This window comes from Pseudomonas sp. Sample_14, from assembly GCF_004307515.1.
Lineage (GTDB): Bacteria > Pseudomonadota > Gammaproteobacteria > Pseudomonadales > Pseudomonadaceae > Aquipseudomonas > Aquipseudomonas atacamensis.
Genome location: NZ_RCOC01000059.1, coordinates 1 through 57,671, shown reverse-complemented (window position 1 = coordinate 57,671; position 57,671 = coordinate 1). Strand labels below are relative to the sequence as shown.

Sequence of the window (57,671 nt, the reverse complement as noted above, 5' to 3'; positions counted from 1 at the left end):
GTATCGATCAGGATCACATCCGGGCGCACCGTTTCGACGCGCGCCGGCAGGTCGATGGTCAGGCCGGACTCGTCGATCACTTCGAAGCCGGCCTCGGTCAGTGCCGCTTTGAGGCGTCCGACTTTTTTCGCGGTGTCGTTGATCAGCAGAATGCGCAACATGTTCGCGGTCTCCTGTCAGCGCTGGGCGAGAAGCGGGGCGGCGTCGCTCAGGGCATGCAGCTTGAAACTGCGCGCATAGCCCGCCGGGTCGCTGCCGTCCCAGACCTTGCCGTCGAGCAACTGGCTGCTGCGCAGGTCTGCGTACGAAGTCGCAACGCCGACCGCGCTGGCAGCCTCGCGGTACAGATCCAGACGCTGAACCTGACGGGCGACGGCCAGATAATCCGGATCCTCGCGTAACAGACCCCAGCGACGAAACTGGGTCATGAACCACATGCCGTCGGAGAGGTACGGCAGATTGACCTCGCCATCGCCATGAAAACGCAGCGCATGCGGATCCTGCCAGCGATTACCGAGGCCATCGGCGTAGTCACCCATAAAACGCGGCTCGATGCACGCGGCGGGGGTGTCGAGGTATTCGGTGGCGCTGAGCAATTGCGCAGTGCTGCGGCGGTTTTCCGGGCTCTCTTCGATGAAGCGGCTGGCCTCAAGAATGGCCATGACCAGCGCCCGCGCGGTGTTGGGATATTGCTCAACGAATTCGCGGGTGCAGCCGAGGACTTTTTCCGGGTGGTCGGGCCAGATGCTCTGGCTGGTCGCCAGGGTGAAACCGAGATCCTGCTGCACGGCGCTGGCCGCCCACGGCTCGCCGACGCAAAAGCCGTCGATGCGCCCGGCTTGCAGGTGCGCGACCATTTGCGGCGGCGGCACGACCACGCTGTCGACGTCCTGCAACGGATGAATGCCCTGGCTCGCCAGCCAGTAATAAAGCCACATCGCATGGGTGCCGGTGGGAAAGGTCTGGGCGAAGGTCAGTTTTGCGCGGCTTTGGTGCACATGCCGATCGAGCGCTTCAGGACTGTTCACGCCAGCCTGTTGCAAACCATGGGACAGGTTCAGGCTCTGGCCATTCTGGTTCAGACCCATCAGCACTGCCATGTCGGTGGGGGCGACGCCGCCGATGCCCAGGTGCACCGCGTAAACCAGTCCGTACAGGCTGTGCGCGGCATCCAGTTCGCCGCTGACCAGTTTGTCGCGCAAGTTGGCCCATGACGCCTGACGCTTGAGGTTCAGGGTCAGGCCGTAGGGCTGGGCGAAGCCCTGAGTGGCGGCGACCACCACCGAGGCGCAGTCGCTCAGCGCCATGAAGCCGAGATTGATCGCGCTCTTTTCCGGCGCGTCGCTGCCATTGACCCAGGCCAGAGGCCCCAAGGACGTTTCGTTCATACGCTACCTCAAAAAAAACGTCGTCCCGGATTCTGCGCAGGCAAAACCCGGGGACGACGCCATTGTCCTGGTCTGCGCGCCGTCATTGGTCGGCAGACTGATGAGCGGGGTGGTGCAAGGCATATGCCAGTCGCCTGATTCGCGCAGGCGCCTCGCGCCGGGGGACGATGCCCGGCTATAATCGCCGCCTCTTTTCGCCGCCCGAGTCATTGCCGCCCATGTACACCCTGGCCCGTCAGCTGTTGTTCAAACTTTCCCCGGAAACCTCCCACGATCTGTCGCTGGATCTGATCGGCGCGGGTGGACGTTTGGGCCTCAACGGCTTGCTGTGCAAGGCACCGGCGAAAATGCCGGTGACCGTCATGGGGCTGGATTTTCCGAACCCGGTAGGGCTGGCGGCAGGTCTGGACAAGAACGGCGCGGCCATCGATGGCTTTGCGCAACTGGGTTTCGGTTTTGTCGAAATCGGCACCGTGACCCCGCGTCCGCAGCCGGGTAACCCGAAACCACGAATCTTCCGCCTGCCGGAAGCCGAGGCGATCATCAACCGCATGGGCTTCAACAACCTTGGCGTGGATAACCTGCTGGCGCGGGTCGCTGCGGCGAAATACCAGGGCGTGCTGGGCATCAATATCGGCAAGAACTTCGACACTCCGGTCGAGCGTGCGGTCGACGATTACCTGATCTGCCTGGACAAGGTTTACGCCCACGCCAGCTACGTCACCGTCAACGTCAGCTCGCCAAACACCCCGGGCCTGCGCAGCCTGCAGTTCGGTGACTCGCTCAAGCAATTGCTCGCTGATCTGGCCACCCGTCGCGCCGAACTGGCCCTGCGTCACGGCAAGCATGTGCCGCTGGCGATCAAGATCGCGCCGGACATGACCGACGAAGAAACTGCGCAGGTTGCCCAGGCGTTGATCGAAACCGGCATGGACGCGGTCATCGCCACCAATACGACTTTGAGCCGTGTCGGCGTCGAAGGCATGGAGCATGGCGACGAGGCGGGCGGTCTGTCGGGTGCGCCGGTGCGTGAGAAGAGCACCCACACCGTGAAAGTGCTGGCGGGCGAATTGGCCGGGCGTTTGCCGATCATTGCCGCGGGCGGCATTACCGAGGGCAAACACGCGGCGGAGAAAATCACTGCTGGCGCGAGCCTGGTGCAGATCTATTCGGGCTTCATCTACAAAGGCCCGGCGCTGATTCGTGAATCGGTGGATGCGATCGCCGCGTTGCGCTGAGGATTGCCGAGAGCTTGTCGGAGCCTTTGTGGCGAGGGGATTTATCCCCGCTGGGCTGCCCAGCAGCCCCAAACCTTGCACATTGATATGCCAGTTAAATTGAAATTCCGAATTCGCGACTGCTGCGCAGCCGAGCGGGGATAAATCCCCTCGCCACGTGGAACCCGGTTAACCCTTTTTGCAGGCATTAAAAAGGGCTCCTCGAAGGAGCCCCTGGGCCGTAGCCCGCCGTCCGGGAAGGACGTGCGTGGTTAATTCATTGCAAATTCAGATTGTCGTGTCGGAATAAATGCCCTGTGTCAGCCGACGGCGTGAAGTTCGTTGAGTCTGTGGATTCCCGCAGTGCCGGTCATACCGTCCCAGTTGTCGCCGCGTCCTTCTCGCCAGCCGTTGATCCAGGCTTGACGTACCGACGGTAGAGTAAATGGGCAAAGCTCACGGGATTTGCCACCAACGCCATATTGATATCCGCGCAAAAATGCTCTTTCCAACGGATCACGCTTAAGTCTTCTCATAGGGTGTTTCCCTCACTTGTTGACTGTAGTGTCGCGTTGACCTCAATTGAGGTCTGGCAGAAAAAACCTGCCATCGTGCGGCTCGCTGCCGGCGTGGCGAGCCAAGGTGTTGACGCCGTTGCGACGTCAACCTGTGCTCAGTTCTAACCAATGAGTCACACCGAGGGAATGATCGTTTTGTCATAAGCACGTAACGTAAAGGATGCTATGGCGATAAGTAACCGCGTATTTATCCAACGTTCAATGCGCAAACCCCGGTATGATCGGCGCCCCGCTGACTCAGGGGGTTAATCCTTTAGTGAGAATGACCCACGTTTGCGCTTGGGTAATATTCGACGAAGGGTCGCTTTCAGTCTTTTTGTTGCACCAACTTTTTTATCTGTCCCGGCATCTAAGCTCTTTTAACCCGAGCAGCGGGGATGGAACGGCACACCTTCGTGCCACGCGGGCGCTCTTTCAGAAAAGCGCCTGATTGAAAACCGGGTCGGCAATGCGTTGCCGGCCCACTAGCCAAAGGCTCTGGAATTACCATGTCCGATCGTTTCGAACTCTTCCTCACTTGCCCCAAAGGCCTTGAAGGCCTGCTCATCGAGGAAGCCGTCGGGCTTGGCCTTGAAGAAGCGCGCGAGCACACCTCCGCCGTGCGTGGCATGGCGACCATGGAAACCGCCTATCGCCTGTGCCTCTGGTCGCGTCTGGCCAACCGCGTGTTGCTGGTGCTCAAGCGTTTCCCGATGAAGGACGCCGAAGACCTCTACCACGGCGTGCTCGACATCGACTGGCAGGATCACATGCTCAGCGACGGCACCCTGGCCGTTGAATTCAGCGGCCACGGCTCGGGCATCGACAATACCCACTTCGGCGCGCTGAAAGTCAAAGACGCCATCGTCGACAAACTGCGCACGCCGCAGGGCGATCGTCCATCCATCGACAAACTCAACCCGGACCTGCGTATCCACCTGCGTCTGGATCGCGGCGAAGCGATTCTGTCCCTCGACCTTTCCGGCCACAGCCTGCACCAGCGCGGCTATCGCTTGCAGCAGGGCGCGGCGCCGCTGAAGGAAAACCTCGCGGCGGCAATCCTCATTCGCTCCGGTTGGCCGCGTATTGCTGCCGAAGGTGGCGCACTGGCTGACCCGATGTGCGGTGTCGGTACGTTCCTCGTCGAAGCCGGGATGATTGCCGCCGACATGGCGCCGAACCTGCGTCGCGAGCAGTGGGGCTTTACCGCGTGGCTCGGTCACGTGCCGGCACTCTGGAAAAAACTCCATGAAGAAGCCGTCGAGCGTGCCGCCGCCGGTCTGGCCAAACCGCCGCTGTGGATTCGCGGTTACGAAGCCGATCCACGATTGATTCAGCCAGGCCGCAACAACGTTGAACGCGCCGGCCTCAGCGAGTGGATCAAGATCTACCAGGGCGAAGTGGCGACCTTCGAGCCGCGCCCGGATCAGAACCAGAAAGGTCTGGTGATCTGCAACCCGCCGTACGGCGAGCGTCTCGGTGACGAAGCCAGCCTGCTGTATCTCTATCAGAACCTCGGCGAGCGTCTGCGTCAGGCCTGCCTGAACTGGGAAGCGGCGGTGTTCACCGGCGCCCCGGATCTGGGCAAGCGCATGGGTATCCGCAGCCACAAACAGTATTCGTTCTGGAACGGCGCGCTGCCGTGCAAACTGCTGCTGATCAAGGTTCTGCCCGATCAGTTCGTCACTGGCGAACGTCGCACTCCGGAACAGCGTCAGGCCGAGCGCGAGCAAGCGGCTTACGATCAGACCCCGGACGAGCCGCAAGAGCGCAAGTTCAACAAGAACGGCAACCCGATCAAGCCGACGCCAGCCCCGGCGCCAGTGATTGAACAGCCGCGCTTGAGTGAAGGCGGGCAGATGTTTGCCAATCGCTTGCAGAAAAATCTCAAGGCGATGGGCAAGTGGGTCAAGCGCGAAGGCATCGATTGCTACCGCGTCTATGATGCCGACATGCCGGAATACGCGATGGCCATCGACCTGTACCACGACTGGGTGCACGTTCAGGAATACGCCGCGCCGAAATCCATCGACCCGGAAAAAGCCTCGGCGCGCATGTTCGATGCGCTGGCGGCCATTCCGCAGGCGTTGAACGTCGACAAGAACCGCGTGGTGGTCAAGCGCCGCGAGCGGCAGAGCGGCACCAAGCAGTACGAGCGTCAGGCTGCGCAGGGCAAGTTCGTCGAGGTCAATGAAGGTGGCGTGAAGTTGCTGGTCAACCTCACCGACTACCTCGACACCGGCCTGTTCCTCGATCACCGGCCGATGCGCATGCGCATTCAGAAAGAGGCGGCCGGCAAACGCTTCCTCAATCTGTTCTGTTACACCGCGACCGCCAGCGTGCACGCGGCCAAGGGTGGCGCGCGCAGCACCACCAGCGTCGACCTGTCGAAAACCTATCTGGACTGGGCGCGGCGCAACTTGTCGTTGAACGGTTTCTCGGACAAGAACCGTCTGGAGCAGGGCGATGTGATGGCGTGGCTGGAAAGCAGCCGTGACGAATACGACCTGATCTTCATTGACCCGCCGACGTTCTCCAACTCCAAGCGCATGGAAGGCATCTTCGATGTGCAGCGCGATCAGGTGCAGTTGATCGACTTGGCGATGGCGCGGCTGGCACCGGGTGGCGTGCTGTATTTCTCCAACAACTTCCGCAAGTTCCAGTTGGAGGAAAACCTCGCCGAGCGTTATGCGGTCGAGGAAATCAGCGCGCAGACCATTGATCCGGATTTCGCCCGCAATACCAAGATCCACCGCGCCTGGAAAATCACGGCTCGTTGACGCGTTCACTGGTTGGATCCACAGAGCGTTGATTTTTAACGGCTCGGTGGATCCAGCGGTGCTAGCTAAATTAGTGGCTAATAGCTATAACTCACACACCGCCAATGGGGTTTTCCCGCAAATCTGGCGGAGTGAGTCGTGCTTATGCCGTTGCACCCCGTGCGCCCGAAAATCCTCGGTTTCATCAGTGAAGACGTCTCAGCCTGGCTGGTCGCTTTGCTGGTGTTGCTTGCCGGCGGGATTCTCACCGGGCTGCTCGCATGGGGCACCTTCAACCAGTTTCAGCAACAATCGCGTCAGCGTTTCCAACTGCTGGCCAACGAACGCTACAGCCGCATCGCCGAACGTTTTCAGGATCAGGAGCAACGTCTCGATGGTCTGCGGCGGTTCTTCGCCAATTCCGAGTCAGTGTCCCGCGCCGAATTCGACGGGTACTCCCGACCCTTATTGCTGCGCACCCAAGCCTACACTTACGCGCCGCGAGTCAGCGGTGCTGAACGGGCCGCGTTTGAACAGCAGGTGCGTGACGAAGGCCTGAGCGAGTTCACCATTCGCGAACTGGACGCCAAAGGCGAATTGCAACTGGCGCCGCCGCGCGATGAATACGTGCCGGTGCTCTACACGCAGACCCAAAGCCGACTGGCGCCACCGCTGGGCTACGACTTGCTCGCCCAACCCTTGCGCCGCGAAACCCTGCAACGCGCCGACCAGCTCGGCAGCATGGCGGTGTCGCAACCGATGCATCTGGTCGGGATCGAGCCGTCGTATGCGCGTGGTGTGCTGCTGCTGGCGCCGGTCAGTCGCGCTGGAGAGTCGCAGCCGTTCGGCTATGTGATGGCGGTGATCAGCATGCGCCAGTTGCTCGCCGACGGACTGCCCGATGCCCTGCACGATTACCTGTCGGTGCGCATTCTCGACCTGTCGACCCAGGATCAGCACGAGGCGCTGTTCGAATCGAGCAACGAAGCGGTGCCCGGCGATCTGGCGGCGACGCGTTTGCTGCGCATGGCCGATCACGACTATCAGGTCGATATCCTGCCAAGCTACGCCTTCATGCAGGCCAACCATTCGTCGGTGGGCAGCGTGATCATTCTTGGCGGCTTGCTCAGCGCACTGCTCAGCGCCTTGCTTTACGTGCTGGTCAGCCAGCGCCAGCGCGCGGTGCGCCTGGTCGAGGTGCGCACGCAGGAGTTGCACGAGCGCGAGCAGGAATTGCGCGGCACCCACGGTCAACTGCGCGGCGTGCTGAATGCCGCCACTCAGGTCGCGATCATTGCCACCGACCTGCGCGGCGTGATCAACACCTTCAACCCCGGCGCCGAGCAAATGCTCGGCTACAGCAGCGCCGAAGTCGTTGGGCGCATGACCCTGGAGAATCTGCATTTGCCTCGCGAGCTGGCGGCGCGTTCGGCCGAGTTGAGTGCGCGCTACGGCAAAAGCATTCCGACTTGCCACGCGATGCTGGTCGAGGGCGGCGAAGTCGGCGGCCATGAAGCGCGCGAGTGGACGCTGGTGCGCAGCGACGGCAGTCATCTGCCGGTGAACATGCTCGCCACCCCGGTGCTTGACGAACAAGGCCTGTGGGTCGGTCATCTGGCGATCTGCATCGACATCACCGAACGCAAGCGAGTGCACGAGGTGCTGGCAGCACGCGACACATTGCTGAAGAAGCTCAGCGCCCATGTTCCCGGTGGCATCTACCAATTCAAGATGGAATTCGACGGACGCTTCAGCGTGATCTACGCCAGCGATGGCATCCGCGAAATCTACGAGCTGGAGCCGGATGTGCTGCTGCTCGACTCCGAGGCGATCTTCAGTCGTATCCACCCGCAGGATGCGATTCGCGTGCGCAGCTCGATCCGCGAATCGGCGGAAAATCTCAGCCCCTGGCGCGAGGAGTACCGCGTGCAACTGCCCGAGCGCGGTCTGCGCTGGGTGCGCGGCGAGGCGACACCGGAAGAGCTGCCGGGCGGCGGAGTGCTGTGGCACGGTTATATCTCGGATATCTCCGATCTCAAGCGCGTGGAAGAAGAATTGCGCGCGTTGTCGATCACCGACTCGCTGACCGGCATTCACAACCGCCGCTATTTCCAGGAACGCCTGACCACCGAAATGGCCCGGGTCGAGCGTGGCGGCGGTGAGTTGTCGGTGATCATGCTCGACATCGACCACTTCAAGCGCATCAACGATCAGTTCGGCCACGCCGTCGGCGACCGCGTGCTGCAGGCAGTCTGCGAGCGGATCGGCCATCGCCTGCGCCGTACCGACGTGTTCTGCCGTTTGGGCGGTGAAGAGTTCATGGTGCTGTGCCCGGACATCGACGGCGAACACGCCTATATGCTGGCGATGGAGTTGTGGGAAGGTTTGCGCAGCGCGCCGGTGGATGTGGTCGGCTTGGTCACCGCCAGTTTCGGCATCGCCAGCTGGCGCCCGGGGGAGGGCGCAGATGCGCTGTTGCTGCGCGCTGACTCAGGGGTTTACGCAGCGAAGCAGAATGGCCGGGATCGGGTTGAGCGGGAGATGAGCTGAGCCTGGCGCAAAACCAGTGTGGGAGCGAGCTTGCTCCCACAGGGTTTGAAGGTGTTTTCAGAATCCGCTTACAGCACCGAAGCGGTCTGCGGCAGTTTCGGCTGTTTGTACAGATCCAGCAGCACCTGATCGAGCACCGACGAGGCGCCGAACGGGGCCTTGTCGTTGAGGATCGCTACCACTGCCCAGGTATTGCCATTCACATCACGGCTGAAACCGGCAATCGCGCGCACGGTATTCAGGGTGCCGGTCTTGACGTGCGCCTCACCGCGCATCGCCGTGGTTTTCAGGCGTTTGCGCATGGTGCCGTCGGTACCGGCAATCGGCAGCGAGCTGATGTACTCGGCGGCGTACGGGCTGTGCCAGGCGGCCTGCAGCATGTTGGCCATCTCACGTGCACTGACCCGCTCGGCCCGCGACAGACCAGAGCCATTCTCCATCACCAGATGCGGCGCGGTGATGCCTTTCTTCGCCAGCCACTGCCGCACTACGCGCTGCGCAGCCCGCGCGTCATCACCGTCGGCATCGTTGCGGAAACGCTGGCCAAGGCTGAGGAACAGCTGCTGGGCCATGGTGTTGTTACTGTATTTGTTGATGTCGCGGATGATCTCGGCCAGATCCGGCGAGTACGCGCGGGCGAGCAGTTTGGCGCCGCTCGGCGTTGGCGCCAGACGATCCTTGCCTTGAATGCTGCCACCCAGCTCCTTCCAGATCGCCCTTACGGCGCCGGCGGTGTAGGTCGCATGGTCGAGCAGCGACAGGTAAGTCTGCGAGCTGCAGCCTTCGCCCAATTGGCCGCCGACGGTCACGGTCACGCTGCCATCGGCCTGCGGCACCGGGTTGTAGCGCACGCCGCCGGTGCATTGCTTGGACGGCAGCGCCTTGACGGTGTTTTCGATACGAATGCTGGCAATCGGCGGCTCAACCGAAATCAGTACGCGGCCACCGTCATTGCGCGCGACGAAGCGCAGGGCCTTGAGGTTGACCAGCAGCGAGTCGGGCTTGACCAGGAACGGCTTGTTGTCGTCGTTGCCGTCATCGTTGAATTCCGGCAATTGCGGCTGCACGAAGAAGTTGCGGTCGAGGATCAGATCGCCGGTGATCTGGGTCACGCCGTTGGCGCGCAGGTCGCGCATCAGCAGCCAGAGTTTTTCCATGTTCAGCTTCGGGTCACCGCCGCCCTTGAGGTAGAGGTTGCCGTTGAGAATGCCGCCGCTCAGGGTGCCATCGGTGTAGAACTCGGTTTTCCACTGATGGTTGGGGCCGAGCATTTCCAGCGCCGCGTAAGTGGTGACCAGTTTCATTGTCGAGGCCGGATTGACCGAGACGTCGGCGTTGAACACGGTCGGCGTGCCCGGACCGTCGAGCGGCACCATCACCAGCGACAGCGCAGTGGGCTGCAACTTGCTGGCCTTGAGGGCTTTTTCGACGTTCGGGGTGAGGGAAGTGTTGATGGTGGCAGCGGAGACAGGCAGGGCCAGAGGCAGAAGAAGGCCGGCGAGAAACAGTGGACGCAACGATTTGATCATATGCAATAAAACCCTGCAAAAGAGGGGAAAAAAGACGAGGACATGGATGAAAAGGCCCTCAGTGGTCATGAAAGTGTCGGCATTATGCCCCAAGCTGTAACAGCTTGTGCCGTGTCAGGCCCGGCCAATCGCTTATTTTTTTACAGGCGGTCGGCCGCAGCGACCAGAGAGTCGGGCAATCGCCGGCTTAAACTGGTAAAGTGCCGGCCGTTATTACTTAAGAGGATTGTTCCAATGGCGACTAACCGTTCCCAGCGTCTGCGCAAAAAACTGTGCGTTGATGAATTTCAAGAGCTGGGTTTCGAACTGAACCTGGACTTCAAAGAAGACTTGTCCGAAGAAGCCATTGACGCTTTCCTCGAAGCATTCATCAAAGAAGCCATGGAAGCCAACGGTCTGGGTTATGTTGGCGGCGACGACTTCGGTCTGGTGTGCCTGCAGAAGCGTGGCTCGGTCAACGAAGAGCAGCGCGCTGCCGTTGAAGCCTGGCTGAAAAACCGCTCCGAGCTGACCAAGTACGAAGTCAGCCCGCTGCTGGACGTGTGGTATCCGGAAAAGCCGATCAACGCGGCCAAGTGATACTGAAAAAAACGGCGACCTGAGAGTCGCCGTTTTTTTTCGTCTGGGGTTTGGGTGGTACGGCTTGGGTTTGGCGGTGGATTCGCCCCTCACCCCAGCCCTCTCCCGAGGGAGAGGGGGCCGATTTGTGGGCTTTTCGGGATGTGAGTTCGACTTGGTATCCCTCGTCGGCGTATATCTTCCGAGCACCTGGGTCAGTCCCCTCTCCCTTTGGGAGAGGGTTAGGGTGAGGGGCTTTTGATCTTAAGCTCTGCGCCAATTCAAAATCACCAGCGTCAAAACCCCCGCCACAATCCCCCAGAACGCCGAACCAATGGAAAACAGCGTCAGCCCCGACGCCGTGACCATAAACGTGATCAACGCCGCTTCCCGTTCCTTCACCTCGCTCATGGCAATGCTCAAGCCATTGATGATCGAGCCGAACAGCGCCAGCGCGGCAATCGACAGCACCAGTTCTTTCGGCAACGCCGCAAACAATGCCGCCAACGTCGCGCCGAACACCCCGGCAATCCCGTAGAACACCCCGCACCAGACCGCTGCGGTGTAGCGCTTGTTGCGATCTTCATGGGCATGCGGGCCGGTGCAGATCGCCGCGCTGATCGCTGCGAGGTTGATGCCGTGGGAGCCGAACGGCGCCAACAGCAGCGAGGCGATGCCGGTGGTGGTGATCAGTGGCGAGGCCGGGACGTTATAGCCATCGGCACGCAGCACGGCGATGCCGGGCATGTTCTGCGAGGTCATCGCCACCACGAACAGCGGAATGCCGATGCTGATGGTCGCGGCCAGGGAGAAGTGCGGCGTGGTCCACACCGGGGTGGCCACTTCCAGGTGAAAGCCGCTGAAATCCAGCAGCCCCATGAAGCCCGACAGCGCAGTGCCAATGAGCAGCGCTGCAAGCACCGCATAGCGTGGTGACAGGCGCTTGACCAGCAGATAAGTGAAGAACATCCCCAGCACCAGACCGGTACGGTGTTGCGCGGCGACGAAGATTTCGCTGCCGATCTTGAACAGGATCCCTGCCAGCAAGGCCGCCGCCAGAGAGGCCGGGATCTTTTTCACCAGCCGTTCAAAGCTGCCGGTCAGGCCGCAGATCGTCACCAGTACCGCGCACGTGATGTAGGCGCCGATCGCCTCGCCGTAACTGACGCCGCCCAGGCTGGTGATCAGCAACGCCGCGCCGGGGGTCGACCAGGCGATGGTGATCGGTGTGCGATAGCGCAGCGACAGGCCGATCGAACACACTGCCATGCCGATCGAAATCGCCCAGATCCACGAGGAAATCTGCCCGCTGCTCAGGCCGGCCGCTTGCCCGGCCTGGAACATCAGCACCAGCGAACTGGTGTAACCGGTCATCATCGCGATGAAACCGGCGACGATGGCGGAAGGCGAGGTGTCGGCGAGAGGGCGCAGGCGGGCGTGGGTGGCGTCGGTCATGACGGCGGTGTTCCTTATACCAATGGAGATGTCCGCCACAACACAGAACCTCTGTGGGAGCGAGCCTGCTCGCGAAAGCGGTAGGTCAGTCAACATTCATAGTGAATGTGGAATGGCTTTCGCGAGCAGGCTCGCTCCCACGAGGGATTGCGGTCATGCAGCGGATTCTGCGATCAAGCCTAAACTCAAACGTAACCCAGCGTTGCAATACAGCCGCAGGCGCAAACAGCCGTACAGTCGTGTTGCCACCATTCATTGTGTACAATCGCGCTGTTTTTTACGCGATACTTGCCAGCGACCTACTGTGCCGTATTACAGTCACGGTCTATTCGCCGCAGTTTTCCCGACTCGAGTGCCCATGAACGAACAGTTGCAACCCCTCAAGAAACAACCGCGAGCAGGCAAAGCCGGCCGCAGCGGAACCCAGGACGATATTGTCTACGCGCATATCTTCGAGGCCATCCTCGAACAGCGTCTGGCGCCCGGCACCAAGTTGAGCGAAGAAGCGCTGGGGGAAATCTTCGGGGTGAGCCGCACCATCATTCGCCGCGCACTGTCGCGTCTGGCCCATGAAGGCGTGGTGCTGTTGCGGCCGAACCGTGGCGCCGTCGTCGCCAGCCCGAGCGTTGAAGAGGCGCGTCAGGTGTTTCTCGCCCGGCGTCTGGTCGAGCGGGCGATCACTGAACTGGCGGTGCAACATGCCACTGCCGAACAGATCGCCGAACTGCGGCAGATGGTCAACGACGAGCGCGACAGCTTCTCCCGTGGCGATCGTGGTGCCGGTATTCGTCTGTCGGGTGAATTCCACCTGAAGCTGGCGGAAGCGGCAATGAACGCACCGTTGATCAGCTTCCAGCGCAGCCTGGTGTCGCAGACCTCGCTGATCATCGCCCAGTACGAAAGCGGCAACCGCTCGCATTGTTCGTACGACGAACACACCCAGTTGATCGACGCCATTGAAAAGCGCGACGGCGAACTGGCGGTGAACCTGATGATGCATCACATGGATCACATCGACAGCAAGCTCAACCTCGACGAGGAAGGCGCGTCGGATGATCTGCATGCGGTGTTCTCGCATTTGTTGCAGACCAAGAAGCCGGGGCGTCCAGCGGCCAAGCTCTAAGCTGAGACCGAGTCGCGGCTTTCGCGAGCAGGCTCGCTCCCACAGGGGAATGCATTTCAAAGGTGGGAGCGAGCTTGCTCGCGAAGGCGATCTGACAGGCAATAAAAATCCCCCGGGGTAAACACCACCGGGGATGATCGTTCCCACGCTCCGCGTGGGAATGTCTCTAGGGACGCTCCGCGTCCAGTGACGCGGAGCGTCACGGGCTGCATTCCCACGCAGAGCGTGGGAACGATCAGTGCAGGAAAACCTAGCGCTGATGCACCAGCGCCCCCGCTGCATACGTCTGCGCCACGGTGCGGTCATCGCCCAGGGTCATCAGCACAAACAACGTCTCGGCGATGTTATTCGACTGTTTCAAGCGATAGCTCAGCAGCGGCGTGGCGTTGTAATCCAGCACCAGGAAGTCGGCATCCGAACCCGGTTGCAGGTTACCGATCTTGTCTTCCAGGCGCAGCGCCCGCGCACCACCCAAGGTCGCCAGGTACAGCGACTTGAACGGGCTCAACCGCGCGCCCTGCAGTTGCATGACCTTGTAGGCTTCGTTGAGGGTTTGCAGCAGCGAGAAACTGGTACCGCCGCCGACGTCGGTGCCGAGGCCGACATTGAGCTTGTGTTTCTCGGCCATCGGCAGGTTGAACAGGCCGCTGCCGAGGAACAGGTTCGAGGTCGGGCAGAACGAGATCGCCGAGCCGGTTTCCGCCAGGCGCGCGCATTCTTCGTCACACAGGTGCACGCCGTGGGCGAATACCGAGCGTTCGCCGAGCAATTGGTAGTGATCGTAGACGTCGAGGTAGCCCTTGCGCTCCGGGAACAGCTCCTTGACCCACTCGATCTCCTTGAGGTTCTCGCTGATGTGGGTCTGCATGTACAGATCCGGATATTCCGTCAGCAATTGCCCGGCCAGGGTCAGTTGTTCCGGAGTGCTGGTCGGCGCAAAACGCGGCGTCACCGCATAGTGCAAGCGACCCTTGCCGTGCCAGCGCTCGATCAGCGCCTTGCTGTCGACGTAGCTGGATTCGGCGGTATCGACCAGATAATCCGGGGCATTGCGGTCCATCATCACCTTGCCGGCGATCATGCGCAGATCAAGCTTCTCGGCGGCCTCGAAAAACGAATTCACCGATTGCGGATGCACGCTGCCGAACACCAGCGCCGTGGTGGTGCCGTTGCGCAGCAGTTCCTTGATGAAAATATCGGCCACTTCGTCGGCGTGAGCCTTATCACCAAACTGGCTTTCGCAGGGAAAGGTGTAGGTGTTCAGCCAGTCGAGCAGTTGCTCGCCGTAGGAGCCGACCATGCCGGTCTGCGGCAGGTGAATGTGTGTGTCGATAAAGCCCGGTGTGATCAGCGCATCCTGATAATGGTTGATCTCGATATCTGCCGGCAGGGTTGGCAGCAGTTCGCTGGCGTGGCCGAGGGCGCTGATCTTGCCATCGTCGATCACCAGCAGGCCGTCCTCGAAATATTCATAGGAGGCTTCGATACCGACTTCGGCAGGGTCGGCGGTGCTGTGCAGGATGGCGGCGCGGTAGGCTTTGCGAGTCAGAGGCATGAGGGTTCTCTAATCAGTTTGAGGCTTTGAGTTTGGCGGCCTGACTGCGGCGCGAGGCGGGCAGCAGTCGGGCAATCGGTTCGGCGCGGGCGCTGTGCTGGCCGAAATTGGCGTTGTAAGTGGCGATGATTTCGCCGGCGATGGAGATGGCGATTTCCACAGGCAATTTGCCTTTGACTTCGCCGATGCCCATCGGGCAGCGCATGCGCTGCACCACGCTCGGGTCGAAACCACGATCGCGCAGGCGGTGTTCGAATTTGGCGCGTTTGGTTTTCGAGCCGATCAGGCCGAACCAGGTGAAATCGTTGCGCTTGAGAATCGCCGCGGTCAGTTCCAGATCGAGCTGATGGTTGTGGGTCATGACGATGCAGTAGCTGCCGGCGGGCAGGTCATCGACTTCGTCCACTGGCTCTTCGCTGACGATTTTACGCACGCCGTGGGGGATGTGTTCAGGGAACTCGGCCTCGCGCGAATCGATCCAGCGCACCCGGCAGGGCAGGCCGGCCAGCAGCGGCACGAGGGCGCGCCCGACATGCCCGGCACCGAATACGGCAATCTGTGCTTGCACCTGGCCCATGGGTTCGAACAGCAACACCGTGGCGCCACCGCAGCACTGGCCGAGGCTGGCACCGAGGCTGAAGCGCTCCAGATGGGTGTCCTGCTTGCCGCTGGCGAGCATCTCGCGGGCGATCTGCATGGCTTTGAATTCCAGATGCCCGCCACCAATGGTGTCGAACAGGCGGTCGGCACTGACGACCATTTTCGAGCCGGCGTTGCGTGGCGTCGAACCGAGTTCTTCGATGATCGTCACCAGCACACAGGGTTCGCCCTGATTCTGCAGGTCGGCGAGGGCGTCGATCCAGTTGTACATACACACCTCTCAGATCGTTCCCACGCTCTGCGTGGGAATGCATCACTGGACGCTCCGCGTCCGCTGTTCAGGATGCGACGCAGAGCGTCGCGGGCTGCATTCCCACGCAGAGCGTGGGAACGATCATCAAACAACCGCGGTTTCAGCTTCGACAGCTTTCACCGCTTTGAGCTGGCGCATCTGCTCGCAGCCCCACAACACCCGCTCCGGCGTGGCCGGCGCATCGATCTTCGGCTGATGCTGATAATCACCGAGGCTCGCCACCGCGTCCTTGATCGCGCACCAAGCGGCGATGCCGAGCATGAACGGCGGTTCACCGACGGCTTTGGAATGGAACACCGTGTCTTCCGGGTTCTTGCGGTTTTCCACCAGTTTCACTCGCAGATCCAGCGGCATGTCCGCCACCGCCGGGATCTTGTAGCTGGCCGGGCCGTTGGTCATCAGCTTGCCTTTGTTGTTCCAGACCAGCTCTTCCATGGTCAGCCAGCCCATGCCCTGGACGAAACCGCCCTCGACCTGACCGATGTCGATCGACGGGTTCAGCGAGGCGCCGACGTCGTGCAGGATGTCGGTGCGCAGCATCTTGTACTCGCCGGTCAGGGTGTCGACGATCACTTCGCAGCAGGCTGCGCCGAAAGCGAAGTAATAGAACGGACGCCCACGCGCCTGACTGCGGTCGTAATAGATTTTCGGGGTCTTGTAGAAACCAGTGCTCGACAGCGAGACCTGATTGAAATACGCCTGCTGGATCAGCGCTTTGAAGGTCAGAATCTGCTCGCGCACCCGCACGTGGCCGTTGCGGAATTCGACGTCTTCTTCGCTGACCCTGTAGTGCCGCGCGGCGAATTCGACCAGGCGTTGCTTGATGGTCTGCGCTGCGTTCTGCGCGGCTTTGCCGTTCAGGTCGGCGCCGCTGGAAGCAGCGGTCGGAGAGGTGTTCGGCACTTTGTCGGTGTTGGTCGCAGTGATCTGCACACGATCGATTTCGACTTGGAACACTTCCGCCACGACCTGAGCGACTTTGGTATTCAGGCCCTGACCCATTTCCGTGCCGCCGTGGTTCAGGTGGATGCTGCCGTCGGTGTAGATGTGGATCAGCGCACCGGCCTGATTGAGGAAACTGGCGGTGAAGGAAATGCCGAATTTCACCGGTGTCAGCGCCAGGCCTTTTTTCAGGATCGGGCTGTTGGCGTTGTAGCGACGGATCGCTTCGCGGCGCTCGGCGTACTGGCTGCTTTCTTCCAGTTCGGCGGTCATCTCTTCGAGCATGTTGTGCTCGACGGTCTGGTAGTAATGGGTGACGTTGCGCTCGGTCTTGCCGTAGTAGTTGGCCTTGCGCACCGCCAGCGGGTCGAGCTTCAAGTGCCGGGCAATCGCGTCCATCACTTCCTCGATGGCGACCATGCCTTGCGGGCCACCGAAGCCACGGTAAGCGGTGTTCGAGGCGGTGTTGGTCTTGCAGCGGTGACCGTTGATGGTGGCATCGCCGAGATAGTAGGAGTTGTCCGAGTGGAACATCGCCCGGTCAACGATCGAGGCGGACAGGTCCGGCGAGCAGCCGCAGTTGCCGGCCAGCTCCATGTTGATCCCGTGCAGACGGCCGCTGCTGTCGAAACCGACGTCGTACTCAACGTAGAACGGGTGGCGCTTGCCGGTCATCAGCATGTCTTCGACGCGCGGCAGGCGCATCTTGGTCGGTTGGCCGGTGAGGTGCGCGACCACCGCGCACAGGCACGCCGGGCTCGCGGCCTGGGTTTCCTTGCCACCGAAACCACCACCCATGCGGCGCATGTCGACAACGATCTTGTTCATCGACACGTCGAGCACTTCGGCGACCAGTTTCTGCACTTCGGTCGGGTTCTGCGTCGAGCAGTAGACGATCATGCCGCCGTCTTCAGTGGGCATCACCGAGGAGATTTGTGTCTCCAGATAGAAGTGCTCCTGGCCGCCGATGTGCAGCGTGCCCTGAATACGGTGTTCAGCCGTGGCCAGTGCAGAGGCCGAGTCGCCGCGCTGGTGGGTGTGGCTGTCGAGCACGAAATGGCGCTTGCGCAGGGCTTCGACGACGTCGAGCACCGGTTCCAGATCTTGGTATTCGATGATCGCCGCCATCGCTGCCTTGCGCGCGGTTTCCAGGTCTTTCGCCGCGACCGCCAGCACCGGCTGGCCGACGAACTGCACGTCATCGATGGCCAGCAGCGGGTCGCCCGGCATCAGCGGGCCGATGTCTTTCAGGCCCGGCACGTCTTCGTGGGTAATGACAATGCGCACGCCTTCGAAGGCGTAGCACGGCGACGTGTCGATGCTGAGGATTTTCGCGTGGGCGCGGTCCGACAGGCGTGCATACAGGTGCAATTGGTTGGGGAATTCCAGGCGATCATCGATGTACTGCGCTTCACCGGACACATGCTTGGCGGCGCTGTCGTGCTTGACGCTGCGGCCGACACCGGTGGTCAGGTCCTGGGCGAACAATTCGGCCAATTCAGCCTGGGTCTTCTCTACGGCGTGATGATTAGACATAAGCGGTCACCCGAGTCTCGATGTGCGGTGTTTGCAGTTCGATGAAGTATTTGCGCAGCAGGTTCTGCGCGCTGAGCAGGCGATATTCCTTGCTGGCGCGGAAGTCCGAGAGCGGCGTGAAGTCTTCGGCCAGCGCGGCGCAGGCGCGTTCGATCACGGCATTGTTGAACGGTGCACCTTGCAGCACGGCTTCGCAGTGCGCAGCGCGTTTCGGAATCGCCGCCATGCCGCCGAAGGCCACCCGGGCGTCGGCGATCACGCCATTTTCCACGCGCAGATTGAAGGCAGCGCAGACGGCGGAGATGTCGTCGTCCAGGCGCTTTGACACTTTATAGGCGCGGAACAACTGCTCGGCGCTGGCGCGCGGGACGATGATTTTTTCGATGAATTCGCTTTCCTGGCGCGCGGTGACGCGGTAGTCGATGAAGTAGTCTTCCAGGTTCAAGGTGCGGCGGGTTTCGCCTTTGCACAGCACGATCTGCGCGCCGAGGGCGATCAGCAGCGGTGGCGAGTCACCGATCGGCGAGGCGTTGCCGATGTTGCCGCCGAGGGTGCCTTGATTGCGGATCTGCAACGAGGCGAAGCGGTGCAGCAATTCGCCGAAGTCCGGATATTCGGCATTCAACGCTTCGTAACAGTCGGAGAGGGCGGTGGCGGCGCCGATTTCGATGCGGTCATCGAAGGTTTCGATGCGCTTCATTTCGGCGACGTTACCGACATAGATCATCACCGGCAGAGTGCGGTGGAACTGGGTGACTTCCAGTGCCAGGTCAGTGCCGCCGGCGAGCAGCCGCGCTTGTGGATAAGCGTCGTAGAGATCGGCCAGGTCAGCGACGGTCAGCGGCACCAGGCAGCGCTTGTCGCCGCTGTTGAGTTCGCCGATATCGGTCGGCGCGATGGCCTTGAGGCGGGCAATGGTTTCGGCTTCACGGGCGTCGAACTGATCCGCTGGCTTGCCGCAGCAGGATTGTTCGGCAGCGGCGAGAATAGGGCGGTAGCCGGTGCAGCGGCAGAGGTTGCCGGCCAGCGCTTCGTGAGCCTTGGCCTGATCCGGCGCGTCGCTGTTCTTTTGCAGGGCGAACAACGACATGACGAAACCGGGGGTGCAGAAGCCGCACTGCGAACCGTGGCACTCGACCATGGCTTTCTGCACGCTGTGCAGTTCGCCCTTGTGCTTGAGGTCTTCAACGCTGATCAGTTGCTTGCCGTGCAAGGACGAGACGAAAGTCAGGCACGAATTGAGGCTGCGATAGCGAATATGCTCACGCCCGCTGTCATCGGTCTGCAACTCGCCAACCACCACGGTGCAGGCGCCGCAGTCGCCACTGGCGCAACCTTCTTTGGTGCCGGGCTTGCCTACGTGTTCGCGCAGGTAATTGAGCACAGTCAGATTCGGGTCCAGGGCGTGCTCGCTACGGAGTTCCTGGTTAAGTAAAAACTGGATCACGGAAGGCCTCGCAGACTCATTATTGTTGTTAACCGACGTGAACCGAATTTAGCAGGTCTGACTTTTCGGTCAATGGTTTTCTGACTTAAAGGTCAGGAAAATCCGTTTCGTCGATCAACAGCGTGTCTATTCAGTATTGACCTTCATCGGTCACTGCGCTTTTTTGCGGGATTCGTGCCAAAAACCGCTGAGTGGGCACTCCGCCATGACCGCGCATTTGCGCTACACTGCGCCGCTTGTGCAGATCGATAGAGTTTGAAGGACAACCATGACGTTCAAGGCGCCGGACAGCCTCGCCGAGCAAATCGCTCACCACCTCGCCGAGCGCATCATTCGTGGCGAAATGAAGCCGGGAGAGCGCATCCAGGAACAGAAGGTCACGCTGGCGCTCAACGTCAGCCGCGGTTCGGTCCGCGAAGCCTTGCTGATCCTCGAGCGCCGTCACCTGATCGCGATCCTGCCGCGTCGTGGCGCCCACGTTACCGAGCTGACGCCGCACAAGGTGCAGAGCCTGTGCACGCTGATGAGCGAGCTGTACATCCTGCTTGGCAATTCGGTGGCCAATGGCTGGCAAGTGCAGTCGGACATGGCGCCGTTCGTGCAGATCCAGCAGCGCCTGACCGCCAATTACGAACGCGGCGATATCCGCAGCTTCGTCGATGACAGCTTTGCGGTGATGCGCGCCGCCTATCCGTTTGCCAACAATCCGTACCTGCAAGAAACCGTCGAGAACCTCCAGCCGGCGATGAGCCGCGCGTATTTCCTTGCCCTCGAACAGCGCAAGGCGGAAATGAGCGAATTCCTCGAACTGTTCGAACGCTTGCTCGCCGCCGTCCTCGCCCGTGATTTGCCGCAGATCCGCATCGTGCTCACGGCGTATGCCCAGCGCAGCTGCGATCTGGTGGTGTCTGCGCTGACGGTTGCCTGAGCGTGCGGCTGAAGTGCATCAAACTGGCGGGGTTCAAATCCTTCGTCGACCCGACCACGGTGAACTTCCCCAGTAACATGGCGGCGGTCGTCGGGCCGAACGGTTGCGGCAAGTCGAACATCATCGACGCCGTGCGCTGGGTGATGGGCGAAAGTTCGGCGAAGAACCTCCGTGGCGAGTCGATGACCGACGTCATCTTCAACGGTTCGACCAGCCGCAAACCGGTGAGCCAGGCGAGCATCGAACTGGTGTTCGACAACTCCGATGGCACGCTGCTCGGCGAATACGCGGCCTATGCGGAAATTTCCATCCGCCGCAAAGTTACCCGCGATAGCCAGACCACTTATTACCTCAACGGCACCAAATGCCGTCGGCGCGACATCACCGATATCTTCCTCGGCACCGGCCTCGGGCCGCGCAGCTACTCGATCATCGAACAGGGGATGATCTCCAAGCTGATCGAATCCAAGCCCGAAGACCTGCGCAATTTCATCGAAGAAGCCGCCGGCATCTCCAAGTACAAGGAGCGTCGCCGTGAGACTGAAAACCGCATCCGCCGTACCCACGAGAACCTCGCCCGTCTGACCGACCTGCGCGAAGAGCTGGAACGCCAGCTCGAACGTCTGCACCGTCAGGCCGAGGCGGCGAAAAAGTATCAGGAACTCAAGGCCGAAGAGCGTCAGCTCAAGGCGCAACTGTCGGCGCTGCGCTGGCAGGATCTCAACGAGCAGGTCGGCCAGCGCGAGTCGATCATTGGCAACCAGGAAGTCAGCTTCGAAGCGTTGGTCGCTGAACAGCGTAATGCTGATGCGGCCATCGAACGCCTGCGCGACGGTCACCACGACCTGTCCGAGCGCTTCAATCTGGTGCAGGGCCGCTTCTATTCGGTCGGCGGTGACATTGCCCGGGTCGAGCAGAGCATTCAGCATGGCCAGCAGCGGTTGCGCCAGTTGCAGGACGATCTGAAAGAAGCCGAGCGCGCGCGTCTGGAAACCGAGTCGCACCTGGGCCACGACCGCACGTTGCTGCTGACCCTCGGCGAAGAACTGGACATGCTCACCCCCGAGCAGGAAGTCACCAGTGCCGCCGCCGAGGAAGCCGCTGCGGCCCTCGAAGAAGCCGAAACCACCATGCACGGCTGGCAGGAGCAGTGGGATGCTTTCAACCTGACCGCTGCCGAACCGCGCCGTCAGGCTGAAGTGCAACAGTCGCGAATCCAGCAGCTGGAAAGCAGCATGGAGCGTCTGGCCGACCGGCAGAAACGTCTCGCTGAAGAGCGCGCGTTGCTGTCCGCCGACCCGGAAGACGCGGCGATCATGGCGCTCAACGAGCAGCTCGCCGAGTCCGAAGCGACCCTCGAAGATTTACAGACCAGCGAAGAAGCGCAAGTCGAAAAGCTTGAACAACTGCGTCAGGAATTACAGCAAGCGTTGACCGCACAGCAGCAGGCGCAGGGCGATCTGCAGCGGCTCAACGGGCGTTTGGCGTCGCTGGAAGCCTTGCAGCAGGCCGCGCTCGATCCGGGCACCGGCACCGCCGAATGGTTGAAGGAACACAATCTCGCCGAGCGTCCGCGTCTGGCCGAAGGCCTGAAGGTCGAGGCCGGTTGGGAGCTGGCGGTGGAAACCGTGCTTGGCGCCGACCTGCAAGCGGTGCTGGTCGACGATTTCAGCGGTTTTGATCTGTCCGGTTTCACTCAAGGCGATTTGCGCCTGCTCAGCCCGGCCAGCGATGGCGTGCGGGTGGCCGGCAGTCTGCTGGACAAAGTCGAGGCGCAGATCGATCTGTCGCCGTGGCTCGGCCAGGTCAAACCGGTCGACAGCCTTGAACAGGCGCTGGCCTTGCGCGGTCAGTTGAGCGCCGCGCAGAGCCTGATTAGTCGCGATGGCTACTGGGTCGGTCGACACTTTTTACGCGTACGTCGCGCCAGCGAAGCGGAAAGCGGCATGCTCGCCCGTGGCCAGGAAATCGAAGACCTGCAACTGGAGCGTGAAGAGCGCGAAGCCACGGTCGAGGCCATGGAAACCCGCCTGCAAACCCTGCGCGCGCAACAGCGCCAGCAGGAAAACGGCCGCGAACATCTGCGCCGCTTGCTGCAGGACGAAGCGCGCCAGCAAGGCGAACTGAAAGCACAATTGTCCGCCGGCAAGGCCAAGGCCGAGCAACTGACATTGCGCCGCACCCGTCTCGATGAAGAACTGGTCGAACTCGCCGAACAGCGCGAGCTTGAGCACGAGCAGGTCGGCGAAGCGCGCATGAATTTGCAGGAAGCGCTGGATTCCATGGCGCTCGACACCGAGCAGCGCGAGTTGCTGCTGGCCCAGCGCGACAGCCTGCGCGAGCGCCTTGATCGCGTGCGTCAGGAAGCGCGGCAGCACAAGGATCACGCCCATCAACTGGCCGTGCGTCTCGGCTCGTTGCGCGCCCAGCACGACTCCACGCGCCAGGCGCTGGAACGTCTGGAAATGCAGGCCGAGCGCCTGACTGAAAAGCGCGAACAGTTGAGTCTGAATCTGGAGGAGGGCGAGGCGCCGCTGGAAGAGCTGCGTCTGAAACTCGAAGAACTGCTCGACAAGCGCATGACCGTCGATGAAGAACTCAAGACTGCGCAGATCGCCCTGGAAGACGCCGATCGTGAATTGCGCGACGCGGAAAAACGCCGCACCCAGGCCGAGCAGCAATCGCAGTTGATTCGCGGCCAGCTCGAACAGCAACGCATGGAATGGCAGGCGCTGACCGTACGGCGCAAGGCTTTGCAGGATCAATTGCTCGAAGATGGCTACGATCTCAACGGCGTGCTCGCCACATTGACCGCACAAGCCAGTGAACGCGAAGCCGAAGAAGAACTCGAACGCATCAACGCACGGATTCAGCGCCTGGGTGCGATCAACCTCGCGGCCATCGATGAATACACGCAACAATCGGAGCGTAAACGTTATCTGGATGCGCAGGACGCCGATCTGGTCGAGGCGCTGGAGACCCTGGAAAACGTCATCCGCAAAATTGATAAGGAAACCCGCAACCGTTTCAAAGATACCTTTGATCAGATCAACGGTGGTTTGCAGGCACTTTTCCCGAAAGTTTTCGGTGGCGGGCGCGCGTATTTGGAACTGACGGGCGAAGATCTACTCGATACAGGGGTGACGATCATGGCGCAGCCGCCCGGGAAGAAGAACAGCACCATCCATTTGCTCTCCGGCGGCGAAAAAGCCCTGACTGCACTGGCCCTGGTTTTTGCCATCTTCAAGTTGAACCCGGCGCCGTTCTGCATGCTCGATGAGGTTGACGCGCCACTGGATGACGCTAACGTTGGACGCTACGCACGCCTGGTCAAAGAGATGTCGCAGACCGTGCAGTTCATTTACATCACCCACAACAAGATCGCCATGGAAATGGCCGAGCAGTTGATGGGTGTGACGATGCATGAACCGGGCTGTTCGCGACTGGTGGCGGTGGATGTCGAGGAGGCGATGGCGATGGTGGATGCCTGAGTAGGTGTGGTGTCGGAATAGTTTTGGAGGTCTGTAGGACTTTTTACTGACACCGGCTGAATGGCCAATCGACATATTCGCGCAAGCCAAATGAGACAGACGGTGTAAAGTTGTCTTTGGTCGTGCTAGTTTAATGTCAATTTTTCGTATACGTGGGCAAAACGCCTGTCAGAACATAGAGTTGGCGCCACGTTTTAAAGCGGTTTACGCAGTGTAAACCCCTTATTTTTCAGCATTTTTTATAGAGGCACGGGATTACATGGAAATCGGTCTGCGCGAGTGGCTGATCGTCATCGGCATCATTGTGATAGCCGGTATTCTTTTCGATGGCTGGCGCCGTATGCGCGGCGGCAAGGGAAAGCTGAAATTCCGTCTCGACCGGAGCCTGTCCAATCTGCCGGACGAGGACACCAGCGCCGAGCTGTTGGGCCCGGCCCGCGTCCTGGACACGCACAAAGAGCCGCAACTGGACGAGCACGATCTGCCGTCGGTGAGCATGCCCAACCGCGAAGCCCGCGAGCCGCGTGAATCCGGTTCGAAACGTGGCAAGCGCGGCAGCAACGGTCCGGCGCAGGGCGACTTGAACCTCGACCTCGATCTGGACGGCGGCCCGAGCTTCAGCAGCCGCGATGACGATTTCGCCGAAGACAGCAAACCTGCAGCGGCCGTGGCGGAAAAAGATCAGCCGCAAGCCGAAGAAGTCCTGGTGATCAGCGTGATCTGCCGCGACCCGGCCGGCTTCAAAGGCCCGGCGCTGCTGCAGAACATTCTCGAAAGCGGCCTGCGTTTCGGCGAGATGGACATTTTCCACCGCCACGAAAGCATGGCCGGCAACGGCGAAGTGCTGTTTTCCATGGCCAATGCGGTCAAGCCGGGCATTTTTGATCTGGACGACATCGACCACTTCAGCACTCCGGCGGTGAGCTTCTTCCTCGGTCTGCCAGGCCCGCGTCATCCGAAGCAGGCCTTCGACGTGATGGTCGCGGCAGCCCGCAAGCTGTCCCAGGAACTGAACGGCGAACTGAAAGACGACCAGCGCAGCGTACTGACTGCGCAGACGATTGAGCACTACCGTCAGCGCATCGTCGAATTCGAACGCCGCGCCCTGACCCAGAAGCGCTAAGGCCAAATCAAAAGATCGCAGCCTTCGGCAGCTCCTACAGAGGAACGCAATACTGTAGGAGCTGACGAGTGCAACGAGGCTGCGATCTTCTGGCACCGCCGCCGATAATGGAATAAAACTGGAGCAGCCTCGGCTGCTCTTTTGCTTTATGAGAGAACACCCATGACCGCCGCCAAAACCCGCATTCTAGAGCTGCGCGCTGAGCTGGATCAGCACAACTATCGCTATCACGTTCTCGACGAGCCGAGCATTCCCGATGCCGAGTACGACCGCTTGTTCCACGAGCTCAAGGCACTGGAAGCGGCCAACCCGGAACTGATCACCAGCGACTCGCCGACCCAGCGCGTCGGCAGCATGGCGTTGACTGCGTTCACTCAGGTGCGCCACGAAATCCCCATGCTCAGCCTCGGCAACGCCTTCGAAGAATCCGACATGCGCGAGTTCGATCGCCGCGTCAACGAAGGCCTCGACGTGCCGGCCGGCGATCTGTTTGGTGGCAGCGCGGCGGTGGAATACAGCTGCGAGCCGAAGCTCGATGGCCTGGCGGTCAGCCTGCTGTATCAGGATGGTCTGCTGGTGCGCGGCGCCACCCGGGGCGATGGCACCACCGGCGAGGACATCAGCGTTAACGTGCGCACCGTGCGCAATATTCCGCTGAAGCTGCACGGCGAAGGCTGGCCGGCGACGCTGGAAGTGCGCGGTGAAGTGTTCATGTCCAAGGCCGGTTTCGAGCGCCTCAATGCTTCGCAACTGGAAATCGGCGGCAAGACCTTCGCCAACCCGCGCAACGCGGCAGCAGGCAGCCTGCGCCAGCTCGACTCGAAGATCACCGCCAATCGTCCGCTGGAATTCTGCTGCTATGGCATCGGTCAGGTGTCTCACGATATCGCCGACACCCACATCGGCAACCTCAAGCAGTTGCAGAAGTGGGGCATGCCGATCAGTCACGAACTGAAGCTGGCCAAGGGCATCGACGAGTGTCTTGAGTATTACCGCGACATCGGCGCGCGCCGTAACTCGCTGGCCTATGAAATCGATGGCGTGGTGTTCAAGGTCAACAGCATTGCCGACCAGCGTGAACTGGGCTTCCGTGCCCGCGAGCCGCGCTGGGCGATCGCACACAAATTCCCGGCGATGGAAGAACTCACCGAGCTGCTCGACGTGGAATTCCAGGTCGGCCGCACCGGTGCGGTGACTCCGGTGGCGCGTCTGAAACCGGTGAAAGTCGCCGGCGTCACCGTGGCCAACGCCACATTGCACAACATGGACGAAGTCGCGCGACTGGGGTTGATGATCGGCGACACGGTGATCATTCGCCGCGCCGGTGATGTGATTCCGCAAGTGGTGCAGGTAGTCATCGAGCGTCGCCCCGATGACGCGCGCCCGGTGGCCATTCCTCAAAGCTGCCCGGTTTGCGGCTCGCACGTCGAACGCACGCAACTGGTCAAGCGCAGCAAGGGCAAGGAAACCTTCAGCGAAGGTGCGGTGTATCGCTGCGTCGGCCGACTGGCCTGTGGCGCGCAATTGAAGCAGGCGATCATTCACTTCGTCTCGCGTCGGGCCATGGACATCGAAGGCTTGGGCGACAAGAGCGTCGAGCAACTGGTCGACGAAGGACTGGTCAGCTCGCCGGCCGATCTGTATGCGCTGAAGTTCGACGACATCGTCGATCTGGAAGGCTTTGCCGAGGTATCGAGCAACAAGCTTCTCAAAGCCATTGAAGACAGCAAGCAACCGAGCCTGGCACGTTTCATCTACGCCCTCGGCATTCCCGATGTCGGCGAAGAGACGGCCAAGGTGCTGGCGCGTTCGCTGGGTTCGCTGGAGCGCGTGCAACAGGCCTTGCCGCATGTGCTGACCTACCTGCCGGACGTCGGCCTGGAAGTGGCACACGAGATCCACAGTTTCTTTGAGGATGCGCACAACCAGCAGGTCATCAGCGAATTGCTCGGCCATGGTTTGCAGATTCAGGATCAAGGCGAGTTGGGCGCCGAATTCGCCGCCAGTACCACCCTGGGCGGCTTGCTCGACAAACTGCACATTCCTTTCGTCGGCCCTGGCGGTGCGCAGAAGCTGGCCGATCGCTTCGGCTCGCTGGAAGCGGTGATGAACGCTGACTGGCTGGACATGCGCCAGGCATTGCCGGAGAAGCAGGCCAACTCGGTGCGCGAGTTCTTCGCCTCGCCTGAGCATCGGCAACTGGCCGAGCGGGCCGAGCAGCAGCTGCGCGATTTCGGCATGCATTGGCAGAGCGAGAAAAAAGTCGTCGAAGGTCTGCCGCTGTCCGGCGAAACCTGGGTGCTGACCGGCAAGGTCGAGTTGATGAGCCGGGATGTGGCCAAGGATCATCTGGAAAGCCTGGGTGCCAAGGTCGCCGGTTCGGTGTCGGCGAAAACCCATTGCGTGGTCGCAGGCCCGGGTGCCGGGTCGAAACTGACCAAGGCCAACGAGCTGGGCGTGAAGGTCATGGACGAAGAAGCGTTTATCGCTTTCCTCAAAACCCACGGCGTCCCTGTCTGACCGGACGAACCCCTGTGGCGAGGGGATTTATCCCTGTCCGGATGGACGCCTGTGGCGAGGGGATTTATCCCCGTTCGGCGACATCGTCGTCGCAGAACCATACGACTCGGTATACCTGATTAACCGCGTTGTATGGTTTTGGGGGTCGCTTCGCAACCCAGCGGGGATAAATCACCTCACCACAATGGTGCTATCACCCGGCTGCGCGGTTATGGGTTGGAACGATGTTGTCTTCAGGATGATCTAGTCTTGGCCAGTCCCAGGGAGAGATCGCCATGCACCGTTTTTTCGAGCAGCTCAGTTCCCGCATCATCGCGCCGTTCGTGGCCGGATCCTCGCGCAACAGCAAAGTCTGGCCGTGCCGTTGCGGCCAGTCGCTGTTCTTTCGCAACAGTCAGTGCCTGGCCTGTAACGCCTTGCTCGGCTATCAACCTGAAGAAAGTCGCCTGACCTCGCTGCAGCCGGGGCCGGAAGAGGGCACCTGGACGCTCGACGCCGATCCCGACGCCGGTCTGTTCCGCCGCTGCGCCAACCTCGACATGCCCGCCGCGTGCAACTGGCTGCTGCCGGCCAACGATCACGACACCTTGTGCATCGCTTGCAGCCTCAACCGCACCATTCCCGACCTGTCCGTCGCGGAAAATCCCGAACGCTGGCGCAAGGTCGAAATCGCCAAGCGTCGACTGGTCGCGCAACTGATCACCCTCGGCCTGCCGGTCATCCCGAAAACCACCGATGAAGAAACCGGGCTGGCGTTCGACTTCATCGGTGTCGACCTGGAAGGCAACGCGCCGATGACCGGCCACGCCAATGGCCTGATCACCCTCGATATCAAAGAGGCCGACGACGCTCACCGTGAGCAGGTCAGGGCGGCGATGCACGAACCTTACCGCACGCTGCTCGGGCATTTTCGTCATGAGGTCGGCCACTACTACTGGGATCGCCTCATCGCCAACGGCCCTTGGCTGGACGCGTTCCGCAATCTGTTCGGCGACGAGCGCGCCAGTTACGCCGAGGCGCTGGACCGGCATTACCAGCAAGGCGCACCGCTGGACTGGCCGCAGCACTACGTCAGTGCCTACGCGACCATGCACCCATGGGAAGACTGGGCGGAAACCTGGGCGCATTACCTGCACATGATGGATGCGGTCGACACGGCGCTGGGCTTCGGCATGAGCGCGCGGGAAATGGACTTCGACTATCAGCCGTTTCCGACTAGCACCCTGTACGACCCGGAGCACCCCGGCGGCACGGCATTCCTGTCGTTCGTCAATGCGTGGATCGAACTGGCGGGCATGCTCAACGAACTGTCGCGCAGCATGGGCCAGCCGGATTTCTATCCGTTCGTACTGCCGGCAGCGGCGATCGCCAAGTTGCACTTCATTCATCTGGTGATCCAGCAGGCGGGCGGCAGGGCGGATGAGGTGCTGGCCTTGTAGGTGTCGCAGGCCGTGATGTTTATGTCCTTGAAGCCGTTCAGGTTTTTTATCTGCAACCAACGGTTGTAAGTTCATCTCAGACAGGTACAATGGCGCGGCTCGCCGACAGGCAAGCGTCGTTATGGTGACCCCATCGGTCCCCCCGCAACGATTACCCGTGAACCTGGTCAGATCCGGAAGGAAGCAGCCACAGCGGGAACATTGTGTGCCGGGGTGTGGCTGGTGGGGGCACCACCTTAACGAACCTACCGAGAATTCAAAGAGAACTGCATGGGTTTCGCCCACTGCGGTTTTTTTATGCCTGCGATTTGGCTAGTGGCGTTGATCCGCCATCAGAAACGCGCGGCTCAGCCGCGCAGCGCCCCGGTACCCGTGCGGCTGTTGAAGGCGAACAGTGGCATACTCCCTCGCCTGGCATTGAGAGGTAAGGCAAGTGGGTGAAATCGACGATCTGACTCGTGAAAAACTGCGCGAATGGCAGATGCGGCGTCTGGAAGTCAAAGCGCAGATGCAGGATCAGCCCGAACGCACGCTGGAGCTGTCGCGAGTACTTGACCTGATGGATGAAGAACACGCTGCGATTCTGGCGGCTTCGACCGTGTTCAACGCGGCTGAAGAAACTGCGCAGCCGCTCGCGGTGCAGGACCAGCCCGTCATCACTGAATCGGTGGCCGGCCAGTACGACCTGCAACTGCACGCCAGCGCGCAAAACCCTGAACACCTGCGCAAACTGCTGGAAATGGCGCTCTACGAAGTGCAGGCGCAGATCGATGCAGCGGCGGTGGCCAGCGGCACTGAACGACGCGGCATGTCCGGCACGCTCGGCGGCTACTCCTTCGAACTGCGGATCGGCCCCGAGGCCAGCCGTGAGAGAAACTTGCCGCAGTCCCATGAAATGCACGACGAGAATGACCAGGACTGATCTGGTGTTGTATTAAAGCCCAGGCGGCGAGGTTGTATGCACCCGGAACATTTTGATTTGGCCACCCCGGTATTTCTGCCCATCACCCATGATGCGTGTACGGCGCTGTTGCAGCCCGAGGGTGACGCGACACTGGCCAGCCTGAGCGACCCGGAACTGGCGGCGGTGCTGGTCATCCAGAACCTCGCCCAGGCCACGGAACAGGATTTGAGCGCCAGCGCAGCGGAGAAGATCCTCGCCAGACTCATTGACTGGTCTGTCACCTCTCGGCGCAGCGGATCGGCGGGACTGCTTGCAGAGGCGCGGCGTCTGTTCGATTCGCGCAAATTGTATTTCGGCCTCAATGCGCTCAAAGGCCTGAACCTGCGCTTTCTCATGGCCGATGAAGTCGCCGCGCAGGCATTTCTGTTGCCCGGCGGGCAGTGGGATGTGGACTACAAGATCCGCCATCAGCAACAGAACAACCCGTTTCGCCAGCAAATGGTCACGCCACGCGAGCGTGAACACTGGTTAAGCGCGGCGCAGGACAAACTGCTGCGAACCTTCCGTGCCAACCTCGACGAAGACCTGCACGTGCAGGGTTATGCGGGCATCGGCAAGAGCTACATGCTCAGCGCGCTGATCGAGTGCCTGCGCTCGAAACGCACTCTGGTACTGGCGCGCACCCCGGCGAAACTGGCGACGCTGCGCAAGCACATCGTTCAGGTCCACGACACGGAAATTGGCCAGACCTTTTTCGATTTCGCCCAGGCTCAGCTGCTTGGTCCCCGGTTGCCTATGGCCAGGACGCCGACGCGTCTCCCGAGCAAACAGGCGCTGGCGCAGGAACTGAATATCTTCGGCTTTCGCCACCACGACGGGCCGGGCACCCTCGAGGTTTGTCTGCGCGTGCTCAAGCTGTACTGCGCCTCAAGAGATCACACGCTGTCCGCCAGGCACCTGCCGCATTTTCAGCAGCCCTTGACCGGCGCAGACTCGCAAGCGCTGCTGGAATACTCCAGTCGCCTGTGGGTGTATCTGGAAGCCAATCCGGCCTGGGCCAGCCAGAGCGGTTTTCCCACGTTGCTCATGATCAAACGCGCCAGTCTCGCCGGTTGCCGCGTCCCGCCGCGCTACACCCATGTGATCATCGACGAAAGCCAGGATGTGCCGGCGTCGTTGCTGCAAATCATCGAGCGCGGGCAGCAGGTGCTGATCACCCTCGGCGATGAGTATCAGCAGGCCACGGGCGAGGCGCCCAAGCGCAAGCGTGAAGTTCGTCAGAGCGATATCTGCTATTCGGTGCGCTCGGGGCGCAATGTCGAGCGCCTGGTCAATCCGCTGATCTCGCGCCACACGCACAAGAGCAAAGTGCCGTTCGAAGGCGCTCGTCACGCCGACGTCGATATCGAGTACTACCCGCAAGCCTTCGTGCCGCCCGAAGGTTGCGTGGTGCTGACCGCGTCACCGTGGGACACGATGATGTGGGCCATCCACCTGCACGATTGCAATTGCGCCTTCAGTTTCCCCGACCGGGAAGCGCAGGACGACATCAAGCATTTCATGACCACCGCCATCGAGCTGTTCCGGCGCGATTTCTACCATGCCGGGTCCAGCGAGAAAGGACCGCACCCGTATTTCAGCGACATGGCTGATTGGCAGATGGTGCGTGAGGCCAACCGTTTCGACGAGGCGTTTTTGTGGATCGAAGCGCAACTGCAGAACGGCTTCATGATTGCCGACCTGACGCGACTGAGCCAAAAGATCATCGAGCCGGGCAAAGCCTGCCTGTTGATGATGGCCGAGCGGGCTGGCGGCATGGAGTTCAAGCGCGTGCTGTTGACCCGGACGTTGCTCAGTAACGAGAAATTCAAGGATGCCTACGAGTTCGATCAGCGCATCTGCGCCGTGTACATCGCCGTGTCCCGTGCCCGGCAGCAGCTCTATCTGCCTTATGACGTGGTGGAATGGATCGATTATCACCACAGCCGCGAGCCGAAATTCCGCGAATCGCACGGTTATTGACCCGGCCAACCCTGTGGGAGCGAGCCTGCTCGCGAAAACGTCGGCGTGTTCAACAACTGTGTCGCCTGACATACCGCTTTCGCGAGCAGGCTCGCTCCCACAGGCGGTTAGGGTGTGGTTGAAGAGGCGCCGGTGTACAACCGGATTATGTCGTCGATCTCGCCGGACATTTTCATCCGCAGCAACGTGCGCAGGATCCGCTGCACCGGCACGTTCGGGTCGTTCCTCACATAGCAGCCGATATTCTGTTCCTGCAGCACCGCGACCCCTTGCAGCTGCTGCTCCGGCAACAGGCGCTGATTGATCCAGTCCAGCGTCCACTGATTGCTCACCGCATAGCGATATCGCCCGGCGAGGAGCTTTTCCAGTACCTGTTCCTGATTGCGCGCGTCTTCGCGTTGCAACTGGTCGGCGTCGAACAGCGGTTGCAGGGTAGGGTAGCTGTAGCCGAGAACGGTGCCGATGGCCTGGCGCGGTAGCTGGGCGGGATTGATCTGCGCCGGTTGTTCCTTGCGGCTGGTCAGCAGGTCGCGCTGAAACCACAACGGCACGCTCCAGATGTAATCGCCGGACTGATTCGGCAGCCACGACTGTGCGGCATAGCAGCGCACGTCGATGTCGCCGTGTTCCATGGCGCTCTGTACCCGCGCGCGCGGCAGGACGACGAATTGCGCTGGCGCGCCGACCTGGGTCGCCAGGCTGAGCAGGACGTCATGCAGGATCCCCTGGGTCGGTCTGCCGCCTTGCAGTTGCACCATCGGCATCGCCCAACTGTCCGGCACGGCGAAGCGCAACGGCGCTTGCGCTGCCATCGCGTTGAGGCTGATACCCAGCAATGCCGCCACGGCCCACCGCATAGACGCTCCGGTAATTCCCCATCCCGAGCTGATAAAAGCCTCTGCTGATGCAGCTTAGCCATATTAGACGAGGACACCGGATGCAATTTTGCCCTTGCTCCGCTAGCATTAGCCGCTTCTGCTTCCTTCGCTGCGACGGTTTTCGATGAGTTATCAGGTTCTTGCACGTAAATGGCGTCCACGCTCGTTCCGCGAAATGGTCGGCCAGACCCATGTGCTCAAGGCTCTGATCAATGCCTTGGACAGCCAACGGCTGCACCACGCCTACCTGTTCACCGGGACGCGCGGTGTCGGCAAGACCACCATCGCGCGGATCATTGCCAAGTGCCTGAACTGCGAGACAGGTATCACCTCCAGTCCCTGCGGCGAGTGCTCGGTGTGCCGCGAGATCGATGAGGGGCGTTTTGTCGACCTGATCGAGATCGACGCCGCCAGCCGCACCAAGGTCGAAGACACCCGCGAACTGCTCGATAACGTGCAGTACGCGCCAAGTCGTGGGCGCTTCAAGGTCTACCTGATCGACGAAGTGCACATGCTTTCCAGCCATTCCTTCAATGCGCTGTTGAAAACCCTCGAAGAGCCGCCGCCCTACGTCAAGTTCATCCTGGCGACCACCGATCCGCAGAAACTTCCGGCAACGATTCTTTCGCGTTGCCTGCAGTTCTCGCTGAAGAACATGACGCCTGAGCGTGTGGTCGAGCATTTGACCCACGTGCTGACCGCAGAAAACGTACCGTTCGAAGACGACGCACTGTGGCTGCTTGGTCGCGCTGCTGACGGCTCGATGCGTGACGCCATGAGCCTGACCGATCAGGCCATCGCGTTCGGTGAAGGCAAAGTGCTCGCTACCGACGTGCGCGCGATGCTCGGCACGCTGGATCACGGTCAGGTCTATGACGTGCTGCATGCGCTGATCGAAGGCGATGCCAAGGCGCTGCTCGAAGCCGTGCGTCACTTGGCCGAGCAAGGCCCGGACTGGAACGGCGTGCTCTCGGAAATTCTTAACGTGCTGCACCGCGTGGCCATCGCTCAGGCGTTGCCGGAAGGGGTCGACAATGGCCACGGCGACCGTGATCGCGTATTGGCTCTGGCCCAGGCGTTGCCGGCCGAAGATGTGCAGTTCTATTACCAGATGGGCCTGATTGGTCGCCGCGATTTGCCGCTGGCGCCGGACCCGCGCGGCGGTTTCGAAATGGTCTTGCTGCGAATGCTCGCGTTCCGCCCGGCGGATACGGCGGATGCACCGAGGCAACCGCTAAAGCCAGTGGGGATCAGCCAGGCCACAGTTGATTCCGCAAACTCAGTGGCTGCCGCGCCGAAGCCTGCGCCGGTGGTCGCTGCGGCTGTTGCGCCCACACCTGCGCCCGCACCGGTAGCGGCGCCGGTTGCCGAGCCAGAACCTGTGGCGCCGGTTGTCGAAGCACAACCGGAGCCTGAGCCAGTCGCGATCGAAGCCGTGGTCGATCTGCCGTGGAACGACCCGGTGGAAGCCGAGGCCGAGCCTGCGCCCGTTCAACAACCCGCCGTCGAGCCGGTATTGGAAACCGCTGGCGAGCAGCCCGAGCTGCCGCCGATGCCGCTGCCGACCCCGGACAGCGTGGTGCCGGATGCGCCAGAGTGGGCCGCTGCGCCAATTCCCGAGCCGTCCGTCGCCGACGTCGATGCCGCTACGCCGGGCATGGACATGGACGACGAACCGCCGCTGGATGAAGACTACATCGAGCCGGACATGGATTCGGCCTACAGCTACCTCGACGAACTGGCCAGCGAACACGCCGCCGATCCTGAGCCTGAACCCGAGCCGGAACCTGCCGCCGCGCCGGCCACCGGCCTGGCCCTGCAATGGCTGGAGCTGTTCCCGAAGCTGCCGATTTCCGGCATGACCGGCAGCATCGCCGCCAACTGCACATTGATTGCGGTCGACGGCGACCACTGGCTGATGCACCTTGACCCGGCCCACAGCGCCCTGTTCAACGCCACGCAACAGCGTCGTCTCAACGACGCGTTGAACCAGTTCCACGGGCGCACGCTGACCCTGACCATCGAGCTGATCAAGCCTGAGCAGGAAACCCCGGCCCAGGCCGCCTCGCGCCGCCGCGCCAATCGTCAGCGTGAGGCGGAGGAATCGATCCACGGTGATCCGTTCATCCAGCAGATGGTTCAGCAGTTCGGCGCGGTGGTGCGAAGCGATACTATTGAACCTGTCGACGCCTTGGTCACCCAAGGCTAATAACTGAAGGTGCTCGGCCAAGATGGCCGGGCGCTGTTTTTCCAAGTACGTTTGAGGTGATTCCCATGATGAAAGGTGGCATGGCCGGCCTGATGAAGCAGGCGCAGCAGATGCAGGAAAAAATGGCCAAGATGCAGGAAGAACTGGCCAACGCCGAAGTCACCGGCAAGGCCGGCGGCGACATGGTCACCGTGGTGATGACCGGTCGTCACGACGTCAAAAGCGTGAGCATCGACCCAAGCCTGGTCGAAGGCCTGAGCGAAGACGACAAAGAGATGCTGGAAGCCGTGGTCGCTGCCGCCGTCAACGACGCCGTGCGCAAGATCGAAGCCAACAGCCAGGAAAAAATGGGCAGCATGACCGCCGGCATGAGCCTGCCAGCGGGTATGAAACTGCCATTCTGATTCGCCTTTGGGCGGCAGATGAGCTACACAAAATGCCAGGCATTGTGCCTGGCATTTTTGTTTCTGCCTGATGGACATATGCCGGCTGGACTGACGCCTTCGCGAGCAGGCTCGCTCCCACATTTGGAATGCATTCCCCTGTGGGAGCGAGCCTGCTCGCGAATGAAGTCACCTCGGCAAAACTGAAGAAACATCGAACACACCACCGCTACCAAGGTCTGCTCCCTATACACCGAATTCCCCATTCACAGGAGACGCTGACATGTCCGACCCTCTCACCCTCAATCAACGCTTCGTCCTCGCCTCGCGCCCGACCGGCGCGCCGACCCCGGAGAACTTTCGTCTCGAGCGCGAGGCGCTGCCGGATCTGCAGGACGGTCAGGTGCTGTTGAAAACCCTGTACCTGTCGCTCGACCCGTACATGCGCGGACGTATGAGCGACGCACCGTCCTACGCTGCGCCAGTGCAAATCGGCGAAGTCATGACTGGCGGCGCGGTCAGCCGGGTCGAGCAGTCCAATCACCCGAAATTCCACACCGGTGATCTGGTGGTTGGCGCCACCGGTTGGCAGAGCCACAGCATCAGCGACGGTCGCAACATCATGCCGATCCCGGCCGGCCTGCCGAGCCCGTCGATGGCCCTCGGCGTCCTGGGCATGCCGGGCATGACCGCGTACATGGGCCTGATGGACATCGGCCAGCCGAAAGAAGGCGAAACCCTGGTGGTGGCTGCGGCGTCCGGCGCCGTCGGCTCGGTGGTCGGGCAAGTGGCGAAGATCAAAGGTCTGCGCGCGGTCGGTGTGGCCGGTGGGGCCGAGAAGTGCAAATACGTCGTTGAGGAGCTGGGTTTTGATGCCTGCATCGACCACAAGGCCGACGACTTCGCCGAGCAATTGGCCAAGGCCTGTCCCAACGGCATCGACATTTATTATGAGAACGTCGGCGGCCATGTCTTCGACGCAGTCTTGCCGTTGCTCAATCCCAAGGCGCGCATTCCGTTGTGCGGCCTGATCGCCGGCTACAACGCCGCCGAAGCGCCGACCGGCCCGGATCGCCTGCCGATGCTGCAACGCACATTGCTCACCAAGCGTGTGCGTATTCAGGGCTTCATCGTCTTCGACGATTACGGTGATCGTCAGCCGGAATTCATCAGCCACATGGTGCCGTGGGTACGCGACGGCAAGGTGAAATTCCGCGAGGACGTGGTCGAAGGCCTGGAGCAGGCGCCCGAGGCGTTCATCGGTCTGCTGGAAGGGCGCAACTTCGGCAAACTGGTGGTCCGGGTCGCCCAGGACTGAGGATTTGACGCTGGCCAGAGGCGCGGGTATAAACCGCGTCTCGTTGTTTAGTCGGACTGTTTACCCATGAGCTTCAGCCCCTTGATTCGCCAACTGATCGACGCTCTGCGCACCTTGCCAGGCGTGGGTCAGAAAACCGCTCAGCGCATGGCGTTGCAGTTGCTCGAACGTGATCGCAGCGGCGGCACCCGTCTGGCCCAGGCCTTGAGCCAGGCCATGGAAGGCGTCGGCCACTGCCGCCAATGCCGCACGCTGACCGAAGACGATCTGTGCCCGCAATGCGCCGACCCGCGCCGCGATGACACGCTGCTGTGCGTAGTCGAAGGGCCGATGGACGTTTATGCGGTGGAGCAGACCGGCTTCCGTGGCCGCTATTTCGTGCTCAAGGGGCACTTGTCGCCGCTGGATGGCCTGGGGCCGGAAGCGATCGGCATTCCGCAACTGATGGCGCGGATAGAAGAGGCGGGGACCTTTACCGAAGTCATCCTCGCCACCAACCCGACAGTGGAAGGCGAGGCGACGGCGCACTACATCGCGCAGTTGCTCAACAACAAAGGCCTGGTCGCCTCGCGGATTGCTCACGGCGTGCCGCTGGGCGGTGAGCTGGAGCTGGTCGACGGCGGCACGCTGGCGCATTCGTTTGCCGGGCGTAAACCGATTTCCCTCTGAATTTGCGGCGTCTGAACTGACGCCTTCGCGAGCAAGCTCGCTCCCACATTGGTTGTGTGTCGTTCACAAATCCCCTGTGGGAGCGAGCCTGCTCGCGAATGGCGCGCCGCGGTCCATCTGATTCACACAATTTCATTGATAACCAAGCAAGCGCTCGGTTAACGTCGGCGAACCCTTCCGTGGAGCTCGCCCATGCCTGCCTTTCAGGAATACTTCGACCCCAGCCATCAATTGGTCCGCGACAGCGTCAGACGTTTCGTCGAACGCGAGATCCTGCCGGACATCGATCAGTGGGAAGAAGCCGAAAGCTTTCCCCGTGAGTTGTACCTCAAGGCCGGTGCGGCGGGCATTCTCGGTATCGGCTATCCCGAAGCGCTTGGCGGCAGCCATGAAGGCGATCTGTTTGCCAAGGTCGCCGCCAGTGAAGAGCTGATGCGCTGTGGCTCTGGTGGCCTGGTGGCGGGGTTGGGTTCGCTGGATATCGGCCTGCCGCCGATCGTCAAATGGGCGCGGCCTGAAGTTCGCGAGCGGGTGGTACCGCTGGTGCTCAGCGGCGAGAAAATCAGCGCGCTGGCGGTGACCGAGCCCGGCGGCGGCTCCGACGTCGCCAACTTGCAAACCCGCGCCGTGCGTGACGGTGACTGCTACCGGGTCAGTGGCAGCAAAACTTTCATCACCAGCGGTGTGCGCGCGGATTTCTACACCGTCGCGGTGCGTACCGGTGCGCCGGGGTTCGGCGGTATCAGCCTGTTGCTGATCGAGAAGGGCACGCCGGGTTTCAGTGTCGGTCGGCAATTGAAGAAAATGGGCTGGTGGGCGTCGGACACCGCTGAATTGTTCTTTGACGATTGCCGCGTGCCTGTAGGAAACCTCATTGGCGGAGAGAACATGGGCTTCGCCTGCATCATGGGCAATTTCCAGAGCGAACGGCTGGCGCTGGCGCTGATGGCCAACATGACGGCGCAATTGGCGCTGGAGGAAAGCCTGAAGTGGGCGCGCGAGCGTGAGGCGTTCGGCAAACCCATCGGCAAATTTCAGGTGATCAAACATCGTCTCGCCGAAATGGCCACGGCGCTGGAAGTGTCGCGCGAGTTCACTTACCGGCAAGCGGCGAAAATGGCGGCGGGGCACAGCGTAATCAAGGAGATTTCCATGGCGAAGAACTTCGCCACCGACACCTCGGACCGGATCACCACCGAAGCCGTGCAGATTCTTGGCGGGCTCGGTTACATGCGTGAAGGCCTGGTGGAGCGGCTGTATCGGGATAACCGCATTCTGTCGATTGGCGGCGGGACGCGGGAAGTGATGAATGAAATCATCAGCAAGCAGATGGGGCTCTAAAAGCGAAAGATCGTCCGATGCATGATCGTTCCCACGCTCTGCGTGGGAATGCAGCCCGGGACGCTCCGCGTCCCTATCGCAAGCTGGAACGCAGAGCGTCCCTTGAGGCATTCCCACGCGGAGCGTGGGAACGATCAATCTTTAGATCTTGATTATTTATCGGTCAAAGCAAACTGCGTCAGGCAAAACGTCGGAATACCCATATCCTGCAAGCGCTGCGAGCCTTGCAGCTCTGGCAGATCAATGATGGCCGCCGCTTCATGCACCCGCGCGCCCATGCGGCGAATCAGGTTGGCCGCTGCGATCAGCGTGCCGCCGGTAGCGATCAGGTCATCGAACATCACCACCGAATCGCCTTCACACAGGCTGTCGGCGTGCACTTCCAGGAACGCTTCGCCGTACTCGGTCGCATAACCTTCGGCGAGCACGTCCGCCGGCAGTTTGCCTTGCTTGCGGAACAGCACCAGCGGCTTGTTCAACTGATAGGCCAGTACCGAACCGATCAGAAAACCACGGGCATCCATGGCGCCGATGTGGGTGAAGTCGGCTTCGACATAGCGGTGGGCGAAGCTGTCCATCACCAGGCGCAGGGCCGTCGGCGACTGGAACAGCGGGGTGATGTCGCGAAAGATCACGCCCGGTTTCGGAAAGTCGATCACGGGGCGGATCAGGGATTTGATGTCGAAGGAGTCGAAGACCATCGGGGTGTCCTGGCAGGGCTGCAAACGGCGCAGTATACCCGCGGCTGAAACGATTCGCTCAACCGCGGGTCGTGATCAGCCTTCGATCGACCCGCCAGCCAGCGCGCACAACTGGATCGGGTCGAGGATGTGGATCTCCTTGCCCTCGGCGGCAATCAGCTCGTTCTGCTGGAAACGGGTGAACACCCGCGACACGGTTTCCACCGCCAGGCCCAGGTAATTGCCGATTTCATTGCGCGACATGCTCAGCCGGAACTGGTTGGCCGAGAAGCCGCGAGCACGGAAACGTGCCGACAGGTTGACCAGAAAAGTAGCGATGCGCTCGTCGGCGGTCTTCTTCGACAGCAGCAGCATCATTTGCTGATCGTCGCGAATCTCGCGGCTCATCACCCGCATCAACTGGCGGCGCAGTTGTGGTAATTGCAGCGCGAGTTCGTCGAGGCGTTCGAAGGGAATTTCGCAGACCGAAGTGGTTTCCAGCGCCTGGGCCGAGACCGGGTGTTTTTCGGTGTCCATGCCCGACAGGCCAACCAGTTCGCTCGGCAGGTGGAAGCCGGTCAGCTGTTCTTCGCCGGCATCGCTCAGGCTGAAGGTCTTCAGGGCGCCGGAGCGGACTGCATAAACGGAATCAAAGGTGTCGCCCTGGCGGAACAGGAATTCGCCCTTCTTCAGCGGGCGGCCGCGTTTAACGATTTCGTCGAGCGCATCCATGTCTTCCAGATTCAGAGAAAGTGGCAGGCAGAGCGGGGCCAGGCTGCAATCCTTGCAGTGGGCCTGGTTGTGAGCGCGCAGTTTGACTGGCTCGGACATTTCTTCAATCCTTGTGGGAAAACACACATAAGCCGTAAGGGTAACCCACGGAAGGACATTCAGGCCAGCACGCGGCGGCGTTGTCCTACAGACATAAAGCCGCAGCAGCTGCGGCCGATAACCCACTATCAGTACTCATCCAAGGAAGGCCCCGATGACCGCCATTGGCACGCTAAGCCCCGGTAGCAGCGGCATTGCTGCTTCGCCGGAGGTAACCGGTCCCGACGCTGCAATCGACCGCGACGACGCCTTGTCGAATGCGGCAACCCCGACCTTGGTCGAGGGCGTCAAAGTGTCGCTGTCCGGCGCGGCCATCGCCAAATCCGCCGCTGTCGGCGGCGAAAACAGTGACATCGACAACAGTGGCTTACCGGAGAACATCCAACAGTTGCTGAAGATGATTCGCAAGATCCAAAAAGAAATCATCGAGAAAAAAGCCCGCATGGCGGCGGTCATGTCAGACAGAACCCTCTCCAACGAGGAAAAGATCAACAAGCTCGCCGCATTACGTGGCGCCATCGCCGCCCTCAACAGCGGCCTGATCACCGCCAACCTTTCCTTGTCGAAAGTCATGAACCAGTCGGCGCTCAACCCTGATCAGAACCTCAAGGTCGGCTCGTTGCTGACCAAGCCTTAAATCACTCGGGAGAAACGCTGGCGGTTCTGCTGCTCCAGGTACGCATCGAAGACCATGCACACCGAGCGCACCAGCAATCGGCCAGCCGGCAGCACCTCGATGCGCTCGCGCTCGAACCTGATCAGGCCATCCTCGGCCATACCTTGCAACTGCGGCCAGAGCGCGCCGAAGTAGCCTTGAAAATCGATGTTGAACTGCTGCTCGATCTCGGCGAACTCAAGTTTGAAATTGCAGATCAGTTGCTGGATCACTGCGCGGCGCAAGCGGTCGTCAGCGTTGCACAACAGGCCGCGACTGGTCGCCAGCTGCGCGCTGGCCAGGCTGTTCTGATACGCGTTGAGGTCGCTGCTGTTCTGGCAGTACAGATCGCCGATCTGGCTGATCGCCGACACGCCCAGGCCAATCAGGTCGCAATGGCCGTGGGTGGTGTAGCCCTGGAAGTTGCGTTGCAGGGTGTGCTCTTCCTGGGCAATCGCCAGTTCGTCATCAGGCAGGGCGAAGTGGTCCATGCCGATGTAGCGGTAGCCGGCAGCGGTCAGTTGCTCGATGGTGCGCTGGAGCATTTCCAGCTTGTGCGCCGGGCTCGGCAAGTCGCTGCTGTTGATCCGCCGTTGCGGCATGAAGCGTTCCGGCAGGTGCGCGTAGTTGAATACCGAGAGGCGATCCGGTTGCAGACTGATCACTTCCTCGACGGTGCGAGCGAAGTTGTCTGGTGTCTGCTTTGGCAGGCCGTAGATCAGATCGATGTTGATCGAGCGAAACTGCAAAGTGCGCGCCGCATCGATCACCGCGCGGGTTTCTTCCAGGCTTTGCAGGCGATTGACTGCGCGCTGCACCGCCGGGTCAAGGTCTTGCAGGCCAATGCTGACCCGGTTGAAACCCAGTTCGCGCAGCAGGCCCATGGTCGACCAGTCGGCTTCGCGGGGGTCGATTTCGATGCCGTAATCGCCCGAATCATCGTTGAGCAGATTGAAATGCTTGCGCAGGTGCGCCATCACCTGGCGCAATTCGTCGTGGCTGAGAAAGGTCGGTGTGCCACCACCGAAATGCAGTTGCTCAACGGTTTGCGCCGGGTCGAGGTGACAGGCAATCAATTGGATTTCCTGCTCGAGCCGTTGCAGATACGGCTGCGCACGGCCGCGATCCTTGGTGATGACCTTGTTGCAGGCGCAGTAGTAGCAAATGTTCGCGCAGAACGGCACATGCACGTACAGCGACAACGGCCGCTGCGCCTTGCGGCTGTCGCGCAGGGCATGGAACAGGTCGAAAGTGCCGACCTGACCGTGAAATTGCACGGCGGTCGGGTACGAGGTGTAGCGTGGCCCCGCCAGATCGTAGCGGCGGATCAGATCAGAGTCCCAACGAATGGCGTCGAGCATGCGGGCATTCCCCCGGATAGGCTGGCAGTGTGGCGAGTCTAGGGGAGGGCGTTACAGGGCATCTTGATTTGCATCAACGGCGAGGATTTGTGTTGTTCGTGCGGGCGTCTTCGCGAGCAGGCTCGCTCCCACATTGGATTTGCAGCGTACTCAAGACCTGTTGGAGCGAGCCTGCTCGCGAAGGCCGCCCCACACATTTAATGGCCCATAAGCCAATGCTGATGCGGCCCGGGCAAGGTCCACAGGCCAAACACAATCACCAGCAAACCACCCGCCATGCGCACGCTGCGTTTGCGCAGGATCGCCGTGACCCGCTCAGCCGCCAGCCCGGTGGCGAGCAGCACCGGCCAGGTGCCGAGGCCGAAAGCGAGCATCAGCAATGCACTGTCCAGCGCATTGCCCTGACTCGCGCTCCACAGCAAGGTGCTGTAAACCAGCCCGCACGGCAGCCAGCCCCACAGCGCACCGAGCAGCAAGGCGCGCGGCAGGCTGGAAACCGGCAGCAAGCGATTCGCCACCGGTTGAATAAAGCGCCACAAACCACGCCCGAGCGCTTCGATACGGGTGAGCCCGCTCCACCAACCGGCCAGGTACAAGCCCATGGCAATCAGCAGCAACCCGGCCAGTACGCGCATGAACAGCGCCGCCGGGCTGTTGGCGACTGCCCAGCCGGCCAGGCCGATGAGCAATCCCGCCGTGGTATAACTGAGAATCCGCCCGAGGTTATACGCCAGCAACAGACTAAAGCGCCGGCTGCGCTGTTCTTTGGGAATCGCCAGGGTCAGCGCGCCCATCAGACCGCCGCACATGCCCAGACAATGGCCGCCACCAAGCAGGCCGAGAATCAGCGCCGAGACCAGCAGGGGCGCCAGTTCAAGCATGGGGTGGCGCCTTGTCGTCCGGTTTGCCGGCGTTGGCTTCGTCCACCGCAGCGGTGTGGTTGGGATCCTGATCGTCAAACAGGATGCTGTGCGCCGGGCCGTCGAGGTCATCGTACTGGCCGCTGTCCACCGCCCAGAAGAAGATGTACACGGCGATGGCGACGATCAGCAAGGCAGCGGGAATCATCACGTAGAGAGCTGGCATCGGTAACTCCAGGCCCGCGCGGCTCAGGCCGGCAGCGGGCGGGTTTGGGTCGGGCTGCCGGCGCCCGGCGCGCTCGGCAGGCGAGTCAGGCGCAGGGCGTTGAGCACCACGGTCAGCGAACTGATCGACATGCCGACCGCCGCCCACACCGGAGTGATCCAGCCGAGGGCGGCGAACGGCAACATGAGGCCATTGTACAGCGCTGCCCACAGCAGGTTTTCGATGATTACCCGGCGCGTGCGTCGCGCCAGTGTAAAGGCTTGCACCAGGGCGTCGAGGCGGTTGGACAGCAACACCGCATCGGCGCTGGTTTTCGCCAGATCGGTGGCCGAGCCCATGGCCACGCTGATATCGGCCGCAGCCAGTACCGGCACGTCGTTGACGCCGTCACCGAGCATCAACACTTTGCGTCCTTCCTTGTGCAGTTGTTGCAGCACTCGCAGTTTGTCATCGGGGCGCAAGCCGCCACGGGCCTCGTCGATGCCCAGTTCGGCGGCGACACTGGCGACCATCGGCGAACTGTCGCCGGACAACAGCAAGGTGCGCCAGCCCCGCGCTTTGCAAGCCGCGAGCAGAGCGGGGGCATCGTCACGCAGGCGATCATCGAGCACCAGCCACGCCAGCGGCCCGTGGGTGTCAGCGAGCAGCAACCATTGTCCGGCTTCATCAGGCATTGACGGCAGTGCCGCGCCGCTCAGGGCGCAGGCAAATTCGGCCTGACCGATGCGCAAGCGTTGCTCACCGACCACGCCTTCCAGGCCAAGCCCCGGTGTACTGTGCACGTCCTCGGCGGCCAGCGGCGCACGGCCGAAAGCGCGGGCAATCGGGTGTTCCGAACGGTTTTCCAGCGCAGCGGCGAGGCCCAGGCATTGCTCGCTGTCGAGCGCGCTGAGCGGGCGAATCGAGCGCAGCACCAAGCGACCTTCAGTGAGCGTGCCGGTCTTGTCGAAGATCACTGTGTCGATCTGGTTCAAGCCTTCCAGGACGTGGCCGCGGGTCAGCAGCAGGCCGAGTTTGTGCAGGGTGCCGGTGGCGGCGGTGAGGGCGGTCGGCGTCGCCAGCGACAGCGCGCACGGGCAGGTCGCCACCAGCATGGCGAGAACGATCCAGAACGCCCGCGCTGAGTCCAGCTGCCACCACAGCAGGCCGATCACTGCCGCAGCAATCAGCGACAGCAGCAAAAACCATTGCGCGGCGCGGTCGGCGATTTCCGCCAGACGCGGTTTCTCCGCCTGAGCGCGATCGAGCAGGCGCACGATCGCGGAGAGACGCGTGTCCTGTCCCAGCGCCTGCACTTGCACGGTCAATGCGCCTTCGACGTTGAGCGTGCCCGCAGTGACCGCATCACCGAGCGTGCGTGGCTGTGGCAGGTATTCGCCGGTCAGCAGCGATTCGTCGATGCTCGACTGGCCGTCGATGATCTTGCCGTCAGCCGGCAGAATCGAGCCCGGCTGCACCAGAATCCGCTCGCCCACGCGCAACTCGCTGAGCAGGATGCGTTCGCTCTGGCCATCGCTATCCAGGCGCAGGCACGAGGCCGGTAACAGGTTGACCAGTTGCGCGGTGGCAGCAGCGGTGCGTTCGCGGGCGCGGCGTTCCAGATAGCGCCCGGCCAAAAGAAACAGGGCGAACATGCCGACCGCATCGAAGTACAGCTCGCCGACCCCGGTGATCGACGTCCAGATCCCGGCGATGTAAGCGCTGCCGATCGCCAGCGACACCGAGACGTCCATGGTCAGGTGGCGGGTGCGCAGATCGCGCATTGCGCCTTTGAAGAACGGCGCGCAGCTGTAGAACACGATGGGTGTGGTGAGAAACAGCGCGACCCAGCGCAGGATTGTGTGCAGCTCCGGGCTCAGATCGATGTTGAATTCCGGCCAGGTGGCCATGGTCGCCATCATCGCCTGAAACCACAGCAACCCGGCGACGCCGAGCTGGCGCAGGGCCAGGCGATTCTCGCTGGCCAATTGTTCGCTCGCGCGATCGGACTGGTACGGGTGGGCGGCGTAACCGATGTGGCGCAGCTCGGCGAGGATCTGGCTCAGCGGCAATTGTGCGTCGGCCCAGCGTACGTGCAGGCGATGGTTGGACAGGTTCAACCGCGCTTCGGCGACGGCGGGGAGGGTGCGCAGGTGTTTCTCGATCAGCCAGCCGCAGGCGGCGCAACTGATGCCTTCCATCAACAAGGTGGTTTCGGCCAGATCGCCTTCGTGGCGCACGAAGGGTTGCTGCACGTCGGCGCGGTCGTACAGCGCCAGTTCATCAGTCAGTTGCACCGGCAGCGCTTCGGGATTGGCCGACGCTTCGCTGCGATGCTGGTAATAGCTTTCCAGACCACCGGCGACAATGGCTTCGGCCACCGCCTGACAGCCCGGGCAGCAGAACTCGCGGGCCTGCCCGAGGACGACGGCGGTGAAGCGGCTGCCGGACGGGACGGGCAGGGCGCAGTGGTAGCAGGGGGTTGGGCTGGTCATGGTGCGCGTTCCGATGATCGTTCCCACGCTCCGCGTGGGAATGCCTCCCCGGACGCTCCGCGTCCGCTTCGGCTGGGACGCGGAGCGTCCCTGGCTGCGTTCCCACGCAGAGCGTGGGAACGATCAGAGTAAGGCTTAGTTTTTCAGGTCTTCGGCACCCTGCAATGGCTCATCACCCAGCAGCAGTTCCTTGTCATGGCTGACCAGTTCTTCTTCAAACATGCGCCACACGTGCTCATCCTGGCTGCCAAGCAACTCGACAAACCGTCGCCCTTCAACCTTGTCGCTCAACTGGCCGATGTAGCGCCCGCTCTCGCTGCCACTGCGGGTCAAAACAATCTTGCGATCCTTCTCCGGCTGGGTCGGCGAGATCAGGTTCAGTTCCAGGGTTTGCGGCTGGCTGTCACCGTTCAAGCGCAGATCGACTTCACCGGTCACGTCATCCAGATGCACCGCCGCACGCAGCTTCAGGGTTTGCGCCAGCAGCTCGCGATCCAGTGAACGGTTGATGCCTTTGCCCGCTTCGTAATAGTTGTCGTTGACCAGATTGTCCGGGTTGTTCACCGCGATGGTCACCATGGACAGGGTCAAGGCCACCGAGCAGGCCAGAATCGCGATGATGATCCACGGCCAGAGGTGCTTGTACCAGGGACTTGCGGCGTTTGCAGCGGGCATGTTCAAAATTCTCTCAACGGATTTGTGGGCCGATGAATCGGCTCTTGGCTTCAACGTGGACGCTGTTGTCATCGGCGTCCTTGAGGATGAATTTCACCTCATTGGTACTCGATGGCAGTTGTTCCGGTGCGCTCGACAACTCGACCGGCATGCTGACGATATCGCCGGCAGCAACCTTGATCTCGCGCTTGCCTTGCAGGCGCAGGTCCGGCAGGCCCTCGGCTTGCAGCAGGTAAGTGTGGTCGCGCTGATCCTTGTTCATGATCTTCAGGCTGTAGACGTTTTCGATCCGGCCTTCAGCGTTTTCGCGGTACAGCACGCGGTCCTTGCTGACGTCGAAACCGACCAGTGAGCGCATGAAGAACGCGGCGACCAACAGGCTGATCATCGCCAGCAGCACTACGGCGTAGCCGATCAGGCGCGGTCGCAGTTTATGGGTTTTCTGCCCGGAGAGGTTGTGTTCGGTGGTGTAGCTGATCAGCCCGCGCGGGTAATCCATCTTGTCCATGATGCTGTCGCAGGCATCGATGCACGCAGCGCAGCCGATGCACTCGATCTGCAGGCCATCGCGGATGTCGATGCCGGTCGGGCAGACCTGCACGCACATCGTGCAGTCGATGCAATCGCCCAGCCCCAGCGCCTTGTAGTCGATGCCTTTCTTGCGCGGCCCACGGCTTTCGCCACGGCGCGGGTCGTAGGAAACGATCAGCGTGTCCTTGTCGAACATCACGCTCTGGAAGCGCGCATACGGGCACATGTAGATGCACACCTGCTCACGCAACCAGCCGGCATTGCCGTACGTGGCGAGGGTGAAAAAACCGACCCAGAAATACGACCAGCCATCGGCCTGACCGGTGAAAAATTCGATGACCAGTTCGCGTATCGGCGAGAAGTAGCCGACAAAGGTCATGCCGGTGACAAAACCGATCAGCAGCCACAGCGAATGCTTGGCCAGTTTGCGCAGGAATTTGTTGGCGCTCATCGGCGCCTTGTCGAGCTTGATGCGCTGGTTGCGGTCGCCTTCGGTGACCTTTTCGCACCACATGAAAATCCACGTCCACACGCTCTGCGGGCAGGTATAACCGCACCAGACGCGCCCGGCGTACACGGTGATGAAGAACAGGCCGAACGCGGCAATGATCAACAGCCCCGAGAGCAGGATGAAATCCTGTGGCCAGAAAGTCGCGCCGAAGATGAAGAATTTGCGCTCCGGCAGGTTCCACCACACCGCCTGGTGACCGCCCCAGTTCAGCCACACCGTGCCGAAATACAGCAGAAACAACGCCGCACCGCCAAGCATCCGCAGATTGCGGAACAGGCCGGTGAAGGCACGGGTGTAGATTTTTTCTCGTGAGGCATAAAGGTCGACGCTGTTGTTCGCGTTCTTGCTCGGCGGCGTGACGTCGTGTACCGGAATCTGATTGCTCATCATTGCATCCCACGGCAGTGGAAAAATGCCTCGGTCGATACGTGCCAACCGAAGTCAAAAAGGGCTGTTGCAGTAGCGTGATGATACGCCTGCCGCTCTGGCTCAAGGGTGCGACCTTTGGTCGCGTTGGGTAAAAAATGCGGATGGTGTAGCGATTGCGCAAAAGCCTGACGCAGATCAATTGACTTGATGAGTATGGACGGTTTTGCCGAAGCGGCTAGTTCATCTTTTCAATCGCTTGTTCAAGCAACAACTGTTGATGTCGCAAGTTGAACGACAAACCGTCCGTCGTTGCCACTTCGGCTACAAGAGCCACAGATTGAATTGGCTGCCTGTTACAAGTTGTTGGGTCTGAAATATATAAACTTGATTGTTGTTTATGAATGCTTTGAAGTTTTAGCTGTGTTCGCATAAGTTTTGCTCTCGCGAAATTCTTTTGCGTATTGATAGTTAATTTAAATGGAATTTAAAAGCATGAATTTGAATAATCTCAAGAGAATCTTTGTGGGTGCCTGGATGTTAGCTTCGGCTATTACCGCTCAGGCCACTACTGACATGCCGAAACACATGGTGTTTGCTTCGGATACTCAATATCCGTGGACGGACAAGACCGATCGCCGCATCCCCGAATCCGATTCCGAATTCAAGGAGCGCTCGAAATGGCTGGTGGAAACCCAACTTGCGAGCATTGCCGAATTCAGAAATCAACACGGCTCTCAAGCGCAGGTTCCCTTGATGATCAATGGTGATATAACCGCATTCGGGCATGGCTGGCAGCGCTCGTTCCTGAAGGATCTGCTGGATAAACATTTCAAGGGCGAATATCTCTACGGGCTTGGTAATCACGACTATGAAAACAATGTCGATGATTGCTTTAGCAATAGCTGTGCGGCAGGAAGTATCGTCGAGTTCAAAGAGCATCATGAAGGTAAGGTCGATAACTTTGATCTGAAGATTACCAGTGGCTTTCTGAGCAAGACCTATTCGGGCAGTCTCGCCTATTCGAAAAATATTGGTGAAGTGCATATGGTTCAGCTCAACAACGAACCGACCTATACCGCCCGGATTGCTCATCCATTGAACCCGACAACGTTCGAAATCAACGATGCGCTGGATTGGCTCGAGACGGATCTCAGGCTGGCGCGAGCGTCGGGCTACGCCATCATCATCAACATGCATAAACCGTTGAACCACATGGGAACCCAGGCGCAACAGAAACGCTTCTACGACATGGTTAACAAATATCGAGTGACGGCGATTTTTGCCGGCCATTTGCACAAGGACGGAGGTGATGCCTATCAGCAAGGTAACGTGCCCATGTACCTGAGCGGCAGTACCTCTCAGCAAACCTATCTGATTGCCAGTTTCACTGAGGATCGCAAGCAACTCCAGGTGTACCTGGTGAAGAACAACCAATGGCGCAATCGAACGTTGATCGACACCACTGTGGTGCATTCAATCTTCGCCCAACGCCCCTGACAAAAGCCCCGCCGCTGATAGGGCGGGGTATTCATCAGTCAGTTCGAGGACAATCGGTTTGTCACTTTCATAAGGGCACCGGCAAAAGCGCCTCCCGCCAAGACGCGAGGCGCTGGATATAGGGGGTAAATTCGGTGTTTTTTGCTGCCCTTGTCAGAGCAATCTACCGCCGCCGAGGCCGTCGAGTCCGCCACCGTTACCGGGGCTGATAATGGTTTTCTGCGATACCTCGAGTAACGGTTTCACAATTCGTTCGAACCCTGCCCTATGGGTCGAGCCGGGCTGAGGCTGATTTTGCAGTGTGCTTTGGTCGTCTTTCGACATTGGGGCTTCATCCTTGAAGTGGAGCCGATATGGCTTATCGGGGCGAAAAAAAACCTACCGTGCATCTCAGCTCAGGTCCATCGAGCAAGCGTTTCGAATCGTGAATGCCAGCATGAAAAAAGGCCCCGCCAATTCCCATTGGCGTGGCCTTTTTTGCTTCAAGCGTTGGCTTTACTCAGCCTTCGCCTCCGGTGCTTTTTCACCGTGAGACAGGCTGTAAACATACGCCGCCAGCAGGTGCACCTTGTCATTGCCCTGCAGTTGTTCCTGAGCCGGCATCTGGCCCTGACGGCCGTAGCGGATGGTCTGCTGCAGTTGCGCGAAGCTCGAGCCGTAGATGAATGCGCCCGGATGGGTCAGGTCAGGCGCACCCATGGCCGGGGTGCCTTTACCGGCAGGGCCGTGGCAAGCCACGCAGTTGGCGGCGAAGAGTTTCTGGCCGTTGGCCGGGTCGGCCTTGGTGCCTTCCGGCAGTTTGCGCCCGTCGAGATTGGTCACCACGAAGGCCGCTACGTCAGCCACGCCTTGCTCACCGATCACTTCCGCCCATGCCGGCATCACCGCGTGGCGGCCGCCCATGATGGTGGTCTTGATGGTTTCCGGCTCACCGCCCCAGCGCCAGTCGGCGTCGGTCAGGTTGGGGAAGCCATAGGCGCCCTTGGCGTCGGAACCGTGGCACACCGAGCAGTTGGACGCGAACAAACGGCCGCCCATTTTCAGTGCCTGCGGATCCTTGGCGACTTCTTCGATCGGCATCGCCGCGAACTTGGCGAAAATCGGACCGAAGCGAGCGTCCGAACGGGCCATTTCCTTTTCCCACTCGTGGACGCCGGTCCAGCCGGTCTGGCCGTTGGCGAACGCGGTCTGCTTCTCGGTATCCAGATAGTTGTAGCCCGGCAGCAGACCTTTCCAGTTGCCCAGGCCCGGGTACAGCACCAGATAACCCAGGGCAAAAATGATGGTGCCGACGAACAGCATGAACCACCATTTCGGCAGCGGGTTGTCGTACTCCTCGATCCCGTCGAAGGAGTGGCCGACCGTCTCGTCCGTCTGTTCGCTGCGCTGGCCCTTGCGGGTCGACAGCAGCAGCCAGGTCAGGGCGAAGATCGTACCGAGACTGAGGACTGTGACGTACAGACTCCAGAATGTAGTCATTCTTTGTTACTCCTAGAAGCTTGCTCGACGTGCTTGATGGCTTCGGGATCATCGGCAAAAGGCAGCATGGTCGCGTCGTCGAATTCCGACTTGCGCTTGGGGCTGAACACCCACAAGGCCAGACCGATGAAGGCCACCATCACGACCACGGTGCCCAGGCCTCGAATCATCCCGATATCCATCAGATTCACCGTTTGCTTTTGATGATGGTGCCCAGGCCTTGCAGATAGGCCACCAGCGCGTCCATTTCGGTTTTGCCCTTCACGGCATCCTGTGCACCGGCGATGTCTTCGTCGGTGTAAGGCACGCCGAGGGTGCGCAAGACTTCCATTTTTTTCGCGGTTTCCTTGCCGTCGAGCTTGTTTTCCACGAGGAACGGGTAAGCCGGCATTTTTGACTCGGGGACCACGTTGCGCGGGTTGTACAAGTGCGCACGTTGCCAGTCATCGGAGTAACGACCGCCCACGCGGGCCAGGTCCGGACCGGTGCGTTTGGAACCCCACAGGAACGGGTGGTCCCAGACGCTTTCACCGGCCACCGAATAGTGGCCGTAGCGTTCGGTTTCAGCGCGGAACGGGCGGATCATCTGCGAGTGGCAGCCGACACAACCGTTGGCGATGTATACGTCGCGGCCTTCCAGTTCCAGCGCCGAGCGCGGCTTCATGCCCTCGACCGGCTTGTTGGTGACGTCCTGGAAGAACAGCGGAACGATTTGGGTCAGGCCACCGACGCTGACGGCGATGACCATGAAGAAGGCCAGCAGGCCAATATTCTTCTCGACAGCTTCATGCTTCATCAGTGAGCTCCAACGACGGCAATCTTGGCGGCGGCTTCGGCTTCAACCGGATCCGACGCACGAACGGTGCGGTACACGTTGTAAGCCATCAGCAGCATGCCGCTGGCAAAGAAAGCACCGCCCAGCGCACGGACGATGAAGCCCGGGTGGCTGGCCTGCAGCGCTTCGACGAACGAGTAGGTGAGGGTGCCGTCATCGTTGATTGCACGCCACATCAGGCCCTGGGTGATGCCGTTGACCCACATCGAGGCGATGTAAAGCACGGTGCCGATGGTGGCGAGCCAGAAGTGCGCGTTGATCAGCCCGGTGCTGTGCATCTGCGCCCGGCCGAACAGTTTCGGGATCATGTGGTAGATCGCGCCGATCGAGATCATCGCTACCCAACCGAGGGCGCCGGCGTGTACGTGGCCGATGGTCCAATCGGTGTAGTGCGAGAGCGAGTTGACAGTCTTGATCGCCATCATCGGCCCTTCGAAGGTCGACATGCCGTAGAACGCCAGCGACACCACGAGGAAGCGCAGGATCGGGTCGGTGCGCAACTTATGCCAGGCGCCCGACAGGGTCATCATGCCGTTGATCATGCCGCCCCAGCTTGGCGCCAGGAGGATGATCGACATCGCCATGCCCAGCGATTGTGCCCAGTCCGGCAGGGCGGTGTAGTGCAGGTGGTGCGGGCCGGCCCAGATGTACAGGGTGATCAGCGCCCAGAAGTGCACGATCGACAGACGATAGGAATAGATCGGGCGTTCGGCCTGTTTCGGCACGAAGTAGTACATCATCCCGAGGAAACCGGTGGTCAGGAAGAAACCCACCGCGTTGTGGCCGTACCACCACTGGATCATCGCGTCAGTGGCACCGGAGTAAGCCGAATACGACTTGAACAGGCTGACCGGCAGCGACATGTGGTTGACGATGTGCAGCATCGCGGTGACGACAATGAACGCGCCGTAGAACCAGTTGCCGACATAGATGTGCTTGGTTTTGCGCTTGGTGATGGTGCCGAAGAACACCAGACCGTAAGTGACCCAGACAATCGCCAGCAGAATCGCGATCGGCCATTCCAGCTCGGCGTATTCCTTGGTGGTGGTGTAACCCAGCGGCAAGGTAATGATTGCGCCAACGATGACCGCTTGCCAGCCCCAGAAGGTGAAGGCCGCGAGGCTGTCGGAAATCAGTCGCGTCTGGCAGGTTCGCTGCACGACATAGTAGGAAGTGGCAAACAGTGCACAACCGCCGAAGGCGAAAATCACCAGGTTTGTGTGCAACGGGCGCAAGCGTCCAAAGCTCGTCCACGGCAGACCGAAGTTCAGTTCCGGCCAGACCAGTTGCGAGGCGATGAAGACACCGAGCCCCATGCCAAGGATCCCCCAGACCACCGTCATGATGGCGAACTGGCGGACTACCTTATAGTTATAAGCAGTCGGACTGATTGCTGTGCTCATTCTAAGGTTCCACGGTTTGGGTATTTTTATAGGGATAAAATCGGCCGCAAGTATGTATAAAGCAGGGGGTCATTGCAACGCGCCATGACCTGGGTCAATGCTTTCCAACGCTGATTCTGCGGCCTTTCCATGCGCCGCGTAGGGTCAAAAATGGCCTCTGACAAAATGTCGCAGTGCGCGTAAAAAGCTCGCAATCCGGATCGCCGTCAACGGTGCCCATTCTCAGGTCGTGATCGGGGGATTGCGGGCAATCGGCGCAACAGCCGTTATCTACCTGCGTTTGCGGCGAATCCATCAGCCGGTTCATGGTGCGCATTGTTCGGGATTGAACTGGAAACCGACTTCAGCCGGTCCGCTTCGATGAAGCGTAGACCCGAATCCGGGGTTCCGAAAGGAGAGGATCCAAGGGGTGCGACAATGCGTCGCAAAGGGGCGGGAAACTGCCGCAGCGAGAAAGCTGCGGCAGTGGTGTACGCAATTGCTATTTTTTGTTGTCTTCAGTTATCAGTTTTGCTGTGTTCAATCCGTGGCTAAGGCTGTACACATAAGCGGCAAGCAATTGCACTTTATCGTTGCCCAGCAATTCATTCTGCGCCGGCATATGCCCCTGACGACCATGGCGAATGGTCTGCTCCAGTTGGGTCAGGCTGGTGCCATAAATGAAGCCGGCCGGGTGGGTAAGATTCGGTGCGCCCATGGCAGGGGTGCCTTGGCCAGTTGCGCCGTGGCAAGCCACGCACGTGGTGCTGAACGCCTGCTGCCCGGCTTGCAGATCCGCCTTGCTGTCGGCAGGTAGCGGCAGGCCGGCCAGTTCGTGGCGCACATACGCGGCAACGTTTTTCACCCCGGCCTCACCGAGCACTTCGCCCCAAGCCGGCATCGCCGCCATGCGGCCGCCCATGATGGTGGTCTTGATCGTCTCGGCATCGCCGCCCCAGCGCCAGTCGCTGTCAGCAAGGTTAGGGAAGCCGAACGCACCCTTGGCATCCGAGCCGTGGCACACCGAGCAATTGGAGGCGAACAGACGACCACCCATTTTCAGCGCCTGCGGATCCTTGGCCACTTCTTCCAGGGGCATGGCGGCGAATTTGGCGAAGATCGGACCGAACCGGGCGTCCGCCTTGTTCATTTCCTTTTCCCACTCATGCACGCCGGTCCAGCCATCCTCGTAACCGGGCAGGATGCCTTTCCAGTTGCCCAGGCCCGGATACAGAACCAGATAGCCCACCGAGAACACCAGCGTGCCGGCGAACAGCATGAACCACCACTGCGGCAGCGGATTGTCGTATTCCTCGATGCCGTCGAAGCTGTGGCCCATGGTCTGGTCGACGCTGCCCTTGGTCTCGCCCCTGCGCGTGCCGATCAGCAGCCAGGTCAGGCCGATCAGGCTGCCAATGGTCAGTACGCAGATCCACGTACTCCAGAAGGTGGTCATGGCCGGGTACTCCTTGTTTCAGGGGCTGAAATTGTTTCGGGTAGTGGTTCGTCGGCGAACGGCAGCAGGCGTGCTTCGGCGAATTCCGGCGTGCGCTTGCGGTTGAACACCCACAAGGTCAAACCGACGAAGGCGACGAACACCACGACCGTGCCGAGGCCGCGGATCAGGCCTGCACTCATTTCAATGACCATGGCTCACCTCTTGCTCTTGATCGCAGTGCCGAGCACTTGCAGATAGGAAACGAGGGCGTCCATTTCGGTCTTGCCCTTGAGGCTGGCGACCGCGCCGCTGATGTCGTCATCGGTGTACGGCACGCCGAGGGTGCGCATGGTTTTCAGCTTGGTTTCGGTGTGGCTGCTGTCGACCGCTTGGGTGACCAGCCATGGATAGGCCGGCATCTTTGATTCCGGCACAACGTTGCGCGGGTTGTACAAGTGCGCGCGGTGCCAGTCATCAGAGTAGCGCGCGCCGACCCGCGCAAGGTCCGGACCGGTACGTTTCGAACCCCACAGGAACGGGTGATCCCAGACGCTTTCGCCGGCCACCGAGTAGTGCCCGTAGCGTTCGGTTTCGGCGCGGAACGGGCGAATCATCTGCGAGTGGCAACCGACGCAGCCTTCGCGGATGTAGATGTCGCGGCCTTCCAGTTGCAACGCGGTGTAGGGCTTCATGCCTTCCACCGGTTTGTTGGTGACGTCCTGGAAGAACAGCGGGACGATCTGGGTCAGGCCGCCGATGCTCACGGCGAACACCATCAGCAGCATCAGCAGGCCGACGTTCTTTTCAATCGTTTCGTGTTTCATGGCGGACTCCTCAGGCCATCTGCGCGGCAGCAACGACATCAGCAGGCTGGGAGGCCCGCACGGTGCGCCAGGTGTTGTAAGCCATCAGGAACATGCCGCTGAGGAAGATCGCCCCACCCACCAGCCGCACGATGAAGCCTGGGTGGCTGGCCACCAGGGTTTCGACGAAGGAGTAGGTCAGCGTGCCGTCCTCGTTCACCGCGCGCCACATCAGGCCCTGGGCGATGCCGTTGACCCACATCGAGGCGATGTAGAGCACGGTGCCGATGGTCGCGAGCCAGAAATGCGCGTTGATCAGGCCGACGCTGTGCATCTGCGCCTTGCCGAAGATTTTCGGGATCATGTGGTACAGCGCGCCGATCGAGATCATCGCTACCCAACCGAGGGCGCCGGCGTGAACGTGGCCGATGGTCCAGTCGGTGTAGTGGGAGAGGGCGTTGACCGTCTTGATCGCCATCATCGGCCCTTCGAAGGTCGACATGCCGTAGAACGCCAGCGACACCACGAGGAAGCGCAGGATCGGGTCGCTGCGCAACTTATGCCAGGCGCCCGAGAGAGTCATCATGCCGTTGATCATGCCGCCCCAGCTCGGTGCCAGCAGGATCAGCGACATCACCATGCCCAGCGATTGCGCCCAGTCCGGCAGCGCGGTGTAGTGCAAGTGGTGCGGGCCGGCCCAGATGTACAGGGTGATCAAGGCCCAGAAGTGCACGATCGACAGGCGATACGAATACACCGGACGCTCGGCCTGTTTCGGCACGAAGTAATACATCATGCCGAGGAAGCCGGCGGTGAGAAAAAAGCCCACGGCGTTGTGGCCATACCACCATTGCACCATGGCGTCGGTTGCACCGGCGTACACCGAGTAGGACTTGGTGAAACTCACCGGCAACTCGAGGTTGTTGACGATGTGCAGGATCGCCACGGTGATGATGAACGCGCCGAAGAACCAGTTGCCCACGTAGATGTGCTTGGTCTTGCGCTGCATGATCGTGCCGAAGAACACGATCGCGTAGGCGACCCAGACGATGGTGATCAGGATGTCGATCGGCCATTCCAGTTCGGCGTATTCCTTGGAACTGGTGTAACCCAACGGCAGGCTGATCGCCGCCAACAGGATCACCAGTTGCCAGCCCCAGAAGCAGAACGCGGCGATTTGCGGCGCGAACAATTGCGTCTGGCAGGTGCGTTGCACCGAATAAAAAGAGCTGGCGAACAGCGCGCAGCCACCGAAGGCGAAGATCACCGCGTTGGTGTGCAGCGGGCGCAGACGGCCGAAACTGGTCCAGGGCAAATTGAAGTTGAGTTCCGGCCAGACCAATTGCGCCGCGAGAAAAACCCCGAGGCCCATGCCGACGATGCCCCACACCACCGTCATAATGGCGAATTGGCGGACCACCTTGTAGTTGTAGGCGGTACTGATAGAAGTGTTCATGGTTCCCCATCCACGGTTCAGCCGAAGTGAGCGCGCGCAAACGACGCGAATCCTTCGCCTGGAGTTATAGGCAGACTAAAAGCGAGGCAAGCATGGACAAACAGCACAAGGCCAGTATTGACGGGGATCAATGGGCGCAGTGTGTGCTCGATCATGGGTGGCTTTGGGATGCCGCTGTTGGTGAGGCTTCGGCAACGCTGATTCTGGCGCACGGGGCGGGGGCGCCGATGGATAGCGAGTGGATGAACGACATGGCTGGGCGCCTTGCCGGGCTTGGGGTCAACGTGTTGCGGTTTGAGTTTCCGTATATGGCGCAGCGGCGGGTGGATGGGGTGAAGCGGCCGCCGAATCCTGCTGGCAAGTTGCAGGAATGTTGGCGGGAGGTGTTTGCGCTTGTGCGGCGTCATGTCGCTGGGGTTTTGGCTGTTGGCGGCAAGTCGATGGGCGGGCGGATGGCGAGTCTGGTGGCGGATGAGTTGGGGGTGGATGCGTTGGTATGTCTGGGGTATCCGTTTTATGCGGTGGGGAAGCCGGAGAAGCCTCGGGTTGAGCATTTGGCTTCGTTGCGCACGCGGGCGTTGATTGTGCAGGGGGAGCGGGATGCTCTGGGGAATCGCGAGGCGGTTGAGGGGTATTCGTTAGCGCCGGGGATTGAGGTGTTTTGGTTGGTGGCGGGGGATCATGATTTGAAGCCGCTCAAGGCTTCTGGCTTTACGCACTCCGATCATTTGGCGGGTGCTGCACAGAAGGTGGCTGAATTTCTCCGTGACTGATTTTGAGTCGGGCCGGACTTTGCGTTGCATGAAGATCGGCTCCCTTTCCCCCTCGCCCCCTTGGGGGCGGTCCGACGTTTC

46 protein-coding genes and 1 other RNA gene (1 of these 47 running past the window's edge) are annotated in these 57,671 nt (G+C 60.9%); 21 read left to right on the top strand and 26 right to left on the bottom strand.

Annotation, left to right across the window (positions count from 1 at the left end):
- Together D8U61_RS13680 and D8U61_RS13675 are read right to left on the bottom strand one after the other, a co-directional pair.
- A protein-coding gene (locus D8U61_RS13680) for an ANTAR domain-containing protein (RefSeq protein WP_007916390.1) crosses the window boundary here: on the bottom strand, positions 1–161 show its 5' end (the start). The gene continues 415 nt to the left of window position 1, outside the view; the window shows 161 of its 576 coding nt (coding positions 1–161); it begins with the start codon at positions 159–161; its stop codon lies off the left edge, out of view.
- A gap of 15 nt (positions 162–176) precedes the next feature.
- Positions 177–1,388, bottom strand: coding sequence for a CmpA/NrtA family ABC transporter substrate-binding protein (locus D8U61_RS13675; RefSeq protein WP_130927110.1), 1,212 nt, complete (start codon positions 1,386–1,388; stop codon positions 177–179).
- A 218-nt stretch (positions 1,389–1,606) separates the two neighbouring features.
- On the opposite strand from D8U61_RS13675, the gene D8U61_RS13670 reads away from it, so the two are divergent.
- Positions 1,607–2,626 carry a quinone-dependent dihydroorotate dehydrogenase gene (locus tag D8U61_RS13670; protein WP_130927109.1) on the top strand — a complete coding sequence of 340 codons (1,020 nt, stop codon included), beginning with the start codon at positions 1,607–1,609 and terminating at the stop codon, positions 2,624–2,626.
- 299 nt (positions 2,627–2,925) lie between these two features.
- Here the strand turns inward: D8U61_RS13670 and D8U61_RS13665 are convergent, their stop codons facing one another.
- A complete protein-coding gene (locus tag D8U61_RS13665) occupies positions 2,926–3,141 on the bottom strand; it encodes a ribosome modulation factor (RefSeq protein WP_003223300.1) in 216 nt (71 codons plus the stop codon).
- A gap of 530 nt (positions 3,142–3,671) precedes the next feature.
- Here D8U61_RS13665 and rlmKL point away from each other — a divergent pair.
- Together rlmKL and D8U61_RS13655 are read left to right on the top strand one after the other, a co-directional pair.
- Positions 3,672–5,942: a bifunctional 23S rRNA (guanine(2069)-N(7))-methyltransferase RlmK/23S rRNA (guanine(2445)-N(2))-methyltransferase RlmL gene (rlmKL, locus tag D8U61_RS13660; RefSeq protein WP_024012311.1), complete on the top strand. Its 2,271-nt coding sequence runs from the start codon at positions 3,672–3,674 to the stop codon at positions 5,940–5,942.
- A gap of 144 nt (positions 5,943–6,086) precedes the next feature.
- On the top strand, positions 6,087–8,471 hold the full coding sequence (locus tag D8U61_RS13655) for a diguanylate cyclase (protein ID WP_130927108.1): 2,385 nt from the start codon (positions 6,087–6,089) through the stop codon (positions 8,469–8,471).
- A 68-nt stretch (positions 8,472–8,539) separates the two neighbouring features.
- On the opposite strand, the gene dacB is transcribed toward D8U61_RS13655, so the two are convergent.
- Positions 8,540–10,000, bottom strand: coding sequence for a D-alanyl-D-alanine carboxypeptidase/D-alanyl-D-alanine-endopeptidase (dacB, locus tag D8U61_RS13650; RefSeq protein WP_076566917.1), 1,461 nt, complete (start codon positions 9,998–10,000; stop codon positions 8,540–8,542).
- A 234-nt stretch (positions 10,001–10,234) separates the two neighbouring features.
- Between dacB and D8U61_RS13645 the strand changes: the two genes are divergently transcribed.
- Entirely contained in the window at positions 10,235–10,579 is a 345-nt protein-coding gene (locus D8U61_RS13645; RefSeq protein ID WP_016773843.1) for a YggL family protein, read from the top strand.
- 243 nt (positions 10,580–10,822) lie between these two features.
- Here D8U61_RS13645 and D8U61_RS13640 read toward each other — a convergent pair whose 3' ends face one another.
- Complete coding sequence (locus tag D8U61_RS13640; protein ID WP_056784186.1) at positions 10,823–12,013, bottom strand: benzoate/H(+) symporter BenE family transporter; 1,191 nt, start codon at positions 12,011–12,013, stop codon at positions 10,823–10,825.
- Between the two features lie 358 nt (positions 12,014–12,371).
- Between D8U61_RS13640 and D8U61_RS13630 the strand changes: the two genes are divergently transcribed.
- Positions 12,372–13,136, top strand: a complete 765-nt coding sequence (locus tag D8U61_RS13630) for a GntR family transcriptional regulator (RefSeq protein WP_007918375.1) — start codon at positions 12,372–12,374, stop codon at positions 13,134–13,136.
- 250 nt (positions 13,137–13,386) lie between these two features.
- Here D8U61_RS13630 and guaD read toward each other — a convergent pair whose 3' ends face one another.
- The 4 genes from guaD to xdhA all read right to left on the bottom strand — a co-directional run bounded on the left by guaD (position 13,387) and on the right by xdhA (position 19,529).
- Positions 13,387–14,691, bottom strand: coding sequence for a guanine deaminase (guaD, locus tag D8U61_RS13625; RefSeq protein ID WP_130887694.1), 1,305 nt, complete (start codon positions 14,689–14,691; stop codon positions 13,387–13,389).
- Positions 14,692–14,704: 13 nt separating this feature from the next.
- Entirely contained in the window at positions 14,705–15,562 is an 858-nt protein-coding gene (xdhC, locus tag D8U61_RS13620) for a xanthine dehydrogenase accessory protein XdhC (RefSeq protein ID WP_130887693.1), read from the bottom strand.
- A gap of 126 nt (positions 15,563–15,688) precedes the next feature.
- Positions 15,689–18,082 carry a xanthine dehydrogenase molybdopterin binding subunit gene (gene xdhB / locus D8U61_RS13615; RefSeq protein WP_130887692.1) on the bottom strand — a complete coding sequence of 798 codons (2,394 nt, stop codon included), beginning with the start codon at positions 18,080–18,082 and terminating at the stop codon, positions 15,689–15,691.
- Positions 18,075–19,529 carry a xanthine dehydrogenase small subunit gene (gene xdhA / locus D8U61_RS13610; protein ID WP_110601349.1) on the bottom strand — a complete coding sequence of 485 codons (1,455 nt, stop codon included), beginning with the start codon at positions 19,527–19,529 and terminating at the stop codon, positions 18,075–18,077. The genes xdhB and xdhA overlap by 8 nt, the downstream gene beginning before the upstream one ends.
- A gap of 268 nt (positions 19,530–19,797) precedes the next feature.
- Between xdhA and D8U61_RS13605 the strand changes: the two genes are divergently transcribed.
- The 8 genes from D8U61_RS13605 (at position 19,798) to D8U61_RS13570 (ending at position 31,956) form a co-directional block, all read left to right on the top strand.
- Positions 19,798–20,457 (top strand): GntR family transcriptional regulator, encoded by a 660-nt coding sequence (locus tag D8U61_RS13605; RefSeq protein ID WP_039763015.1) that lies wholly within the window; start codon positions 19,798–19,800, stop codon positions 20,455–20,457.
- Between the two features lie 2 nt (positions 20,458–20,459).
- On the top strand, positions 20,460–23,948 hold the full coding sequence (gene smc / locus D8U61_RS13600; protein WP_130887690.1) for a chromosome segregation protein SMC: 3,489 nt from the start codon (positions 20,460–20,462) through the stop codon (positions 23,946–23,948).
- A gap of 259 nt (positions 23,949–24,207) precedes the next feature.
- Positions 24,208–25,071 (top strand): cell division protein ZipA, encoded by an 864-nt coding sequence (gene zipA, locus D8U61_RS13595; protein WP_016773851.1) that lies wholly within the window; start codon positions 24,208–24,210, stop codon positions 25,069–25,071.
- Between the two features lie 162 nt (positions 25,072–25,233).
- Positions 25,234–27,591, top strand: a complete 2,358-nt coding sequence (gene ligA / locus D8U61_RS13590) for an NAD-dependent DNA ligase LigA (protein WP_130927107.1) — start codon at positions 25,234–25,236, stop codon at positions 27,589–27,591.
- A gap of 275 nt (positions 27,592–27,866) precedes the next feature.
- On the top strand, positions 27,867–29,030 hold the full coding sequence (locus tag D8U61_RS13585) for a putative zinc-binding metallopeptidase (protein ID WP_073473998.1): 1,164 nt from the start codon (positions 27,867–27,869) through the stop codon (positions 29,028–29,030).
- A 131-nt stretch (positions 29,031–29,161) separates the two neighbouring features.
- Positions 29,162–29,258, top strand: an RNA gene (ffs, locus tag D8U61_RS13580) — signal recognition particle sRNA small type.
- 205 nt (positions 29,259–29,463) lie between these two features.
- Positions 29,464–29,952 carry a hypothetical protein gene (locus tag D8U61_RS27805; RefSeq protein WP_177433332.1) on the top strand — a complete coding sequence of 163 codons (489 nt, stop codon included), beginning with the start codon at positions 29,464–29,466 and terminating at the stop codon, positions 29,950–29,952.
- A 36-nt stretch (positions 29,953–29,988) separates the two neighbouring features.
- Complete coding sequence (locus tag D8U61_RS13570) at positions 29,989–31,956, top strand: hypothetical protein (RefSeq protein ID WP_130927106.1); 1,968 nt, start codon at positions 29,989–29,991, stop codon at positions 31,954–31,956.
- Positions 31,957–32,063: 107 nt separating this feature from the next.
- On the opposite strand, the gene D8U61_RS13565 is transcribed toward D8U61_RS13570, so the two are convergent.
- Entirely contained in the window at positions 32,064–32,813 is a 750-nt protein-coding gene (locus tag D8U61_RS13565; RefSeq protein WP_130927105.1) for a transporter substrate-binding domain-containing protein, read from the bottom strand.
- 145 nt (positions 32,814–32,958) lie between these two features.
- On the opposite strand from D8U61_RS13565, the gene dnaX reads away from it, so the two are divergent.
- The 5 genes from dnaX (at position 32,959) to D8U61_RS13535 (ending at position 38,754) form a co-directional block, all read left to right on the top strand.
- A complete protein-coding gene (gene dnaX, locus D8U61_RS13560; protein ID WP_130927104.1) occupies positions 32,959–35,043 on the top strand; it encodes a DNA polymerase III subunit gamma/tau in 2,085 nt (694 codons plus the stop codon).
- 65 nt (positions 35,044–35,108) lie between these two features.
- Positions 35,109–35,447, top strand: a complete 339-nt coding sequence (locus tag D8U61_RS13555) for a YbaB/EbfC family nucleoid-associated protein (RefSeq protein WP_130927103.1) — start codon at positions 35,109–35,111, stop codon at positions 35,445–35,447.
- Between the two features lie 262 nt (positions 35,448–35,709).
- A complete protein-coding gene (locus tag D8U61_RS13545) occupies positions 35,710–36,744 on the top strand; it encodes an NADP-dependent oxidoreductase (RefSeq protein ID WP_024012324.1) in 1,035 nt (344 codons plus the stop codon).
- Positions 36,745–36,810: 66 nt separating this feature from the next.
- Positions 36,811–37,413: a recombination mediator RecR gene (recR, locus tag D8U61_RS13540; RefSeq protein WP_016773861.1), complete on the top strand. Its 603-nt coding sequence runs from the start codon at positions 36,811–36,813 to the stop codon at positions 37,411–37,413.
- Between the two features lie 192 nt (positions 37,414–37,605).
- Positions 37,606–38,754 carry an acyl-CoA dehydrogenase family protein gene (locus D8U61_RS13535; protein WP_130927102.1) on the top strand — a complete coding sequence of 383 codons (1,149 nt, stop codon included), beginning with the start codon at positions 37,606–37,608 and terminating at the stop codon, positions 38,752–38,754.
- Positions 38,755–38,906: 152 nt separating this feature from the next.
- Here the strand turns inward: D8U61_RS13535 and D8U61_RS13530 are convergent, their stop codons facing one another.
- Entirely contained in the window at positions 38,907–39,455 is a 549-nt protein-coding gene (locus tag D8U61_RS13530; protein ID WP_024012326.1) for an adenine phosphoribosyltransferase, read from the bottom strand.
- Between the two features lie 75 nt (positions 39,456–39,530).
- Positions 39,531–40,265 (bottom strand): fumarate/nitrate reduction transcriptional regulator Fnr, encoded by a 735-nt coding sequence (gene fnr, locus D8U61_RS13525; protein WP_016773865.1) that lies wholly within the window; start codon positions 40,263–40,265, stop codon positions 39,531–39,533.
- Positions 40,266–40,419: 154 nt separating this feature from the next.
- On the opposite strand from fnr, the gene D8U61_RS13520 reads away from it, so the two are divergent.
- Complete coding sequence (locus D8U61_RS13520; RefSeq protein ID WP_110646922.1) at positions 40,420–40,902, top strand: hypothetical protein; 483 nt, start codon at positions 40,420–40,422, stop codon at positions 40,900–40,902.
- Here D8U61_RS13520 and hemN read toward each other — a convergent pair.
- From hemN to ccoG, 6 genes are all read right to left on the bottom strand, one after another.
- Positions 40,899–42,281 (bottom strand): oxygen-independent coproporphyrinogen III oxidase, encoded by a 1,383-nt coding sequence (gene hemN, locus D8U61_RS13515; protein ID WP_130927101.1) that lies wholly within the window; start codon positions 42,279–42,281, stop codon positions 40,899–40,901. The genes D8U61_RS13520 and hemN overlap by 4 nt on opposite strands.
- Positions 42,282–42,478: 197 nt before the next feature.
- The gene (locus D8U61_RS13510; RefSeq protein WP_130927100.1) at positions 42,479–43,162 is read right to left on the bottom strand and encodes a sulfite exporter TauE/SafE family protein; all 684 of its coding nucleotides are present in this window, start codon (positions 43,160–43,162) and stop codon (positions 42,479–42,481) included.
- Positions 43,155–43,367, bottom strand: coding sequence for a cbb3-type cytochrome oxidase assembly protein CcoS (gene ccoS, locus D8U61_RS13505; RefSeq protein ID WP_039763029.1), 213 nt, complete (start codon positions 43,365–43,367; stop codon positions 43,155–43,157). Before ccoS ends, D8U61_RS13510 begins: the two co-directional genes overlap by 8 nt.
- 23 nt (positions 43,368–43,390) lie before the next feature.
- On the bottom strand, positions 43,391–45,841 hold the full coding sequence (locus tag D8U61_RS13500) for a heavy metal translocating P-type ATPase (RefSeq protein ID WP_130927099.1): 2,451 nt from the start codon (positions 45,839–45,841) through the stop codon (positions 43,391–43,393).
- 135 nt (positions 45,842–45,976) lie between these two features.
- On the bottom strand, positions 45,977–46,516 hold the full coding sequence (locus D8U61_RS13495; protein WP_041479088.1) for a FixH family protein: 540 nt from the start codon (positions 46,514–46,516) through the stop codon (positions 45,977–45,979).
- A gap of 13 nt (positions 46,517–46,529) precedes the next feature.
- Positions 46,530–47,945, bottom strand: a complete 1,416-nt coding sequence (ccoG, locus tag D8U61_RS13490) for a cytochrome c oxidase accessory protein CcoG (protein WP_041479087.1) — start codon at positions 47,943–47,945, stop codon at positions 46,530–46,532.
- Between the two features lie 474 nt (positions 47,946–48,419).
- On the opposite strand from ccoG, the gene D8U61_RS13485 reads away from it, so the two are divergent.
- The gene (locus D8U61_RS13485) at positions 48,420–49,424 is read left to right on the top strand and encodes a metallophosphoesterase (RefSeq protein ID WP_130927098.1); all 1,005 of its coding nucleotides are present in this window, start codon (positions 48,420–48,422) and stop codon (positions 49,422–49,424) included.
- Between the two features lie 495 nt (positions 49,425–49,919).
- Here the strand turns inward: D8U61_RS13485 and ccoP (D8U61_RS13480) are convergent, their stop codons facing one another.
- The 8 genes from ccoP (D8U61_RS13480) to ccoN (D8U61_RS13445) form a co-directional block, all read right to left on the bottom strand.
- A complete protein-coding gene (gene ccoP / locus D8U61_RS13480) occupies positions 49,920–50,903 on the bottom strand; it encodes a cytochrome-c oxidase, cbb3-type subunit III (protein WP_024012333.1) in 984 nt (327 codons plus the stop codon).
- Positions 50,900–51,085 (bottom strand): CcoQ/FixQ family Cbb3-type cytochrome c oxidase assembly chaperone, encoded by a 186-nt coding sequence (locus D8U61_RS13475; RefSeq protein WP_016775513.1) that lies wholly within the window; start codon positions 51,083–51,085, stop codon positions 50,900–50,902. The genes ccoP (D8U61_RS13480) and D8U61_RS13475 overlap by 4 nt, the downstream gene beginning before the upstream one ends.
- A gap of 5 nt (positions 51,086–51,090) precedes the next feature.
- On the bottom strand, positions 51,091–51,699 hold the full coding sequence (gene ccoO, locus D8U61_RS13470) for a cytochrome-c oxidase, cbb3-type subunit II (RefSeq protein WP_007917161.1): 609 nt from the start codon (positions 51,697–51,699) through the stop codon (positions 51,091–51,093).
- Positions 51,699–53,141, bottom strand: coding sequence for a cytochrome-c oxidase, cbb3-type subunit I (ccoN, locus tag D8U61_RS13465; protein ID WP_024012334.1), 1,443 nt, complete (start codon positions 53,139–53,141; stop codon positions 51,699–51,701). Before ccoN (D8U61_RS13465) ends, ccoO (D8U61_RS13470) begins: the two co-directional genes overlap by 1 nt.
- A 481-nt stretch (positions 53,142–53,622) precedes the next feature.
- Positions 53,623–54,576, bottom strand: a complete 954-nt coding sequence (gene ccoP / locus D8U61_RS13460) for a cytochrome-c oxidase, cbb3-type subunit III (RefSeq protein WP_130927097.1) — start codon at positions 54,574–54,576, stop codon at positions 53,623–53,625.
- Entirely contained in the window at positions 54,573–54,770 is a 198-nt protein-coding gene (locus D8U61_RS13455) for a cbb3-type cytochrome c oxidase subunit 3 (protein ID WP_016773878.1), read from the bottom strand. Before D8U61_RS13455 ends, ccoP (D8U61_RS13460) begins: the two co-directional genes overlap by 4 nt.
- 3 nt (positions 54,771–54,773) lie before the next feature.
- Complete coding sequence (ccoO, locus tag D8U61_RS13450; RefSeq protein WP_003223389.1) at positions 54,774–55,382, bottom strand: cytochrome-c oxidase, cbb3-type subunit II; 609 nt, start codon at positions 55,380–55,382, stop codon at positions 54,774–54,776.
- Positions 55,383–55,392: 10 nt separating this feature from the next.
- The gene (gene ccoN / locus D8U61_RS13445; RefSeq protein WP_130927096.1) at positions 55,393–56,817 is read right to left on the bottom strand and encodes a cytochrome-c oxidase, cbb3-type subunit I; all 1,425 of its coding nucleotides are present in this window, start codon (positions 56,815–56,817) and stop codon (positions 55,393–55,395) included.
- 92 nt (positions 56,818–56,909) lie between these two features.
- Here ccoN (D8U61_RS13445) and D8U61_RS13440 point away from each other — a divergent pair, with 92 nt between their 5' ends.
- On the top strand, positions 56,910–57,590 hold the full coding sequence (locus D8U61_RS13440) for an alpha/beta family hydrolase (protein WP_110601388.1): 681 nt from the start codon (positions 56,910–56,912) through the stop codon (positions 57,588–57,590).
- Positions 57,591–57,671 lie beyond the last annotated feature (81 nt).

Excerpts from the sequence above, each read along its gene's own strand:
- D8U61_RS13675 (WP_130927110.1), bottom strand. The coding sequence starts at position 1,388 with ATGAACGAAACGTCCTTGGGGCCTCTGGCCTGGGTCAATGGCAGCGAC.
- D8U61_RS13670 (WP_130927109.1), top strand. The coding sequence starts at position 1,607 with ATGTACACCCTGGCCCGTCAGCTGTTGTTCAAACTTTCCCCGGAAACC.
- D8U61_RS13665 (WP_003223300.1), bottom strand. The coding sequence starts at position 3,141 with ATGAGAAGACTTAAGCGTGATCCGTTGGAAAGAGCATTTTTGCGCGGA.
- rlmKL (WP_024012311.1), top strand. The coding sequence starts at position 3,672 with ATGTCCGATCGTTTCGAACTCTTCCTCACTTGCCCCAAAGGCCTTGAA.
- D8U61_RS13655 (WP_130927108.1), top strand. The coding sequence starts at position 6,087 with ATGCCGTTGCACCCCGTGCGCCCGAAAATCCTCGGTTTCATCAGTGAA.
- dacB (WP_076566917.1), bottom strand. The coding sequence starts at position 10,000 with ATGATCAAATCGTTGCGTCCACTGTTTCTCGCCGGCCTTCTTCTGCCT.
- D8U61_RS13645 (WP_016773843.1), top strand. The coding sequence starts at position 10,235 with ATGGCGACTAACCGTTCCCAGCGTCTGCGCAAAAAACTGTGCGTTGAT.
- D8U61_RS13640 (WP_056784186.1), bottom strand. The coding sequence starts at position 12,013 with ATGACCGACGCCACCCACGCCCGCCTGCGCCCTCTCGCCGACACCTCG.
- D8U61_RS13630 (WP_007918375.1), top strand. The coding sequence starts at position 12,372 with ATGAACGAACAGTTGCAACCCCTCAAGAAACAACCGCGAGCAGGCAAA.
- guaD (WP_130887694.1), bottom strand. The coding sequence starts at position 14,691 with ATGCCTCTGACTCGCAAAGCCTACCGCGCCGCCATCCTGCACAGCACC.
- xdhC (WP_130887693.1), bottom strand. The coding sequence starts at position 15,562 with ATGTACAACTGGATCGACGCCCTCGCCGACCTGCAGAATCAGGGCGAA.
- xdhB (WP_130887692.1), bottom strand. The coding sequence starts at position 18,082 with ATGTCTAATCATCACGCCGTAGAGAAGACCCAGGCTGAATTGGCCGAA.
- D8U61_RS13605 (WP_039763015.1), top strand. The coding sequence starts at position 19,798 with ATGACGTTCAAGGCGCCGGACAGCCTCGCCGAGCAAATCGCTCACCAC.
- zipA (WP_016773851.1), top strand. The coding sequence starts at position 24,208 with ATGGAAATCGGTCTGCGCGAGTGGCTGATCGTCATCGGCATCATTGTG.
- ligA (WP_130927107.1), top strand. The coding sequence starts at position 25,234 with ATGACCGCCGCCAAAACCCGCATTCTAGAGCTGCGCGCTGAGCTGGAT.
- D8U61_RS13585 (WP_073473998.1), top strand. The coding sequence starts at position 27,867 with ATGCACCGTTTTTTCGAGCAGCTCAGTTCCCGCATCATCGCGCCGTTC.
- D8U61_RS13570 (WP_130927106.1), top strand. The coding sequence starts at position 29,989 with ATGCACCCGGAACATTTTGATTTGGCCACCCCGGTATTTCTGCCCATC.
- D8U61_RS13565 (WP_130927105.1), bottom strand. The coding sequence starts at position 32,813 with ATGCGGTGGGCCGTGGCGGCATTGCTGGGTATCAGCCTCAACGCGATG.
- dnaX (WP_130927104.1), top strand. The coding sequence starts at position 32,959 with ATGAGTTATCAGGTTCTTGCACGTAAATGGCGTCCACGCTCGTTCCGC.
- D8U61_RS13555 (WP_130927103.1), top strand. The coding sequence starts at position 35,109 with ATGATGAAAGGTGGCATGGCCGGCCTGATGAAGCAGGCGCAGCAGATG.
- D8U61_RS13545 (WP_024012324.1), top strand. The coding sequence starts at position 35,710 with ATGTCCGACCCTCTCACCCTCAATCAACGCTTCGTCCTCGCCTCGCGC.
- recR (WP_016773861.1), top strand. The coding sequence starts at position 36,811 with ATGAGCTTCAGCCCCTTGATTCGCCAACTGATCGACGCTCTGCGCACC.
- D8U61_RS13535 (WP_130927102.1), top strand. The coding sequence starts at position 37,606 with ATGCCTGCCTTTCAGGAATACTTCGACCCCAGCCATCAATTGGTCCGC.
- D8U61_RS13530 (WP_024012326.1), bottom strand. The coding sequence starts at position 39,455 with ATGGTCTTCGACTCCTTCGACATCAAATCCCTGATCCGCCCCGTGATC.
- fnr (WP_016773865.1), bottom strand. The coding sequence starts at position 40,265 with ATGTCCGAGCCAGTCAAACTGCGCGCTCACAACCAGGCCCACTGCAAG.
- D8U61_RS13520 (WP_110646922.1), top strand. The coding sequence starts at position 40,420 with ATGACCGCCATTGGCACGCTAAGCCCCGGTAGCAGCGGCATTGCTGCT.
- hemN (WP_130927101.1), bottom strand. The coding sequence starts at position 42,281 with ATGCTCGACGCCATTCGTTGGGACTCTGATCTGATCCGCCGCTACGAT.
- D8U61_RS13510 (WP_130927100.1), bottom strand. The coding sequence starts at position 43,162 with ATGCTTGAACTGGCGCCCCTGCTGGTCTCGGCGCTGATTCTCGGCCTG.
- ccoS (WP_039763029.1), bottom strand. The coding sequence starts at position 43,367 with ATGCCAGCTCTCTACGTGATGATTCCCGCTGCCTTGCTGATCGTCGCC.
- D8U61_RS13500 (WP_130927099.1), bottom strand. The coding sequence starts at position 45,841 with ATGACCAGCCCAACCCCCTGCTACCACTGCGCCCTGCCCGTCCCGTCC.
- D8U61_RS13495 (WP_041479088.1), bottom strand. The coding sequence starts at position 46,516 with ATGCCCGCTGCAAACGCCGCAAGTCCCTGGTACAAGCACCTCTGGCCG.
- ccoG (WP_041479087.1), bottom strand. The coding sequence starts at position 47,945 with ATGAGCAATCAGATTCCGGTACACGACGTCACGCCGCCGAGCAAGAAC.
- D8U61_RS13485 (WP_130927098.1), top strand. The coding sequence starts at position 48,420 with ATGAATTTGAATAATCTCAAGAGAATCTTTGTGGGTGCCTGGATGTTA.
- ccoP (WP_024012333.1), bottom strand. The coding sequence starts at position 50,903 with ATGACTACATTCTGGAGTCTGTACGTCACAGTCCTCAGTCTCGGTACG.
- D8U61_RS13475 (WP_016775513.1), bottom strand. The coding sequence starts at position 51,085 with ATGGATATCGGGATGATTCGAGGCCTGGGCACCGTGGTCGTGATGGTG.
- ccoO (WP_007917161.1), bottom strand. The coding sequence starts at position 51,699 with ATGAAGCATGAAGCTGTCGAGAAGAATATTGGCCTGCTGGCCTTCTTC.
- ccoN (WP_024012334.1), bottom strand. The coding sequence starts at position 53,141 with ATGAGCACAGCAATCAGTCCGACTGCTTATAACTATAAGGTAGTCCGC.
- ccoP (WP_130927097.1), bottom strand. The coding sequence starts at position 54,576 with ATGACCACCTTCTGGAGTACGTGGATCTGCGTACTGACCATTGGCAGC.
- D8U61_RS13455 (WP_016773878.1), bottom strand. The coding sequence starts at position 54,770 with ATGGTCATTGAAATGAGTGCAGGCCTGATCCGCGGCCTCGGCACGGTC.
- ccoO (WP_003223389.1), bottom strand. The coding sequence starts at position 55,382 with ATGAAACACGAAACGATTGAAAAGAACGTCGGCCTGCTGATGCTGCTG.
- ccoN (WP_130927096.1), bottom strand. The coding sequence starts at position 56,817 with ATGAACACTTCTATCAGTACCGCCTACAACTACAAGGTGGTCCGCCAA.
- D8U61_RS13440 (WP_110601388.1), top strand. The coding sequence starts at position 56,910 with ATGGACAAACAGCACAAGGCCAGTATTGACGGGGATCAATGGGCGCAG.